General features: G+C 69.8%; 53 protein-coding genes and 3 pseudogenes (2 of these 56 running past the window's edge). 26 read left to right on the forward strand and 30 right to left on the reverse strand.

The annotated features are described in order from the left end of the window. The 4 genes and pseudogenes from SMD20_RS43530 to SMD20_RS43545 form a co-directional block, all read left to right on the forward strand. A protein-coding gene (locus tag SMD20_RS43530) for a PucR family transcriptional regulator (protein WP_329593005.1) crosses the window boundary here: on the forward strand, positions 1-565 show its 3' end. 566 nt of this gene lie to the left of the window's left edge; the window shows 565 of its 1,131 coding nt (coding positions 567-1,131); the start codon falls outside the window, past its left edge; the stop codon is at positions 563-565. 137 nt (positions 566-702) lie between these two features. Then, positions 703-906: pseudogene (locus tag SMD20_RS43535) on the forward strand (transposase); the annotation flags it as partial. 192 nt (positions 907-1,098) lie between these two features. Next, positions 1,099-2,016 (forward strand): hypothetical protein, encoded by a 918-nt coding sequence (locus SMD20_RS43540; RefSeq protein WP_329593007.1) that lies wholly within the window; start codon positions 1,099-1,101, stop codon positions 2,014-2,016. 19 nt (positions 2,017-2,035) lie between these two features. After that, the gene (locus SMD20_RS43545) at positions 2,036-2,272 is read left to right on the forward strand and encodes a hypothetical protein (RefSeq protein WP_329593009.1); all 237 of its coding nucleotides are present in this window, start codon (positions 2,036-2,038) and stop codon (positions 2,270-2,272) included. Between the two features lie 453 nt (positions 2,273-2,725). Here SMD20_RS43545 and SMD20_RS43550 read toward each other — a convergent pair whose 3' ends face one another. Further along, positions 2,726-3,523 (reverse strand): endonuclease/exonuclease/phosphatase family protein, encoded by a 798-nt coding sequence (locus SMD20_RS43550; RefSeq protein ID WP_329593011.1) that lies wholly within the window; start codon positions 3,521-3,523, stop codon positions 2,726-2,728. A gap of 287 nt (positions 3,524-3,810) precedes the next feature. Between SMD20_RS43550 and SMD20_RS43555 the strand changes: the two are divergent. Further along, positions 3,811-4,128: pseudogene (locus SMD20_RS43555) on the forward strand (ATP-binding protein); the annotation flags it as partial. Here SMD20_RS43555 and SMD20_RS43560 read toward each other — a convergent pair. Continuing rightward, positions 4,125-5,012: an alpha/beta fold hydrolase gene (locus SMD20_RS43560; protein WP_329593013.1), complete on the reverse strand. Its 888-nt coding sequence runs from the start codon at positions 5,010-5,012 to the stop codon at positions 4,125-4,127. The pseudogene SMD20_RS43555 and the gene SMD20_RS43560 overlap by 4 nt on opposite strands. A gap of 113 nt (positions 5,013-5,125) precedes the next feature. On the opposite strand from SMD20_RS43560, the gene SMD20_RS43565 reads away from it, so the two are divergent. Continuing rightward, on the forward strand, positions 5,126-5,611 hold the full coding sequence (locus SMD20_RS43565; RefSeq protein ID WP_329593015.1) for a MarR family winged helix-turn-helix transcriptional regulator: 486 nt from the start codon (positions 5,126-5,128) through the stop codon (positions 5,609-5,611). A gap of 8 nt (positions 5,612-5,619) precedes the next feature. On the opposite strand, the pseudogene SMD20_RS43570 reads toward SMD20_RS43565, so the two are convergent. Further along, positions 5,620-6,188: pseudogene (locus tag SMD20_RS43570) on the reverse strand (IS5 family transposase); the annotation flags it as partial. Between SMD20_RS43570 and SMD20_RS43575 the strand changes: the two are divergent. The 3 genes from SMD20_RS43575 (at position 6,174) to SMD20_RS43585 (ending at position 9,411) form a co-directional block, all read left to right on the forward strand. Further along, a complete protein-coding gene (locus tag SMD20_RS43575; RefSeq protein ID WP_329594784.1) occupies positions 6,174-6,761 on the forward strand; it encodes a hypothetical protein in 588 nt (195 codons plus the stop codon). The pseudogene SMD20_RS43570 and the gene SMD20_RS43575 overlap by 15 nt on opposite strands. 78 nt (positions 6,762-6,839) lie before the next feature. Then, complete coding sequence (locus SMD20_RS43580) at positions 6,840-8,276, forward strand: carboxylesterase family protein (protein ID WP_329593017.1); 1,437 nt, start codon at positions 6,840-6,842, stop codon at positions 8,274-8,276. A gap of 112 nt (positions 8,277-8,388) precedes the next feature. Further along, positions 8,389-9,411, forward strand: coding sequence for an alcohol dehydrogenase catalytic domain-containing protein (locus tag SMD20_RS43585; protein ID WP_329593019.1), 1,023 nt, complete (start codon positions 8,389-8,391; stop codon positions 9,409-9,411). Between the two features lie 30 nt (positions 9,412-9,441). Here the strand turns inward: SMD20_RS43585 and SMD20_RS43590 are convergent, their stop codons facing one another. Next, entirely contained in the window at positions 9,442-10,272 is an 831-nt protein-coding gene (locus SMD20_RS43590) for a helix-turn-helix domain-containing protein (RefSeq protein WP_329593021.1), read from the reverse strand. A 302-nt stretch (positions 10,273-10,574) separates the two neighbouring features. On the opposite strand from SMD20_RS43590, the gene SMD20_RS43595 reads away from it, so the two are divergent. After that, positions 10,575-10,943, forward strand: a complete 369-nt coding sequence (locus SMD20_RS43595; protein WP_329593023.1) for an MmcQ/YjbR family DNA-binding protein — start codon at positions 10,575-10,577, stop codon at positions 10,941-10,943. A gap of 126 nt (positions 10,944-11,069) precedes the next feature. Here SMD20_RS43595 and SMD20_RS43600 read toward each other — a convergent pair whose 3' ends face one another. The 4 genes from SMD20_RS43600 to SMD20_RS43615 form a co-directional block, all read right to left on the reverse strand. Next, entirely contained in the window at positions 11,070-11,897 is an 828-nt protein-coding gene (locus SMD20_RS43600; protein ID WP_329593025.1) for a carbohydrate ABC transporter permease, read from the reverse strand. Next, entirely contained in the window at positions 11,894-12,841 is a 948-nt protein-coding gene (locus SMD20_RS43605) for a carbohydrate ABC transporter permease (protein WP_329593027.1), read from the reverse strand. The genes SMD20_RS43600 and SMD20_RS43605 overlap by 4 nt, the downstream gene beginning before the upstream one ends. 1 nt (position 12,842) lies before the next feature. Continuing rightward, positions 12,843-14,114, reverse strand: coding sequence for an ABC transporter substrate-binding protein (locus SMD20_RS43610; protein ID WP_329593029.1), 1,272 nt, complete (start codon positions 14,112-14,114; stop codon positions 12,843-12,845). A 176-nt stretch (positions 14,115-14,290) separates the two neighbouring features. Beyond that, positions 14,291-15,334, reverse strand: a complete 1,044-nt coding sequence (locus tag SMD20_RS43615) for a LacI family DNA-binding transcriptional regulator (RefSeq protein WP_329593031.1) — start codon at positions 15,332-15,334, stop codon at positions 14,291-14,293. A gap of 159 nt (positions 15,335-15,493) precedes the next feature. Here SMD20_RS43615 and SMD20_RS43620 point away from each other — a divergent pair, with 159 nt between their 5' ends. Together SMD20_RS43620 and SMD20_RS43625 are read left to right on the forward strand one after the other, a co-directional pair. Further along, positions 15,494-17,122: a GH39 family glycosyl hydrolase gene (locus tag SMD20_RS43620; RefSeq protein ID WP_329593033.1), complete on the forward strand. Its 1,629-nt coding sequence runs from the start codon at positions 15,494-15,496 to the stop codon at positions 17,120-17,122. A gap of 283 nt (positions 17,123-17,405) precedes the next feature. Further along, positions 17,406-18,413, forward strand: coding sequence for an aldo/keto reductase (locus tag SMD20_RS43625; protein WP_329593034.1), 1,008 nt, complete (start codon positions 17,406-17,408; stop codon positions 18,411-18,413). A 26-nt stretch (positions 18,414-18,439) separates the two neighbouring features. On the opposite strand, the gene SMD20_RS43630 is transcribed toward SMD20_RS43625, so the two are convergent. From SMD20_RS43630 to SMD20_RS43650, 5 genes are all read right to left on the reverse strand, one after another. Beyond that, positions 18,440-18,616 (reverse strand): hypothetical protein, encoded by a 177-nt coding sequence (locus SMD20_RS43630; RefSeq protein ID WP_329593035.1) that lies wholly within the window; start codon positions 18,614-18,616, stop codon positions 18,440-18,442. Between the two features lie 123 nt (positions 18,617-18,739). Further along, positions 18,740-19,468 (reverse strand): hypothetical protein, encoded by a 729-nt coding sequence (locus SMD20_RS43635; protein WP_329593036.1) that lies wholly within the window; start codon positions 19,466-19,468, stop codon positions 18,740-18,742. A 739-nt stretch (positions 19,469-20,207) separates the two neighbouring features. Continuing rightward, on the reverse strand, positions 20,208-20,999 hold the full coding sequence (locus tag SMD20_RS43640; protein WP_329593038.1) for a hypothetical protein: 792 nt from the start codon (positions 20,997-20,999) through the stop codon (positions 20,208-20,210). Positions 21,000-21,382: 383 nt separating this feature from the next. Further along, the gene (locus SMD20_RS43645) at positions 21,383-22,219 is read right to left on the reverse strand and encodes a hypothetical protein (protein ID WP_329593040.1); all 837 of its coding nucleotides are present in this window, start codon (positions 22,217-22,219) and stop codon (positions 21,383-21,385) included. Then, entirely contained in the window at positions 22,168-23,655 is a 1,488-nt protein-coding gene (locus SMD20_RS43650) for a hypothetical protein (protein ID WP_329593042.1), read from the reverse strand. The genes SMD20_RS43645 and SMD20_RS43650 overlap by 52 nt, the downstream gene beginning before the upstream one ends. Positions 23,656-24,350: 695 nt before the next feature. Between SMD20_RS43650 and SMD20_RS43655 the strand changes: the two genes are divergently transcribed. Further along, positions 24,351-24,782, forward strand: coding sequence for a PPOX class F420-dependent oxidoreductase (locus SMD20_RS43655; RefSeq protein ID WP_329593044.1), 432 nt, complete (start codon positions 24,351-24,353; stop codon positions 24,780-24,782). Positions 24,783-24,837: 55 nt separating this feature from the next. On the opposite strand, the gene SMD20_RS43660 is transcribed toward SMD20_RS43655, so the two are convergent. Then, positions 24,838-25,752, reverse strand: coding sequence for a helix-turn-helix transcriptional regulator (locus tag SMD20_RS43660; protein ID WP_329593046.1), 915 nt, complete (start codon positions 25,750-25,752; stop codon positions 24,838-24,840). Positions 25,753-25,856: 104 nt separating this feature from the next. On the opposite strand from SMD20_RS43660, the gene SMD20_RS43665 reads away from it, so the two are divergent. Further along, positions 25,857-26,831, forward strand: coding sequence for an MFS transporter (locus tag SMD20_RS43665; RefSeq protein WP_329593048.1), 975 nt, complete (start codon positions 25,857-25,859; stop codon positions 26,829-26,831). 16 nt (positions 26,832-26,847) lie between these two features. On the opposite strand, the gene SMD20_RS43670 is transcribed toward SMD20_RS43665, so the two are convergent. Further along, positions 26,848-27,063, reverse strand: a complete 216-nt coding sequence (locus SMD20_RS43670) for a hypothetical protein (RefSeq protein WP_329593050.1) — start codon at positions 27,061-27,063, stop codon at positions 26,848-26,850. Positions 27,064-27,238: 175 nt separating this feature from the next. Continuing rightward, positions 27,239-28,711 carry an MFS transporter gene (locus SMD20_RS43675; protein ID WP_329593052.1) on the reverse strand — a complete coding sequence of 491 codons (1,473 nt, stop codon included), beginning with the start codon at positions 28,709-28,711 and terminating at the stop codon, positions 27,239-27,241. 104 nt (positions 28,712-28,815) lie between these two features. Here SMD20_RS43675 and SMD20_RS43680 point away from each other — a divergent pair, with 104 nt between their 5' ends. Next, complete coding sequence (locus SMD20_RS43680; protein WP_329593054.1) at positions 28,816-29,403, forward strand: TetR/AcrR family transcriptional regulator; 588 nt, start codon at positions 28,816-28,818, stop codon at positions 29,401-29,403. 447 nt (positions 29,404-29,850) lie between these two features. Here SMD20_RS43680 and SMD20_RS43685 read toward each other — a convergent pair whose 3' ends face one another. Continuing rightward, entirely contained in the window at positions 29,851-30,444 is a 594-nt protein-coding gene (locus SMD20_RS43685) for a TetR/AcrR family transcriptional regulator (RefSeq protein WP_329593056.1), read from the reverse strand. A 97-nt stretch (positions 30,445-30,541) separates the two neighbouring features. Here SMD20_RS43685 and SMD20_RS43690 point away from each other — a divergent pair, with 97 nt between their 5' ends. After that, on the forward strand, positions 30,542-32,758 hold the full coding sequence (locus SMD20_RS43690; protein WP_329593058.1) for an MMPL family transporter: 2,217 nt from the start codon (positions 30,542-30,544) through the stop codon (positions 32,756-32,758). On the opposite strand, the gene SMD20_RS43695 is transcribed toward SMD20_RS43690, so the two are convergent. After that, positions 32,682-32,951 carry a GNAT family N-acetyltransferase gene (locus SMD20_RS43695; RefSeq protein ID WP_329593060.1) on the reverse strand — a complete coding sequence of 90 codons (270 nt, stop codon included), beginning with the start codon at positions 32,949-32,951 and terminating at the stop codon, positions 32,682-32,684. The two genes, SMD20_RS43690 and SMD20_RS43695, sit on opposite strands and share 77 nt — an antisense overlap. Positions 32,952-33,002: 51 nt before the next feature. Then, positions 33,003-34,196, reverse strand: coding sequence for an MFS transporter (locus SMD20_RS43700; protein ID WP_329593062.1), 1,194 nt, complete (start codon positions 34,194-34,196; stop codon positions 33,003-33,005). A 96-nt stretch (positions 34,197-34,292) separates the two neighbouring features. Between SMD20_RS43700 and SMD20_RS43705 the strand changes: the two genes are divergently transcribed. Continuing rightward, positions 34,293-34,874: a TetR/AcrR family transcriptional regulator gene (locus SMD20_RS43705; RefSeq protein WP_329593065.1), complete on the forward strand. Its 582-nt coding sequence runs from the start codon at positions 34,293-34,295 to the stop codon at positions 34,872-34,874. A gap of 350 nt (positions 34,875-35,224) precedes the next feature. Here SMD20_RS43705 and SMD20_RS43710 read toward each other — a convergent pair whose 3' ends face one another. The 6 genes from SMD20_RS43710 to SMD20_RS43735 all read right to left on the reverse strand — a co-directional run bounded on the left by SMD20_RS43710 (position 35,225) and on the right by SMD20_RS43735 (position 41,502). Next, the gene (locus tag SMD20_RS43710; protein WP_329593067.1) at positions 35,225-35,614 is read right to left on the reverse strand and encodes a hypothetical protein; all 390 of its coding nucleotides are present in this window, start codon (positions 35,612-35,614) and stop codon (positions 35,225-35,227) included. Between the two features lie 5 nt (positions 35,615-35,619). Next, a complete protein-coding gene (locus tag SMD20_RS43715) occupies positions 35,620-36,585 on the reverse strand; it encodes a DUF6461 domain-containing protein (protein ID WP_329593068.1) in 966 nt (321 codons plus the stop codon). A 322-nt stretch (positions 36,586-36,907) separates the two neighbouring features. Further along, a complete protein-coding gene (locus SMD20_RS43720) occupies positions 36,908-37,273 on the reverse strand; it encodes a DUF1622 domain-containing protein (protein ID WP_329593069.1) in 366 nt (121 codons plus the stop codon). A 335-nt stretch (positions 37,274-37,608) separates the two neighbouring features. After that, positions 37,609-39,204, reverse strand: coding sequence for a hypothetical protein (locus SMD20_RS43725; protein ID WP_329593072.1), 1,596 nt, complete (start codon positions 39,202-39,204; stop codon positions 37,609-37,611). 203 nt (positions 39,205-39,407) lie between these two features. Then, entirely contained in the window at positions 39,408-40,025 is a 618-nt protein-coding gene (locus tag SMD20_RS43730) for a hypothetical protein (protein WP_329593073.1), read from the reverse strand. 454 nt (positions 40,026-40,479) lie between these two features. Next, on the reverse strand, positions 40,480-41,502 hold the full coding sequence (locus tag SMD20_RS43735; protein ID WP_329593075.1) for an ROK family transcriptional regulator: 1,023 nt from the start codon (positions 41,500-41,502) through the stop codon (positions 40,480-40,482). A gap of 72 nt (positions 41,503-41,574) precedes the next feature. Here SMD20_RS43735 and SMD20_RS43740 point away from each other — a divergent pair, with 72 nt between their 5' ends. From SMD20_RS43740 to SMD20_RS43755, 4 genes are all read left to right on the forward strand, one after another. Then, positions 41,575-42,747, forward strand: coding sequence for an MFS transporter (locus SMD20_RS43740; protein WP_329593078.1), 1,173 nt, complete (start codon positions 41,575-41,577; stop codon positions 42,745-42,747). A 142-nt stretch (positions 42,748-42,889) separates the two neighbouring features. Continuing rightward, the gene (locus tag SMD20_RS43745; RefSeq protein WP_329593080.1) at positions 42,890-43,393 is read left to right on the forward strand and encodes a potassium channel family protein; all 504 of its coding nucleotides are present in this window, start codon (positions 42,890-42,892) and stop codon (positions 43,391-43,393) included. Positions 43,394-43,594: 201 nt separating this feature from the next. Further along, positions 43,595-45,628, forward strand: coding sequence for a polysaccharide deacetylase family protein (locus SMD20_RS43750; protein ID WP_329593081.1), 2,034 nt, complete (start codon positions 43,595-43,597; stop codon positions 45,626-45,628). Between the two features lie 106 nt (positions 45,629-45,734). Further along, the gene (locus tag SMD20_RS43755; protein WP_329593084.1) at positions 45,735-46,463 is read left to right on the forward strand and encodes a hypothetical protein; all 729 of its coding nucleotides are present in this window, start codon (positions 45,735-45,737) and stop codon (positions 46,461-46,463) included. 83 nt (positions 46,464-46,546) lie between these two features. Here SMD20_RS43755 and SMD20_RS43760 read toward each other — a convergent pair whose 3' ends face one another. The 3 genes from SMD20_RS43760 to SMD20_RS43770 all read right to left on the reverse strand — a co-directional run bounded on the left by SMD20_RS43760 (position 46,547) and on the right by SMD20_RS43770 (position 49,919). Beyond that, a complete protein-coding gene (locus tag SMD20_RS43760) occupies positions 46,547-47,362 on the reverse strand; it encodes a hypothetical protein (RefSeq protein ID WP_329593086.1) in 816 nt (271 codons plus the stop codon). Positions 47,363-47,747: 385 nt separating this feature from the next. Next, a complete protein-coding gene (locus tag SMD20_RS43765) occupies positions 47,748-49,037 on the reverse strand; it encodes a serine hydrolase domain-containing protein (protein WP_329593089.1) in 1,290 nt (429 codons plus the stop codon). A gap of 273 nt (positions 49,038-49,310) precedes the next feature. Next, positions 49,311-49,919, reverse strand: coding sequence for a TetR/AcrR family transcriptional regulator C-terminal domain-containing protein (locus SMD20_RS43770; RefSeq protein WP_329593090.1), 609 nt, complete (start codon positions 49,917-49,919; stop codon positions 49,311-49,313). A 62-nt stretch (positions 49,920-49,981) separates the two neighbouring features. On the opposite strand from SMD20_RS43770, the gene SMD20_RS43775 reads away from it, so the two are divergent. From SMD20_RS43775 to SMD20_RS43795, 5 genes are all read left to right on the forward strand, one after another. Next, on the forward strand, positions 49,982-50,647 hold the full coding sequence (locus SMD20_RS43775) for a DUF998 domain-containing protein (RefSeq protein ID WP_329593092.1): 666 nt from the start codon (positions 49,982-49,984) through the stop codon (positions 50,645-50,647). Between the two features lie 269 nt (positions 50,648-50,916). Then, the gene (locus SMD20_RS43780; RefSeq protein WP_329593094.1) at positions 50,917-52,353 is read left to right on the forward strand and encodes an MBOAT family O-acyltransferase; all 1,437 of its coding nucleotides are present in this window, start codon (positions 50,917-50,919) and stop codon (positions 52,351-52,353) included. An 11-nt stretch (positions 52,354-52,364) separates the two neighbouring features. Beyond that, entirely contained in the window at positions 52,365-53,525 is a 1,161-nt protein-coding gene (locus tag SMD20_RS43785; protein ID WP_329593096.1) for an alginate O-acetyltransferase AlgX-related protein, read from the forward strand. 121 nt (positions 53,526-53,646) lie between these two features. Continuing rightward, complete coding sequence (locus SMD20_RS43790) at positions 53,647-54,213, forward strand: RNA polymerase sigma factor (RefSeq protein ID WP_329593098.1); 567 nt, start codon at positions 53,647-53,649, stop codon at positions 54,211-54,213. Positions 54,214-54,215: 2 nt separating this feature from the next. Next, entirely contained in the window at positions 54,216-54,833 is a 618-nt protein-coding gene (locus tag SMD20_RS43795) for a hypothetical protein (RefSeq protein ID WP_329593100.1), read from the forward strand. 120 nt (positions 54,834-54,953) lie between these two features. Here SMD20_RS43795 and SMD20_RS43800 read toward each other — a convergent pair whose 3' ends face one another. After that, complete coding sequence (locus tag SMD20_RS43800) at positions 54,954-55,115, reverse strand: hypothetical protein (protein ID WP_329593102.1); 162 nt, start codon at positions 55,113-55,115, stop codon at positions 54,954-54,956. 171 nt (positions 55,116-55,286) lie between these two features. Beyond that, positions 55,287-56,218: the 3' portion of a TolB family protein gene (locus SMD20_RS43805; RefSeq protein WP_329593104.1), read on the reverse strand. It continues 379 nt past the right edge of the window; only the last 932 of its 1,311 coding nucleotides appear in the window; its start codon lies beyond the right edge, outside the window; its stop codon occupies positions 55,287-55,289.

Consider the following 56,218-nt stretch of genomic DNA (forward strand, 5'->3'; position numbering starts at 1 on the left):
GGAGCGCCTCGGCACGGCTCTACCGCGGGCGATTCCTTGTTTCGTCGCTCCCACGCACGTGACCGCCCTGCTCTTGTCTGGTCCCGGCGGTCCCACGGCCTTGGACGAGGCGCTGCGCAAGTCCGCCCGTCGTCCCTTCGCCATCGGGATCGGTGACCCAGTGTCTTTCGAAGTTCGCGCGGTGCGCGAGGCGTACGGACAAGCCAGGGCGGCGGCCGGGGTGGCCGCGCTGGATCCGGCCTTGCCGCGCGTTCTGCCGTGGTCGGGCGCCGGGCCGTACCGCATGTTGCTTCCCGTCGCACCGGGGCCTGATCCCGTGCTCGCCCCGCTTGAAAATGATGAAGAGCTTGTGCGGACCCTGGAGACGTACCTCGATGCCGGCTGTGATGTCCAGCGCACGGCGGCGTCGCTGCATCTGCACCGCACCACGGTCTACTACCGGCTCGACCGGATAGCCACGACCCTCGGGGCGGATCTTCGCGACGGGCTGGTGCGCTCCCATCTGCACCTCGCCTTGAAGGCACGTCGTCTCAGCGGCTGGCCCTCAAACGGACACTCCTGGTGATCTGAGCGGCGACATTGATCGTGACCGCCACGACGTCCTCTCCCGGCGGGTCGTTGAAGGTCCCCTCCGGGCGAGTGGCGATCACACGCGGGTTTGGGAGCGCCGCTGTGACTTGGGCCGTGACTCATTAGGTGGGCCGGGGTATCGTCCCCCGCATCGCCTGCCGCGGGATCGAATCCAGCCAGCGGCTGGGACGGCACCGCTGGGTGGTCGAGAGAACGGTGTCCTGGCTGGCCGGTTATCGCCGTTTACACCGGCGCTACGAGCGCCGGGCCGACCACTTCGCGTCCTTCGTCGCCATCGCCGCGGCCCTCATCTGCTACCGCCGACTCGCCAAATGAGTCATCGTCTTGATCCAACTCAGCTGCCTTGATCAAATGGGCAGGCTCCAGGCTGTCGGCTGCTGTTCTCTCATCTGCCTTCTGTCGCTGCTTTCGGCGTTCTCGGTGTCGACCGGCAGTCAAGGACATCGACAGCCCTTCCACACTCCGCCACAATGGGCGGCGATCTTGGCTCCCCTCCCTGGACAGGACATGAAAGCCTTCATAGCAGCTCTGGCTCTCGCCACCGCGGTCCCCGCGACCGCCCATGCCGCCGCCGCTCCCGACCCGGTGGCCGCCGTACGGGCCCTTCTGGCCCGCAATGCCGGGGTCACGCTGGAGTTTCTCGGCAACACCGGCACCGATCTGTTCTGGCAGAACGACGCCACTCGCGAGCAGATATCCGGCGGTGTCGGCCTGAAGGGCACCGGCAAGCTCCAACTGGGCGCCACCGGCGTGACGGCCTCCGAAATCACCCGCGTGGTGCAGTTGAGCGGACAGGTCTTGATGAAGCAGGAAGCGGCCAAGGGAGACGCCTATTTCGCCGGCCTGCTCAAATCCGCTGGAACGACGCGCATGATCAGCACGAAGGGCTGGCTCTACCACCTGCTGCCGAAAGCCCGCACGTGGCTCCGCACCGGCCGCGCCGGCGGGGGCGCCGCAGCGTACGGTGACCAGATCATCAACGTGCTGGAGCCGGCCACCCTGGCCAAGCTGCTGTCCACCGCGGACCGCTCATCGGTCACGCCATGGCACAAGAACCGCACCACCGGCCGCAACCAGCGCATCTACACCCGTAGCGGCACGATCACCCTCAAGGAGCTCTACCGGGTTTCCCCCACCTTCCGCGAGGCGGCGGGCACTTCGGCCGTTGGCACGGATGAGATCTGGTGGCAATACCTGTACGACGACCGTGGCCTGCCGGACCGGCTCGTCTGGCACTTCCAGACGACCACGAAGGCCGACTCCATCGGGCTGGGGGACAACCGGATCCGCTCGGTGCGCCTGGTCACGCGATTCTGGAACTGGCAGGCCAAGGTCTCCATCACCGCGCCCAAGGCGACACCGGGGCGAGGTCCTGCGGTGGACGAGATCACCGACATCCTGCGGGCGGACGACCGCCCGCGCTGACAAAGCCCATGAGGTCGCCGTGGCCGGCCACGTAGTCCACCCGCCAGCTTCGCCACAGCGCGCTGCAGCATCTCCGCCCAGCCGAGGTGACACCCGGCACGGCGCCTGGAGCCAGGCCGAGGCCGAGCCGATCACCGGCGGCCGCCGGATGGGCTGCCATCTGGATCAGCCGGACCCCGCGCACCCGCTGCGGCTGTGCGCGGGCTGGCTGGCCGTCATCGACCCGCACCACTTCCGCACCCGGCTCAGGTGCTGAGCGGCCAGCTCCCGCTCCAGGCGATTCACCCCGACACCACCACCTGGCCGCGCCGGCCAGCGGTCCGTCGGCGGGCGGTGTCCGCTGCCGTCCGCGCGTCTCGGGTCCGGCCAGCCAGCACGCCCCGTCGGGCATGACCAGCAGATCGACGGCGGGTTGCGGCAACCCTCTCGGCACCGCGCGCCGTCCAGCACCCAGGTCCCGGACACCAGATGGGCCAGGTCGGCGGGCACGGGCAACGCGGTCACCCGTGCAGTCGACCGAGGGCTGCCGGCGCGTTTGCCGGCGAATAAGCGGACGGTCACCCGAGGCATTCACAGGCCGAGCGCGGCCAGGGCCCGGCGACCACGGTCTCCGTCAACGTGGGCGCCTTCGACCTCGGGGCCGGCGCGGGCGGCTCTCACCTGTGCCGTCGTGCCCCGGCCCCGATCGTTGGTGAACGCTTCGCGATCGCTACTTCGGCAGGCCGCCGCGGATCACGAGGGCGTCGTGATCGGTGTACGTGGTCCGCTCGATCTCCAGCTGCGCCCCCGTCAGGTTGCCGTAGGCGTGCTGGATGCCGGGAGCCTGGCTCGCGGCGGCGTCGGTCAGCGTCCACAAACCCTCGGGGGCACACGACGCGCGGCGGTTGACGTCCCCGGCGAAGACGACCGGCCGGCCCGCGCGGGAGGCGAGCACCTGGGCCAGTTCGCCGCACTGGGTGGAGTTGGCCGAGCCGGCGGCCTCGCCGTCGGTGGACAGGTGGCTGGTGCACACGTCCACGCGGCGGGCGGTCGTCACGCAGAGCCAGCGCCGCTGCTCGACGCCGCTGAAGACGGAGTAGGGCGCGTCCTCGGCGGCGAGGATCGCCTCCTTGGTGAGCACGGCGTTGCCGAACTCGCCGCGTCCGGCCGGGGTCTTGCAGGCCAGCGGCGCGCCGTTGTAAATGATCGTGGCGAAGCGGTAGTGGTAGCCGGTGCGCTCGGCGATCTGCGCCACGTCGCCGCTGCACGCCTCGTTGAGGGTGACGGCGTTGACGTCGTTGGCCTGGATGCGCTCCACCGTCTCGTCGAGGATCTTCGGGTACTGCGTCTTGGCGTAGCAGCCGGCGTAGCCGCTGAGGCAGAGGTTCATCTGGAGCAGCGAGTATGGCGGCTTCCCCGCCGGGGGCTGCGTGGCCGCCGTGGCGGCGCCGGAGAACGACAGCAGCCCGGCCGCCGCCAGGCAGCCGATCAGCAAGGCACGCAGGTGCATCAGGAGAAATCGGATCACGGCGACATTGTGTCGGCATGATCGCCAAACAGGACAGAGCGGGCGGGAAGTGTTCAACACTCCCTCATGTGGCCGTCACCGGCTGGACGGGCCGTCAGCCCAGTTGTGCCGCCAGGCCATCGAGGACGACGCCGAGTTGTCGTTCGAACCCGGCGGCCTTGATGTCAGGCCGTGCGATCGAGAAGAAGTACCGGGTCGGATGCCGGACGATCGTCAAGGCCCTGTCATCTGCGGGGCCTGAGCCTCGGAAGCAGCTGCCGCCGCGGGCCTCGAAGCTGGATCCGTTCAAGGCCGCCGACGACAAGCAGCTGACCCAGACAATCGCGCGATACGGCCGCGTCGACCTGCTCTGCGTCGACGAGCTCGGCTACATGCAACTCGACCGCCGCGGCGCCGAGCTGCTGTTCCAGGTCCTCACCGAACGCGAAGAAAAGGCCAGCGTCGCGATCGCCTCCAACGAGTCCTTCGGCGGCTGGACCAAGACCTTCACCGACCCCCGCCTCTGCGCCGCCATCGTCGACCGCCTCGCCTTCGGCGGCAACATCATCGAGACCGGCACCGACTCCTACCGCCTGGCCGCCACCCGCGCCGCCCAGCAGCACTAGGGCACGTCGATGCCCGCGGTGAATTCGAGCAGCGCGTCCGCGACGCGCTGCGGAGCCTCCTGAGCGGCGTAATGGCCGACTCCGTCCAAGAGCACCGACCGGATTTCGCCGGACGCCGCCCGGGACATGGTGGTGAACGTGAACTGCCCGCCGCCGGCACCGATGGCCAGCACCGGGACCCGGAGCCCGCCCGCCTCGGCGAGTTTCTTCAGTTCGGCGCCCTCGCGCAGCATCGAGCCGTAGAGGCCGGCGGCGCCGCGGAACCCGTCCGCCCGGGAGTAGGCGCGGGTGAACTCATCGATGTCGGCCGCGGTGATCGATCCCGGCACCGCGGTCATCGACGGGAACGCGTACTGGCTCAGGAACTCGTGCTCGCGCCCGGCCAGCAGCATCTCGGGGACGCCGGGAGCGGCGAGCACGCCGATTTGCCAGACGCCGCCGCGGGTGACGTCGGCGAGTGCCTCCAGGCCGAAGCCGGCCAGTCCCATCTCGATAGCGGTCAGGCTCAGCACATCTTCCGGATGGGTGACGGCCAGCCGGAAGACGGTCGCGCCGCTGATGTCCTGGCCGGTCAGGTGCACGGGGCCGAGGCCGAGGTGCCGGATGAGCTGGTGCAGGTCTTCGGCCGCGGTCTGGCTGTCGCAGTTGCCCGGCCCGATGGCCGAGTCGCCGAAGCCGCGCAGGTCCACCGCGATCACCCGGTGGCTTGCCGCCAGCAGGGGGATCAGCTTGTGAAACGCCCACCAGGTCTCCGGGAACCCGTGGACCAGCAGAATGGGCGAGCCGCTGTCGCCGGCCGAGACGTAGTGCAGGCGCGTGCCGTTGAGATCGGCCGTGTGGTGGGTGATGCCGGGCAGGGTCGCGGCGGGGGCGGGGGTGGTCATTTTGCTCTCCAAATTTCGACGACTTGGTTGTCGACCAAAGTAGTCCCCATGGTTGTCGATGTCTAGGTAGTCCCCATGGTTGTCGATATTTTTCGGTCCGCTAGCCTGGACAGATGCCTCGCACCGGCGCCGATCTGGCGCTCCTTCTGCTAGCTGGGTTCCGTTCTCTCGCGGACGCCGCAACAGCCGAACTCGCCCGGCGGGGCTACCCGGGCCACCGCCCCCTGCATGACTTCGCGATGCGCGCGATGGTCTCGGGAGCGGACAACGCGGCCGAACTCGGCCGCCGCCTTTCCATTTCGAAGCAGGCGGCTGCGAAGATCATCGACGTGCTCGAGGAGCGCGGCTACGTCGCCCGCGAACCGGACTTGGCCGACGGGCGCCGCAAGCGGCTGCAGATAACGCCGCGCGGCTCCGACCTGCTGCGCGAGGGCGAAGAGGTCTTCGAGGGTCTGCGGCGCCAGTGGGAGCAGCAGATCGGCACCGACCAGCTCAAGGAGCTCGAAGAGCGGCTCACCGAGCTGGTCGGGGCCGCGCCCATGCGCTTCGACACTCTCGGGTGGATGGCCGAGGGCTCCGACGGCCGGTCCCGGGGCTAAAAGAGCTCCTAACGGAATGAGGTCAGGCGTCGCCGGCAGATGAGTGCGCAGGCCAGTTTGAGTAAGGCCTCGTGGATGTCGGCGCGGATCTCCCAGCGGATGCGCAGGCGTCTGAAGGCGTGCAACAGGGCGAAGGCCTGCTCGACGACCCAGCGTTGTTTGCCCAGGCCGGAGCCGTGCTCGGTGCCGCGTCGGACGATCAGCGGGCGGATCTGCAGCTCGCGCACCAAGACGCGGTACTTGTCGTGGTCGTAGCCGCAGTCGGCGAGTACGACGTCGGGACGCCGGCGGGGTCGGCCGCGCTTGCCGCGGACCTTCGGGATGGCGTCCAGCAGCGGGCGAAGCTGGGTGACGTCATTGCGGTTGGCGCCGGTCAGGATCACCGCGAGCGAGATGCCGGTGGCCTCGGTGATCAGGTGGTGCTTGCTGCCGGCCCGCCCTCGGTCGACCGGTGACGGACCGGTCTGCGCCCCCCTTTTAACGCTCTGACCTGGGAAGAGTCCACTGCGACCCGGGAGAAGTCGAGCGCGTCGGCGGCCCGTAGCCGGTCGAGCAGGACCTCGTGCAGCCGCTGCCAACGCGAGACGGCCGGGACGCCTTCCTGGCCGTGCTGGAAGCCCCCGCCCCGCGGCGGGCGCAACGACAGGAGCGGACGGCGGGCCTCCACGGCACGGTGCCCGGCTGGGTCATCGACGAGGCCACGCAGATGCTCGCCCTGGTCAACCGGTTGCGCGCCCCATCCGGGCGACAGCCCGCCACGCTGGAACAGGTGCTGCGCATCGAGGAGTCCGCGCACGGCAGCGACTACGCCGCCAAGTACGCGCTGCGTTGCGCGTTCTGGCTCGGGGAGAGGACCGGACCTCGTGACGATCCGGCCCGTACCGCCGACGTCGAACGACCCGCCCGGCAGCCGGCCGACACACCTCGCTGCGAACGGCTCGGCCTCCCCCGCCGCCCTGTCCCGGCCCCTGAACGCGACGTCGCCGTGCCCGCCCAGCGCAGGGCGATAGTGCGGCCTCCCACAGGACGGACAGCGCACCGCGTCCGCGCCCGAGGAGCGCCATCCGGGCAGCTCCGGGTGTCTCCTGGCGACTATGAGCTGTCCGCCCCCAACGAGCCGATATGCCGGAAGCGAGCTCATCATGGATGAGTGCCGCGGATCTCACCGTCCGTGACGGCGACGCGGCAGCCCTGACGCAACACCCTCCCTGTGCCCGAAGGAGATGCCATGACCGCCACCGCACCTACGGCCCCGACTGCACCAGGGGTGCGCTGCTGGTGGGGGATCTCGTACGCCACCGCCGAGCGGTACCGCCGCCCAGCACTCGTTGACTTCGATCCGGACCGCCCCTACGACCGCAAGGGCATCGTCTCCGTCCAGCCCGACAGCGGCGACTGGCTGGAAGCGGACAGCGGAATGGGCGAGGACTGCCTGAACCTGAACGTGTGGGCTCCCGAGGAACCTGCCGGGAAGGCGCTCCCGGTGGCCGTGTACGTCCACGGTGGCGGATTCGAGTACGGCGCCAACACGCAGATCACCTCGAACGCCTCCGGTCTCGCCGCGACGGGGCGCGTGGTGGGCGTGTCGATCAATTACCGGCTCGGCGCCCTGGGCGCGGTCTCGCTGTCGCAGTACGGCGGCGCTCTCGCCGAGGCCAGCAACCTCTGCCTGCAGGACGTGATCTGCGCGCTGACCTGGATCAAGCAGAACATCGCCTCCTTCGGCGGCGATCCCGGCAACGTCACCGTCCACGGCCACAGCGCCGGCGGCTTTTCCGCCTTCGGGCTGCTCGGCGCTCCCTCCGCCGATGGTCTGTACCGGCGTTTGGCCGGGTTCTCCGGTGGTCCCGCGCGTCTGCAGCCGGCCTGGTGGGCCGAGGAGCTCGCGCACCGGTTCGTCACTGAACTCGGCGTCGCGGACAACCCGGAGAAGTTGCTCGACCTGGACACGGCCCCCATGGTTGCTGCCCTGCACAAGGTCACCCCGACGGGCCTCGGTGTCCGCGCCGGGATGGACTCCAAGGCCATCGGTGTCGTCCTGGATGCCGGACAGCCCGGTGCGGTGCTGCGCGCCCACCCTATGGACGTCCTGGCCTCGGGCACACACCGGGACGTCGACATCCTGCTGAGCATGGCCAGTGACGACATGGGCTGGTGGGTGGCGAACGACCTCGACCGGTTCGACCCGCACACCGTCGAGGGCATCGTCGATGAAGTCGCGGCGTGGCGCCTTCCCCGCTCCCGCGCCCGGCAGATCGTCGACGCCTACGACCAGGGCGGCCGCACCGCGGCCGAGGTCCGCGCCGCACTCCTGGCGGACTACGTCTACGGGCTCCCCGCCGCGCGCGGCGCCCTGGCCCACGCCGCCGCGGGCGGCAACGCCCACCTCCTGGTGGTCGGGGCGGCCGAGGGTGTGCCCGCCGTGCACGGCAGCGAGATGTACGCCCTGGTCGGCCAGGAGCAGCCGGGCCGCAGCGCCGAACAGGCAGATCGCGACACCCGTATCCGCGACATAGTGCTCAATTTCGCCACTGGAGCGCAAAATCGCCTGTGGCCCGCCGTCACCGACCGGCCCACCTCGGGAAGCGTCGGCAAAATGCCTTTCGAGGCCACCGCGCACTACCAGGCAGCCCTCCGCCTGTTCGAGGGCATCGACCGCCCCTGACAGTCAACGGACGACGGTCGAGACCGACGTGATCAGCCGGGTGACCGCGCCAGGAATCCCACCCGGCTCCACGACCGCACCCGGGGCGAACGAGCACGACAAGGAGCTTGGCATGAGCCACAACACAGCAGCCGATGGCGCCGCACCGGCGACGATGCGGGCTGTCGTCGTCACCCGGCCCGGTGGCCTGGAGGCACTGGAGATCAAGGACGTGCCGGTGCCCGTACGCGCGCCGGGCTGGGTACGGATCAAGGTGAAGGCGTTCGGCGTCAACGGGTCCGAGGTCACCACCCGCAGGGGCGAGTCGGACCCGGAGGTCACCTACCCCCGTGTCCCCGGGATCGAGGGCGTCGGCGTGGTCGACGAGGCCGACGAGGACAGCGGGCTGCACCCAGGACAGCAGGTCGCGACCATGATGGGCGGCATGGGCCGCTCCTACGACGGTGCCTACGCCCAGTACGTGACCGTCCCCGCCGGGCAGGTCATCCCGTTCGAGAGCAGCCTGCCGTGGGACGTGGTCGGCGCCCTGCCGGAAATGTTCCAGACCGCGTACGGCTCGCTGACCCGCGGCCTGGACCTGAAGGCCGGGCAGACGCTGCTGATCCGTGGCGGCACCTCCACGGTGGGTCTGAGTGCGGCGACGATGGCCAAGGAGATCGGCGCCACCGTCATCTCCACCACGCGGCACGCCGACCGTGCCGACGAGCTGCGGACGATGGGTGTCGACCACCCGGTCGTGGACGACGGGCGCCTCGCCGAGAAGGTTCGCGATCTCGTGCCGCAGGGTGTCGACGCGGCGCTGGAGCTGGTGGGCTGCACGGCCTTGCCGGACACCTTCGGATGCGTGCGGGTGCACGGCACGGTGTGCTTCACCGGCGCTCTGGCGGGTGGGTGGTCCATCCCCGACTTCACCCCGTTCATGATCCCGAGCGGGGTGCGGCTGACCAGCTACGCGGGCGAGGCCGCCGACCTGCCGTCCGACGTCTTCGCCCGCCAGCTCCAGGCCCTTGCCGAAGGGCGCCTCACGGCCCCCGTCGCGAAGGTCTACCACGGCCTGGAACGGGTCGGTGACGCCCAGGCCGACGTCGAGTCCGGCACCATCCCGGGCAAGCGCGTTGTTGTCCTGAACGACTGAGAGACGAGCCTTCGGGGCGCCGCACTCCGCTCACGGATCGGTCGTCATTGCGCGGGCTGCGAAGGCGACTGGGGTGATGCCGGTGCGGTCGCGGAAGAAGCGGCCGAAGTTCGCGGGATCGGTGAAGCCGAGGTGAGCGGCCACAGCCCGGGCCTCCCACCGGGCGCCTCCCAGCAGGCGCCGGGCTTCGAGCAGCCGCCGCTCGTCGATGAGCTCACGCACCCCTTTGCCGGTGGCGTCCCGGGCGGCGCGGCTGAGGGTGCGGACCGAGCAGCCGAGCAGCTCGGCGTAGTCCGCGGCCCGGTGCAGTTCACGGAAGTGCAGCTCCAGGGCGTCCGCGAACCGTCCGTAGGTGTCACCACGGGCCGTACCGGTCGTCGCCGCAGTCGTGGGGGTGACGCCGGGGGCGTTGGCGAGGCGCAGCAGCAGCGATTCGAGCAGGCTGCGCCGCAGGGCGTGGTGGACATCGAGTGGGCGACGTCCAAGAGCGCGGTGTTCGTCAAGGAGCTGGAGTGCCGTCTGCTGGAGCCAGGCGGCGTCGTCGGGGTGCGGGCTCAGCACGGCGGGGGCCTCGTGCGCGGTGAGCGGGGCCAGGAGGCGGGCGGTGCCGGGTGTCAGTACGTCCGGTTCGAACAGGATGAACGGGCCGCGGGCGGTGCCGGGCGGATGCCAGCACTGTGTATGTCCGGGACGCACCCACAGCCACTGGCCGGGGGCGACGGCCCGCGTGACGTGGTCGACATCGTGCCGCAGCTCGCCCTCGGTGACCGCGATGAGGTAGTGGAAGGTGGCGCGGCCCGGACGGGGCGGGTTCCACGGCCAGTCGTCGTGCTGGACGAAGAAGTCCTCGACGGTGCTCACCTCCAGCCCGTAGGGAGTGCCGACCGGGGGCTGAAAACCGTACAGCGGAACCGAAGCAGGTCCGGCCTGCCCGCCCGGCCTGGGGTGTCGTCTGGCGACCATCACGTGTCCGCAGTCTACTGCCTGATTTGCCGCTTTCACGGAAAGGATGGGGGTGCCGCCGCGACCGCGCGGCGCGCTGTTCGCGTCCCTCGGCGGCCGGCCCGCCACCACCCGAGGAAGGAGACGTTCATGAACGGACCGACCCTGCACAAGACCGCCGCCGACCCTCACACCTACGGCAGCGGCGCGCGGGCGGCCAGGTGAGCGCGGCCGGCGACCGGCTCCAGGAGACCGCCCGCCGGACGGCCCTCGCGCTGCCCGGCGTCAGCAACGGACGCCCCTTCACCCCCCAGCTCGACGTGTACAAGGTCGCCGGCAAGGTGTTCCTGATCGTCACCGACGACCCGGACGAGCAGATCATCACGGTCAAGTGCGACCCCGAACTCGCCCGCGCGCACATGTGCGGCTATGCCTCGGTCACGCCGGGCCGTTACCTCGACAAACGTCACTGGATGTCGATCGGGCCGGGACCCGGCATCACCGAGCGCCTCGTCACCGAGGCGGTCGAGGATTCCTACGACCTGGTCGTTGAACGGCTGCCGCAACGCGACCGTCCCGGGGCCGGGTGAGCGTCGCAAGCTTCCCCGCGAGCGGCTGAGTCGCCCCGCCGGCCCACATGATCGCCCAGCAGCGCCTCAGCTCCGCCATCCTGTGGGGGCCGCCCGAGCCCGTGCGGGCCGGCGGTCGCCGATCCGTCAGCCCTTGAAGGCGCCGTCCATGATCCCGGCGACCATGCGCCTGCCGACGAAGACGAACAACACGAGCAGCGGCAGCGTGGCCAGGAACGAGCCCGACATGGCCAGGCCCAGGTCGACCACATAGTTGTTCTGCAGCGCCTTGATCGCGATCTGGGCGGTGTACATCTCGGGTGACTTCAGGACGATGAACGGCCACAGGAAGTCGTTCCAGGCGGTGACGAACCCGAGCAGCCCCAGCACGAACGCGGCCGGCCGCACCAGCGGGAACGCGATCCGCCAGAAGATCTGCCAGGTGGTCGCCCCGTCGATGCGCGCGGCCTGGAGGATCTCGTCACTGATGGTGGTGGACAGGTGCTGGCGCATCCAGAAGATGCCGAACGCGCTGGCCAGCCCCGGCACGATGAGCGCCTGCAACGTGTCCACCCATCCCAGCGACGAGATGATCATGTATTGCGGGATGACCGCGAGCTGGGTCGGCACGGTCATGGTCAGCACGACGACGAGGAACAGCGCGTTCCGGCCGCGGAAGCGCAGCTTGGCGAAGGCGAACCCGGCGAGCGAGCACAGCACGGCGTGCCCCACGCCGATCGAGCCGGCCACGATGACGCTGTTGATGATCGAGCGGACGAACGGCACGGTCGTGAACACCAGCCCGGCCAGGTGGAAGAAGTTCCCGCCGGGGATGATCTCCGGCGGCATCCGGGTGGCGGCCGCGGTGTCCGTCGTGGCCACCACGAACATCCAGTACAGCGGGAACACGCAGGCCAGCGTGGCCACCGCGAGCAGCAGATAGGTCCACCAGCGGACCCTGTCGGCCTTCTTCATCCTCGCTCCGGGCGGATTCGCGTGGACAGGACATAGTTGAGCGACGCGATGGCGATGATCAGTACGAACAGGGCCACGCCGATGGCGGAGCCGTAGCCGAACTGGAACTGGCCGAAGCCCTGCTCGTACAGGAAGAGCGTGAGCGTCTGGCACTGCCGGGCGGACCCGCAGGTCAGCGGCGAGGTGGTGGTGACGAGCAGCGGCTCGGTGAAGATCTGCAGGCCGCCGATGGTGGAGGTGACGATCGTGAACACGATGACCGGGCGCAGCGACGGGATGGAGATGTGCCGGAACTGTTTCCAGGCGCCCGCGCCGTCCACCGCCGCGGCCTCGTAGATCGTCCGCGGAACGGCCTGCAGCGAGGCCAGGTAGAGCAGGGTGGTGTAGCCGAACCAGCGCCAGGCCACCATCACGGCGATCATGGCGTGGCTCCCCCACCCCGACTGCAGGAAGTTGATCGGCCCGACGCCGACGAGCCCGAGCAACCAGTTGAGCAGGCCGTAGTCGCGATCGAACATCTGGGCGAAGACGATCGTGGTGGCCGCCACCGAGGTGATGTACGGCACCAGCATCGACATCCGCCAGAACAGCGCGAGCCGCAGCCGCGCATGGTTGAGCAGGTGCGCCAGCAGGAGCGCGACCAGGAGCTGCGGCACGGTGGACAGCAGCCAGATGCTGATCGTGTTCCAGGCGGCGTTCCAGAACCGGGTGTCGCCCAGCAGCCGGTTGAAGTTGTCGAAGCCGACGAAGACGTGCTCGCCGATGGGGTTCCAGTCGAACAGCGCGACGTAGAACGTGAACAGCAGCGGGACGAGGCCGAAGATCGCGAAGATGAGGAAGAACGGGGCGATGTAGGCGTACGGCGCCAGCCGCTCGGACCAGTTCTGCCGCACCTGCGTCTCGGACTCGGGCCGTGCCTGCGGCGGGCTGACCGTCGTCGTCACGTCACTTGCCGATCGAGGTCTTGATGTTGGCCAGTGCCGTGTCCCACGCCTTGGCCGGATCGCCCTTGCCCTGTTCGACGTTGGTGATCGCGTTCAGGAACTCCTGGCCGATGGCGGCGCTGTCCGGGCCGATGAGGAAGGGCTTGAGCCCGAGCAGCGACTCGGTGTAGATCTTCCCGGTCGGCGCGTCGGAGAAGAACGGGTCCTTGCGGCCGAGGAGCTTCGGGTCCTGGTAGGCGGACGGGGTGGTGGGCAACGCGCCGGAGTCGACGAAATGATCGAGCTGGCCCTGCGGCGACTGGGTCTTGGAGATGTAGTCCCAGGCCGCCTTGGGGTTGGCCGCGCCCTTGGGAATGGCCAGGTAGCTGCCGCCCCAGTTGCCGGCGCCGCCGGGGATCTTGGCGACGTCCCACTTGCCCTTGGTGTCGGGGGCGTTGTTGCGGATCTGTTCGAGTAACCACGACGGCGCGGAGATGACGGCGTAGTCGCCCTTGCTCATCGCCGCGCTCCAGCCGTCCTCGAAGGAGCTCAGCCTGGCGGTGATCCCGGACTGCGCCGTCTTGATCGCCAGGTCGAACGCCGTCTTGACCTGAGGGCTGGTGGCGTAGACGACATTGCCGGAGGGGTCGTAGTACTTCTGCGGCCCCTGGTTGACGGCCTGGTAGAAGACGCTGGTGGCGGCGTTGTCGACGAACGCCTTGCCGGTCGCGGCGGTGTACTTCTTGCCGGTCTCGATGAAGGCGTCCCAGGTCGGCCAGAGCTTGCTCACCTCGTCCCGGTCGGTGGGCAGGCCGGCCTGCTTGAACAGGTCGGTCCGGTAGGCGACGGCCATGCCGCCGACGTCGGTGGGAATGCCGATGATCTCGCCGGACCTGGCCGTGGACTGGCTGATCACCCAGTCCAGGTAGTCGCTCTTGATCTTGTCGGCGCCGTACTGGCGCAGGTCCTGGAAGTTCTGCGGCTGCTGGACGAACTTGGGCAGGTCATCCCCCTGGATGAGCACCAGGTCGGGCACCTTGCCCCCGGCCAGCGCCGTGGTGAGCGCCTGCGCGGTCTCCGTCGAGCCGCCCACCTCGGTGAGCTTCACCTGCACGCCCGGATTGGCCTTCTGATAGTCGTCGACGGACTTCTTCTGGTTGATGCCGCTGAACGACCAGAACTCGAACGACTTGCCGTCGCCCGAGGGCTGGGCCGAGCCGCCACCGCCTCCGCAGGCGGCGGTCAGGGCGAGAGCCGCGGCGAGCACGACCGGGGTGGTTCTACGGAGCTTCACGGGTGATCTCCCCCTGGAGGTCGGGAGCGGCGGGAGGGGACAGGCGACACGATTCCGAAACTTTTTCGTAATAGTTTCGATCGTTGCTGCCGGACCATATTCGCGAAGCTCGAAACTCGTCAAGAACCTCCGTGCAAGTACGCCGTAACGTGAAAGGCCGAGGACCCGAACCCGGGTCAGGACCGCGGGACGGGGCCCGTCGAGTCGCGGACGCTGAGGGTGGTCGCCAGCTGGAGGTGCCGGGAGGCGGGCTGGACGCCGTCGGCCATGCCGAGGACGGTCTCGACGGCCATCCGGCCCATGCCGACCAGAGGCTGCCGGACGGAGGTGAGCCTGGGCGTGGTCCACTCGGTCTGCGGCGTGTCGTCGAAACCGGTGACCGACAGCTCCCCAGGCACGGAGATGCCGAAGTCCTTCGCCGCGGCGAGGACCCCGACGGCGATCTCGTCGTTTCCGGCGACGATCGCGGTCGGACGCTCGTCGAGCGCGAGGAGGTCGCGCCCGTGCCGATGCCCCGCCTCGACGGAGAAGGCCTCATGGCGGATCAGCGCGCCGTCCGGCGCGATGCCGGCCGAGCTGAGCGCGGCCTGGTAGCCGTGGAAGCGCTCCAGCGAGGGGGCGGAGCCGAGCGGGCCGCCGATCCAGCCGATCCTGCGGTGGCCGAGCTTGATGACGTGCTCGGTCGCCGAGCGGCCGCCCGCCCAGTTCGTGGAGCCGATGCTGACGAGGTCCGACTCGGAGGTGTCGATCGGGTCGATCGACACGATGGGGACCATGAGCTCCTCCGCGGCCAGCAGCAACGAGCCTGGTACGGCGACGGCGAGCGCGATGATGCCGACGACGCCGGACGCCTTCTCCCTCTCCATCCAGGCGCGGGCCGCCGTGGGGCTCGTGGCGGCCGCCCCGTCGGACGGCAGGCGGAGGAGCAGCTCGGCCTGCGCGGCGGTCGCGGCCACGAGGATGCCTTGAAGCACCGTCCCGGCGTAACGGGACTCCACGATGTCGAGCACGGTGACGAGGGTGCGGCCCCGGGTCTGCTCGTGCCGCGCCGCGGTCGGCATGTAGCCGATCTCGGCCATGGCCTCCAGGACGAGCTCGCGCGTCCTCGGCCCGACGTCGCTGCGGCCGTTGAGCACCTTCGAAGCGGTCGCCAGGGAGACTCCGGCCATCCGGGCGACATCCGCCAACGTGACGCGCTCAGAACGACCTCGCGATCGCATGAGGATTCCCTCCTGGGGCTCGAAACTCTTTCGAACCTACCACGCACCCCTTTTTCTCCAGTTGCATGCGTTGACACGGCACAGATGTGGCACCTACTGTCCTCGCAGCACCGAATAAGTTGCGAAATATTTTCGGAACTCAACGCGAGGGTTGAGACCATGGACGCTTGCAGATCCTCGATCCGCATCGACGGCGAGGCATGCGACGAGAGCGTGCTCCCGCACGTCTGGAGCCGGTGTGTCGGCGCCGGGCGGGCCAACGAGGCGCTGCGCGCGGACTGGCAGCGGCAGTTCGCTGAAGCGGTCGCTGCCGCCGGATTCCGGTATGTCCGTTTTCACGGCATCTTTCATGACGACATGTTCGTGTACCGGGAGCGGTACGGCGGCGGTTTCGGCGAGGACGCGGCCCTCGCCGCGCCCGTGTACACGTTCAGTTACGTCGACAAGGTGTTCGACTTCATCCTGGAGTGCGGGGCCCGCCCGTTCGTCGAGCTGGGCTTCATGCCGCGCGATCTGGCGACGGTGACCGAGACGCTGTTCTGGTGGGGCGCTCACTGCAGCCCGCCCAAAGACGCGGCGCGCTGGGTCGAGCTGGTGACGAGGTCGATCGAGCACTGGATCGACCGGTACGGCCTCGACGAGGTGCGGGAGTGGCGCTTCGAGGTGTGGAACGAGCCGAACCTCGTCCCGCATTTTTGGACCGGGACGAAGACCGAGTACTTCGAGCTCTACGAGCAGACCGTACGGGCGATCAAGAAGATCGATCCCGCGTTGCGGGTGGGCGGGCCCGCGACGAGTGTCTTCGTTCCCGACGACCGCTACAAGGGCGAGACCGAGGACCGCTCCGCGATGCTCGCGACGGCCACCGCCGCCGACGTGGACGCGCTCGACTGGCGCCCGGTGTGGATCGAGGACTTCATCTCCTGGTGCGCGGAGCGCGAACTGCCGATCGACTTCATCTCGACCCACACCTACCCCACGGACTACGCCTTCGGCGCCGACGGCGAGGCGGTGCAGATCACCCGGTACGCCGACGCGACCTTCGACGACCTGACCCTGCTCGGCGAGCTCGTGAAGGACAGCGCGTATCCCGACGCGGAGATCCACGTCACCGAGTGGTCGACGTCGCCGTCGGCCCGCGACTTCATGCACGACACGCTGTTCGCGGCGACCTACATCACCCGGTCGTACCTGAAGTGCGCCACCCTCGCCGACTCGATCTCCTACTGGGCCTTCACCGACGTCTTCGAGGAGGGCGGCGCCGGGATCGGCCCGTTCCACGGCGGGTTCGGCCTGGTGAACGAGGCCGGCATCCACAAACCGGCCTTCCACGCGTTCACGATGCTCGGACGGCTCGGCGACCGGCTGCTGCTCGCCACGCCCGACGGTGTCGTGACCCGGGACAGCCGGACGTCGGCCGTGTCGGCGGTGTTCTTCAACTACCCCGAGGACATGGCCTTGAGAGGTCTCAGGTCGCAGAGCTCCTACGCCGCGACCCGCGCGCTGGCCGAAGTGGGGCCGAGCCGCAGGATCCGCCACGCGATCGGCGGCTTGGAGCCCGGCACCACCTTCCTCGTCGAGATCATGGACTGGGAACACGGGAACGCGGCCGAGGCCTGGTACCGGCTCGGCTCTCCCCTCAACCCGTCCCGCGCCGAGAGCGAGCACCTGCGCAGGGTCGGGGACTCGCTCCTCAGGTTCACGCTGACCGTGTCCGGCACCGGCGTTCTGGACCTCGACGTCGAGCTCGCCCCCTGGGGCGTGATGTCGCTGAGGCAGTCGTCCTGACGCTCACGCGCCAGACAGGTCAGCGCAGGCCCCCGTTGGCGCGCTCGAACATGAGCCTGCGTGAACATGATCCTGCTCGCATCGCCGCCCAGGGCCCGCAGCGCATTGCCCTCCGCGCAGAAGACGTTGCATCCCGGGACAGCCTGCGACCAGCCCGCCTGCGCCGACTCGACCTTCACGATCGCCGCCTTGTTCCCGGCGGTCCCGGCATATCGCCTTGACCTGGAGCGCGCTCCAGTTCCTAGCCTCGGTCCCACCGGGGATCGACGACAGGAGAACTAGCGTGAGGACCGTACAACTCGGCCGTACCGGCGAACAGGTCAGCCGGCTCGCCCTGGGCTGCATGATCATGGGCACCGTCACGCCGGAGGACGAAGCCGTCACGATGCTGGACCGGTACGCGGAGGCCGGCGGCACCTTCCTGGACACCGCCGACTGCTACGCCTGGTGGGAGCGCCGGGGCAGTCATGGAGGAGAGAGCGAGGAGCTGATCGGCCGCTGGCTGGCGAGGTCCGGCCGGCGCGACCAGATGTTCCTGGCCACCAAGGGCAGCGCGGTCGTACGGGACCTGGACGCGGTCTGGGCCGGCGGCCGTCCGGACTGGGACGTCGCCTACCGCACCTTCGTCGGGGCCGGGGCGAAGACGTTGCGCGAGGCGATCGACGGCAGCCTGCGCCGGCTCGGCACCGATCACGTAGATCTCTACTACGTGCACGTCGACGACCGGGCCACGCCCCTGGAGGAGACGCTGGAGGCGCTCGCCGGCATCGTCCAGGCCGGGAAGGCCCGCTACATCGGCTGGTCCAACGTACGGACGTGGCGGCTGGAGCGCATCCGGCAATTGTGCGCCCAGCACGGGTGGCCGGCGCCGGTCGCGCTCCAGCAGCAGCACTCCTACCTGCGGCGCCGTGCCGGGCTACGGCACGCGTCCATCGTGGACGACGAGCAGCTCGACTACCTGGAGACGCACGACGACCTGACCCTGGTCGCGTACTCCCCGATCCTCAAGGGCATCTACGACGACCCGGGCAAGCGGCGGGGCCACGGGGCGATGGACCCGTACCAGGGCCCGGACGCCGAGGCCCGGCTCGCGGTGGTCGCCGAGGTGGCCGCGGAGGTCGGCGTCACCCCGAACGCGCTGGTCCTGGCGTGGCTGATGCACCAGAGCTCGCCGGCGATCGTGCCGCTGATCGGGCCCCGCACCCTCCAGCAGTACGAGGCCGCGCTCCCGGCGCTCGACGTCAAACTCACGGACGAGCAGCTCAGCCGGCTTGACGCGGCCGGCGCCTGACGCGGCATGGCCCCGAGGCGGCGGGGTCAGGCGCCGTAGCTGATCTCGGCCCGGCGGTTCTTCCCCCGGCCTGCCAGCCTTTGCTGCTCACCCCCGGCGTCGTGGTGGCCCTGTCCCTCGACGCCGGCGACTTCTTCGACCACCTCCGCGACGAGCAAGGGTTCGCCGAACAGCTGGGCCGGCCTCACGACGATGGCCTCCAAGGATGAGCGTGCCGACGCCGACCGCGACGAGCCGTACCACCGCGCCATTCAGGACGCCGCATCGCCGCCGCCGGGGCCCGGCACAACGCCTGCCTGACGAACCGCAGGCGATGGGACAGCAGGTCAGCGAATTTTGGTGGTCACGGTGGAGGGCGCCGGCGCTTTGATCGACACCTTGCTGCCCCACCCGGTGTAGCGGGTGTCCACGGTGGTGGTGTAGATGGTGCCGTCCTCTGTCAGCGCGTAGGTGGATGTCACCCGGTTGACCAGGCCCGCCGAGGACAGGGTGAGCGTGTAGGAGATCTTCACACCGTCGTGCTCGTTGCCGAGTCTGGCGGCGGACACCCAGGTCGAGACCGCCTTGAGCTCCTTGAGGGTGATCGAGCCGGAGACGGTGTTGCCTTTGGTCGTGCCGTTCTTGAGCAGCCGGGCCAGCGTCTTCGTCTCGGCCGGGTTGATGAACTGCGACCACGAGTCGGGCATGCCGCGGTTCTTTTCCTTGAACCAGGTCTTGCCCTCGGGCAGCAGGCCGCCGATCACGCCGCCGGAATAGTAACCAGTCTTGCCGATGCCGATGACGCGTTGCTCTTCGTCGCCGTCCTTCCTGGTGATGTCGAAGGCGGCGACGCCCTTCTTGCCGAACTGGAAGGCGCCCTTGAGGTCGCGGGCGCCCCGCTCGTCGGTGCCGTCCTTCCACGTGACGCTGCCGGTGTACCGCACGCCGTGCCCGGGCACGATCGTCGCTTTCAGGGCCTTGACCGGGTCCTTGGGTGCCGCGTGCGCGGGCAGCGCGGGTAGCGCGGGTACGGTCAGCGCGGCGAGGGCCGCGATGGCGAGGAGTGCTTTCTTCATGGCAGGTGATCATGCCCGACAGGGGCGACAACCTGGAGCCCTGGATCATCCGCGACCGCGCATCGTTATCCCGATGATGCGGGGGAGTGTCCGAGGACCCGCTGTCTGGCGACCGCCCCCGCCGCGGAACGCCGAAGCCGGACGAAATACGGCACCTCGGCTGCCCGAGTCGGCTCCACGAGCTCAGCCCGCGGCCTCGCTCGGCTCGACCACGCAGGATCGATACGCGGCCGGAGGTACCTCACCGCGTGCCGGTGGCGAGGCCCGTCCAGGGCCATGTCGACCAGGACCTCCGTCGCCAGGTTCGGTTGGACTTGGGTGTAGGTGATGGGGCCGCGGCCACGGGTGCCCGGCGTCGGCGGGAGTGAGCAGCGGCGCGATCTCAGCCGCGGCCTGCTTGGACAGCTGGGTGGTACGGCCGACGACCCGGAGCCGCCCGCCGGCGCCGTACCGGCCGAGCAGCAAGCCGGTCGAGCGCCGTAGCGAGCCGACGTATCCGCCGACAACAGGGTCCGAGCTGGTCCTGCGTTTGACCTTGAGCCAGCCTCGGACGCCGTAGTCGTACGTGGAGCGGGTCGGCTTGCAGACCAAACCCTCGACTCCGGCCACGTGCAAGGTCTCGAGCTTCGTCGGTGGTGTGCATACTCCAAGCGAGTACGGCAGGCCCGTCACGTCCCGGCCGCGCACGCGGAGCACATCGAACACGGCGAAGTGAGCCGGCTCGGCCCTGCGTTCCCGGTCAGCCTGTCTGGACCTGATTCTTCGGAGGGACCGTCACGCGGACCTTGCCGCCCCAGCCTGAGTAACGGGTCTCGATGGTGATGATGTCGTCGTTGACCAGGCTCTCCACCCAGTGCTCCTTGGCCGGGTGGGAGGTGATGAGCCGCTGGGGCAGGCCGTTCGTCCCCAGGGTGAGCTCGTACTGCAGCGTGCCGTCCTTGGGCTTGACGAGCGTGGCGGCACGGTACCAGGGTGACGCCTTCCACAGGGCGGTCTCTCCAACCGTGCCCTTGTAGGTCCGGCCCGACCGCTCGCCGTGCTTGATGAGGACCTGCAGCGTCGCGGGCTCGGCCGCGTTCACGTGCTGGCTGTACATGCCGCTCACCCCGCCGGGCATGGTGCGCTTGAGCTTGATCCAGCTCTTGCCCTTCTGCGTCGCACCGTACAGCTTGGCGCCCTTGGTGTAGCTGTACCTGCCGACGGTGATCGTGCGTTCGTCACCCAGCAGGTTGTCGATGACGTTGAAGACGGGGCCTTCGTGCGGGATGTACGTACTGCGCAGATCGGCGGCGGCGACGGTTCCCGTGCCGCCCTTGACGGGCTTGCCGTACTGCAGCACTCCGGTGCGCCGCAGGAAGACCGACTTGCCCTCCATGTCCACGTACGACGTCACGTCCGTGACCTTGACCCCCTGCCCGGCGATCACCCGGCTCTTGAGCGCCTTCACCGGGTCGGCGGGCGCGGCGGCGGCGGGGGCGGCCGCGGCGGTCAGGACGACGGCACCGGCGAGCCCGGCGATCAAGCGCTGCAACGGATTCCTCCTCAACGGGACAGGCCGGAGAATCCTCACACATCTTGATCACGCCTCGGCAACGGGGATGCTGGTGGAAGAGCGCTTCGTCGACATTTTGCTTCTTGCCGTTATCGGCTGGATCCGCCATTGCGTCACCGCCTCGGGGAGCTCCGAGCGCAGCTGATCCCGGTCGGCCCGGCCGTCGCGGCCGGCCCGGCGATCACGACGTGACGCGACGGAACATCACGGTTCGGCACCCGCCATACCAACTCGCTGCGTACAGCACTTGAGCAAGGCGCTCGCCACACCATGCCGGGGACGCCATCCCACGTGCCTGACAAGATCATCTCGCTTTGACCTGCAAGAAGATCAGGCGAACCCAAGATGACGCCGGAATCAGGTCACTTCCGGTTCCGGTGGACGATCTCCTTGCGGCCCTTGCCGGGATACGCCATGATCAGCAGCCGCTGCCCACTCTGCGCCTCGCCCTTCCAGGGGAACCAGGCGTAGTGCACACGGATGCGGTAGTGCCCCTTGCGCCCGTTGAGGGCGAGGTTGGGCAGCTCGGTGCCGCTGAGGCTGTCGTAGAGCACGATCTCGCCGCCCGGGCTGTAGTAGCCGACCTCGACCACCTTGTCCCAGCCCTTGGTCTCGACGGGCGGACGGCGGGTGTAGGTCTCCAGGGTGACGCAGAGGTCGAAGTCGGAGTGCGTCACGACGGCCAGGACGCCGCGCGTGGAGGAGACCAGCCCGTTGCCGGGGTCCATGTCCGGCTCGGTCTCCTCCTCTCCTTCCCCCTCGTACGTCTGCAGCACCCCGTAGTCGGTCCACTGCGGCTCCTTCATCCGGATCGCCCGGGCCGGCTTGATGCGCGGACGGTGGCGCGGCGTGGCGTCGCACATGGCTTGGGAATCGGCCTGCATCGCCGCGATCTCCTGGTCCTGCTTGGTCTTCGCGGCCTGGACGATGGTGGTGGCGCTGGGACAGATGCCGGCCAGAGGATAGGTGAGGGACGCGCGGTCGATCTTCAGCCGGGCCAGCTCCCGCGGGTCGTTGCGGGTGTGGACGCCGCACAGGCGGCGCCCGTAGGCGAGCACGACCTGGTCGGGCGCGGTGCCGGGGAACACGTGCAGGCCCTGTGCGCCGTACTCGCCGCGCAAAGAGCACACGAACTTCTGCTCGGCCGTCAGCTCGCGCGGCTCCACCTCGCCCATGTCGATCTCCCACGGCTCGGGCATGTCGCAGTCCGTGACAGGGCCGCGGGCCATGTCCGCTGCGGGCAGCAGGCACAGAGCCACGACCGAGGCGAGCCCGCCAGCAGGACATGGTGGCGGACACGGCCGGCGGGCGGGGCGGCGTACAGGAGGAGCAGGATCAGGCCGGAGGCGGTGAGCGCGAGGGCGTACCAGAGCGGGGAGAGGCCGGGGGAGAGGAGCTGGGAGCCCTCGTAGGGGACGGTGGCGCCCGGCGCGACGTAGAGGCTTTCCGGGTAAAGCCACAGCTCCCCGAAGAAAGTGGAGTGCTCAGAGGTGAACGCGCTCACGGCGCCGGCCCCGCCCAGCAGGAACAGGCTCAGCGTCGTAGCGCGCAGTAACGTGCGCGTCCGCCGCCGCACGGCGACCAGGATCAGCACCGCCGGCGCGCCCACGCCGACGAGGAGGTCGAGCGCGAACCAGTACGCGGTGGCCTCCGACCCGGTGTACTCGCGTACCACGTCGCTCAGCATGTTCTTCGGCCCGAGCCAGAACGGCACTCCCTGCGCGAGGTTGACGGCCGCGGGGACCAGCGGGAGCACGATCGCCACGACCGGCAGCGGCCACCACCTGGCGCGCGCCCGCACGGGCTCCGTCCGGGGCGCGGGAGGCTGGAGCGTGCCCAGGTCATGTGCGGACCGCGCCCACCAGACCAGCGAGAAGACCGAAACCGCGCCCAGGAGCGAGGGCATCAGCAGCTTCCACGGCACCGCCTCCGAGCCGCCGAACGCCACGATCGACACCGAACCGGACGAAAGGAGCGAGAAGAAGACCGCGATCACGCCGACCCGTACCGTCGCGCCGCTCCAACGCGGATCCCGCGCCTGCGCCACCAACAGCGACACCAGCCACAACGACCACAGGATGTCCAGCGCCCAGGTCCAGTTCTGCCCGGCGAAGAGGTAGTTGCCCGACTGGTACGCGATGGTGGTGACGACGTCGTGCACCACGCTGAGCGTGCCGGTCACGAGCATGAGCACCCGCGGCCATCGGCGGGTGGTCCCCGACAGCACGCGGAAGAACAGCCATATCACCACGAGCTGGATCACATCGGCGACCAGCGACATCCACCACAGGTAGGGGATGGGCAGTTGCCAGGTCAGGACGTACACGACCATGGCGTAGAGACCGACCCGCAGCAGTCGCACCTCGCGGCCGTTCCGCGCCGGTTCCCCACGCAGCCACCCGCGCGACACCTCCCGGTACGCCCACGCCTGCACCGCGGCGATCGGAACCAGCAGGGCGGGCAGCCACGGCCACGCCCGGATCTGGTCCGCCGTGTAGCCGTTCGGGTCCGCGACGACTCTCCACAGAGGGACGAGGTCGCCGGTGATCAGCCCGACGACGGCAAGGGCGATCACGGCGGCCAAGTAGAGGGCCGCGAAGCCGGCGGCGAGCCGGCCGAAGCGATGGCGGCGCATGAGGCACTCCGGGAGGGGGATGAGGAAAGCGCCCAACCCTACTGATCGCCGGCCAAGTGGATCAAGCGACAACTACCGCAGATCCTCGGCCGACCGCTCCGGTACCTCCACTGTCGGAAGGGCCCGATGCCAGTGGTCTCCGTCCAGCACGCCACCGCCTTTGCGCGCTGTTCGCTGAAGACCGAAGACGGAGGCGGGACGATCGGCAAACCTCGGCCCCGTCCTCAAAGGGCTGGGGCCGATCGCCGCCCGGTCGCCTCTCAGCCATCGGGCATGGGCAAAGGCGGAGACCGTGGCCCACCCCGGCTCAGCCTCCATCACGTACTGCGGAGCCAGGCGCGGCTGCACCTCATGCCCTCGGACAGAAGAGGGGCGGCCCGGCGGACCCGGGCCGGGTGGCGGCCGCGCTGGGCGTGCCGGAGTTCATCGACCAGATCACGCGGCGCTATAAACGCGAGCGGGGCACGCCGAGCTGGGCGGGTCAATGCTTTCCTGCGACCGTTTGACGACGTCGAAGCGGCTCATGACGAGGTGCACCCGTCTCACCTGCACAGGCCGACAAGGTTCTGATCCATCTCCCCGCAACGGTTGACCTGTTCGCCGTCCCTGCCACCATCGTGATATCGTTCCAATCTAGATAATCTGCAACGGAATGATTACGGAGAAGATCACATCGATGGCAGATGTGGTCGCACATGATCTCAGGGACTGTCGAACAGAAGGGTGAGTCTGTGTCAGTGGCTTTCAACGAGGAGACCCGCAAGCTGCTGGAGGGGACGAACTTCGCCACCGTCGCGACACTCGGCCCGGACGGCGCACCGCAGACCTCGGTGGTCTGGATCGAGCGGGACGGAGACACGGTGCTGTTCTCCACCACGGCAGGACGACAGAAGGCGAAGAACCTCGCACGTGACCCACGGATCAGCCTCACGGTCTACGACACCGAGAACCCGTACCGCTCAGTGGACATCCGCGGCACCGCCGAGCTCATCGAGGACAGGGAGAAGGCCCTGCCGCGGAGGCTCTCGCAGAAGTACCTCGGCGAGGACCCTCCGCCGGAGCCGGAAGAGATGCTTCGGCTGATCGTTCGGGTGGTCCCACGGAAGATCACCGGCTTCGTCCGGTAGGAATGCCTTACCGCACGGCGGCCCGCGGCACCGTGCTGGATCGCGGACGCCCGCTTCAGCCGCCGCGCCCCGCCGCCGGACTGGCGGAATGGCCGAAGCGTTGCCGTCGGTCGCTGAGGTCCGGTGTGCGGGTCCCTGCAGTGAGAAGTCGCAGTGCGTCGGATGAGGACTGGTCGTGGGCTGTGTAGATCTCAAGCCGATGGTCGGGACTGTCGGGTTGAAGCCAGACCTGGTAGCCGACGTCGAGGTTCCCGACGGTAGGGTGGCGCAGCAGTTTGACTCCTGCAGTGCAGTCGCCGACATGGCCGGCCGCCCACAGCGCCACGAAGTCGCGGCTTCGCATGGTCAGCTCGCCGATGAGTTCGGCGAGGCGCGCGTCGTGGGGGTGACGGCCGCTGACCAGGCGCAGGTAGGCGACGTGGGTCTTGGCGAGGTCGTCCCAGTTGCGGTGCAGTTCCCGTGCGTGGGGGTCGAGGAAGAACCAGCGTGACAGTGAAGGGCGGGCGGCGGCGTTGCCGGGCGCCGAGACGTCGAGGTGGGGTGTGAGCAGGGCGTGCCCGGCGCGGTTCCAGGCGAGCACGTCATTGCGTCGGCCGAGTACGAGAGCGGGCGTGCTGTCAGCGAGCGAGTCGAGGAGGGCGAGCACACGGGGATGGGCATGTTCCCGCTGTGCGCGGATCAGAGTGGTCAGGGGGCGTCGGCGGGCCAGGTTATGCAGGTGAACGGTCTCGGTCGCGTCCAGGCGCAGGACTCTGGCCAGGGCATCGAGGACCTGCTCCGAGGCGCGGTCGGCCTGGTCCTGTTCCAGGCGGGTGTAGTAGCTGATGCTGATGCCGGCCAGATGAGCGAGTTCCTCGCGTCGCAGCCCGGGCACGCGGCGGATCGTGCCGTAGTCGGCGATGCCCGCCTGCGCCGGTGTCAGCCGGTCGCGGCGGCTGCGTAGGAAGGCGCCGAGGCTCTGTCGTTCCACGATCCGATGGTAGGCACCGGTTCCGGGCGGGTGCCTGCCCCTGCCGGTGGTACCCACGGCAGTGATCTGGCCCGCCCAGATCGCCCGGCCACAGTGTGGAGCTCATGAATCAGGAGATGAGAACACCCTCTGTGGTCGAAGGCCGGCAGGGACCGGCCGGCTCCGCGCGGCGGGGCTCGTCGTGGGGGCTTGTGGCCTTGGCCGTCAGCGCGTTCGCGATCGGCACGACGGAGTTCATGACGAACGGCCTGCTCCTCACGCTCGCGGACGAGCTCGCCGTGCCCGTGGCGACAACCGGGCTCCTGACCACCGGCTATGCGGCCGGGATCGTGGTGGGCGGCCCGGTCCTGGCGGCCCTGACCCTGCGTACGCCGCGCAAGCGGCTTCTCATGACCCTGATGGTGATCTTCATTCTGGGTAACCTCGTCTGTGCGCTCGCGCCGTTCTTCGGCATCCTTGTGGCCGGGCGGTTCGTCTCGGCGATCAGCCATGGCGCCTTTTTCGGCGCCGCCTCGGTGGTCGCGGCGTCCCTTGTGCCGGCGGGGCGCAGGGCTGCGGCGATCGCGTTGTTGTTCACCGGCCTGACGCTGGCCAACGTGCTCGGGATGCCGCTGGGCACCTTCGTCGGCCAGCAGTTCGGCTGGCGTGAATCGTTCGCTCTGGTGGTCGTGCTCGGCTTCGTCGGACTTGCCGGCATCGTCGTCCTCTACGGGGCCGGCCTGGTGATCGGGACCTGGTCAGGAGGGCGCGCCGCCGACCGGTACCCGATCGCGACCATCGCGGTGCTGCTCGTGCTCCTCATCGCCGCGTTGATCACGCAATCGTTGCTGGCCGGGTTCCCGGCCCTTACTGCGGTGTTGCTGTTCGTCGTCGGTGCCGCCGGATTCGGGCTCATCCCGCCGTTGCAGAACCGGGTCCTGACGGTGGCGGGAAGCGCGTCGACCATGATTTCGACCGCGAACATCGCAGCCTTCAACCTGGGGGCGGTCCTGGGCAGCCTCGCCGGCCTCGTCATCTTCGCCGTCACCGCACGAGCACGATCGTCGCGGCAGCCCGAGACCGTTTCACGCCGTACCTGACCAACGGGCCGGCCGCTCAGGGCCTGTTCCGGCGGGTGATCCTGCAGAGCGGCGCGGGGAACCTCGTGCAGACGCCCGAGACGGCAAGGCACGTCTTGAGCCAGGTGAACAGGAAGTGCCGCAGGCGGTGGGGTGGCATGTTGTGCTGCAGTCCGGCTTCGGCGGCGTAACGGGCGAGCATGGCGCGTACGCCGCGGGTGGAGTACGGCTTCTTCCACGATGACTCGAGCAAGAAGGCCGCCCCTTTACGTCGACCTGGACGCTCTGGTGGGTGGCGTCGCGCGCCAGTCTGCCTCGCCGAAGAGCGGGCGCCCTGAGTCGGGGGTCAGAGTGTGGCGGAACGGAAAAACGTCGACTGGGTCCCGTTCCCGCGTCTCATCGCCACGCAGGTCAGGCTGCTTTCCATGTCATCGGGTGAGCTCCTCCGCGGCTGCGGATTCGGCTGTGGGAGCCGGCCGGTTCTTCATGGTCAGGGCCAGGAGGATTGCGCCGGCGGTGAATACGGCTGCGGCGGTGAAGGCCGCGGTGACTCCCTCGGTGAGGACCTGGTGGGCCGGTCCACGCGAGGTGCGCGTGGCTGCGCCGAACACCGTGACGAGGATGGCCAGCCCCAGCGCACCACCGATCTGCTGCATGACATTGAGCAGGCCCGAGGCGGCACCGGCATCCTCGGCTGGGATCCCGGAGGACAACACGGTGGTGGCTCCTACCAGCAAGATGCCCATGCCAAGACCGGCGATCATCATGGGGCCGAGCAGCGCCGTGGCGTAGTCGGTCTGGGGCGTCAGCTGCGTCATCCACAGGAGGGCCAGGCTGATCGCCCCGGCACCGACGGCAATCAGCGTCTTGGCACCCAGGCGGGGCAGCAGCCGGGCCGCCATACCGGAGGACGCAAGGATCATGAGGGCCAGCGGCACGAAGGCGAATCCCGCCTGCAGGGGGCTGTACCCGCGGACCTGCTGCAGGAACTGGGTGAGAAAGAAGAACATGCCGTTGCCCGCGGCCAGGACGAACAGCAGCACAACATAGCCGTTGGCGCGGTTGCGGTCAGCGAACAGCCGCAGCGGGACGATCGGCTGCCGGGCCCGGGACTCGACGGCCACGAACAGGACCAGCAGGAGGGCGGCCAGGCCGAGCGCGCCGAACGTGACCACGTCACCGAAGCCCTGCTCAGCGGCGCGGATGAAGCCGTAGACGAGCGCGGTCATGCCAAGCGTCGAGGTCAGCGAACCCGCCAGATCGAAGCGGCCCGGGTGGCGATCGGTCTCGGTGATGAACAGCGGGGCCAGGATCAGCAGGACGATGCCGATCGGCACGTTGATGAACAGCACCCACCGCCAGGAGATCCAGTCGGTGAGCATGCCGCCGGCGATGAGGCCGATCGCGGCGCCGGAACCGGAGACCGCCGCATAAGCCCCCAGTGCCCGAGCCCTGCGTGCAGGGTCCGGAAAGCCTACGGTGATGAGGGCGAGCACGGTCGGTGCGGCAATGGCGGCGCCGATCCCCTGACCGGCACGGGCCGCCAGCAGCATCCCAGCCGATGTGGCCAGCCCTCCGGCGAGTGAGGCGGCGGTGAAGATGACCACCCCGCCGATGAGAGCCCGCCGTTGGCCGACGATGTCGCCCATGCGACCGCCGAGCAGCAGCAGACCGCCGAAGGCCAGCATGTAGGCATTGAGCATCCAGGACAGGCCGGCCGCAGAGAAGCCGAGGTCGTGCTGGATGTCGGGAAGGGCGATGTTCACCACGTTGGTGTCCAGGATGAACATCGTCTGACAGATCAACACGATGGCGAGCACCAGGCCGGGGTGGCGCTGCTGCCGGGCGGCACCGGCGGGCCCGGATCCCGCTCTTGCCACGTACGTGCTGTGCTCGGTCATGGCACTCCTCAGAAGGGAACCCAAAGAAACGAGGAAGCTCCTCGGTTACGGTGAGCTAAGATATGAGGAGGCTCCTCGTTTTGGCAAATGTGTGGAGGGTTCCCGTGGCGGATCGATCGACGCAGGCCCGGCCCGTAGGGCGCAAAGATGCGCGACGCAATTACGAGCGGCTCCTGACGACCGCCCGGACGGCTTTCGCCGAGCACGGCGTCGGCGCCTCCTTGAACGACATCGCGCGCACCGCCGGCGTCGGCAACGTGACCCTCTACCGGCACTTCCCGACCCGCCAGGCACTACTGGAGGCGTTGCTGGGCGAAAGCCTGCGCGGCCTGAAAGCCCGCTCAGATGAGCTGCTCGCCTCCCCGTCCCCGCGCCAGGCCTTGGCCACCTGGCTGACGGCCGCGGTCGAGCACGCCATGGCCTATCGCGGCCTGGTCGACGCCCTCGTCGACAGCCTCGCCGACCCCGCATCCGAACTCCACGCCACCTGCCAAGCCGTCAAGGCCGCTGGGGCGCAACTACTGGACAGAGCCCAGCACACGGGGACGATCCGACCCGATATTGATGCTTCCGCCCTTTTCTCCCTGATCGCTTCAGTCGCTTGGGCGGCGGAGCGGACCCCCGCACATCGTGATCGACTTCTGGCCGTCATGTTCGACGGGCTCCACCGCCGAGTGGATGAGCCGGCCTAAGCCTGCTGGTCCAATGAGGTGTGAACGGCGCAGCGAGCGAACGGCGCCCACGCCCCGGCGCGTCCGTCCTCGGGGTCGGCGCCTAACTCGATCACCTCGGCCAACGCCATCATCGCCGGCGTACGGCAGCACCAGCTCATTCACCGCCTCCACGGTGTCACACAGAGAGCTGCGCGGGATCCGGGCTTCGATCATCTCCCTGGTCTCGAGAATCGTCCCCGGCATGTTCGCCGAGGCGGCCCTCTCGCCTGAACTGGCGGCAGTCCTGAAAGGCCCCGCCCGACCCGGAGTGCATGCAGCGCCCCGCCTGGCCGCTGTCCCCGGCCGGCCGCCCGACCTGGTGGCCCCCGCGGCCGTGCAGGGCGGTCACGCCGTTCCTCAGGCCGGCGGGCACCCCGGGGTGGAGCTGACGCGGCTCTCCTTCTCGGTCCGGCGTGAAGGATCCGCTCACCCCAGATAGCGGACAAGGGCGAGCTTCAGCTCCGCCACCAGTTCCGCCCCGCGCTCCGGCGTCGCGGTGGTGAGCAGCGGCATCACCGCCTTCACCATGGCCACCGCCATCGTCCCCATGAGCTCGGCGCGCTCCTGCGGCAGGCCGGGGGAGCGGCGGCGGAGGAGGGCCGCGACCTGCCGAGCGATGTCGGCGTGCAGCCGCTGCGAGGCCGAGGCCAGCTGATCGCCCGTCGCCGACCCGTACAGGAGCGACCAGTACGCCGGTGACGCGCTCTTGAACGTGACGCTCTCGTCCACGACCTGCTCCACCAGCACCTCCAGCGGCACCTCCGGAGTGACGGCGGCCAGCCGGGCGGCCCAGAACTCCTGCCGGTCGTCGGTGTAGCGCGCCACCAGCCCGTCGAGGATCTCCTCCTTGTTGCGGAAGAACTGGTAGAGAGACCCGGGCGACATCCCCGCCCGCGTGGCGACGTGGTTGGTCGTCATGTCCGGGTATCCGACCTCGGCGATCACCGACTCGGCGGCGTCGAGGATCTCCGCCATGCGCTTCAGGCCGCGCGCCTGGCGGCGAACCGTGCGTTCAGGCATGGGTCTCCTCGTTGACAAATGCGAGCATTTACTTGTATTTCTGGCTCGGAGAGCAAACACGAGCAGTTTACCGAGTTTTGATTCGGGGGCACCCTGCATGACGCTGAACACGCGGCTGCGGCCGGTCCACGCGAAGCCGGCCGGGCCGCCGCTGCGCAGGCTGGGCTTCCTCCTCGTCCGGCGCCGCCGGTCCGTGCTCGCCATGGCCCTGGTCGTCCTCGCCGTCGCGGCGGCGCTGGCGGCCGGGGCGGTGCCGCGGTTGTCGCTGGCCAGGTTCGAGGCTCCGGGGTCGGAGTCCGACCGGGCGCAGGCCGAGCTGGTACGGCGGTTCGGGACGGGCAGCCCCGACATGATCTTCCTGGTGACCGCGAAGGCCGGCACCGTGGACGACCCCGCGGTCGAGGCCGAGGGCAGGGCGCTGACCACGCGGATCGGCGGGTGGGAGGGGGTCGCCGAGTCGGCCTCGTACTGGACCCGCGGCAGGCCCGCCACCATGCGCAGCGAGGACGGCAGGCACGCGCTGATCGTGGTACGCATCCCCGGCGACGCCGACCACGTGCGCGGGCAGGTGCTGCCCGGGCTCGTGTCCGAGATCACGAAGGGCACCGGCCTGCTCCAGGTGCGGTCCGGGGGAGGGGAGGAGGTGTTCAGGGAGACCGTGCCGCTGTCCAGGCAGGACTTCGTGCGCGCCGAGTTGGTCATCTTCCCGGTGGCGTTCGCGTTGCTCTGGCTCTACCAGCGGCGTGCCATGGCGGCCCTGGTGCCGATCCTGGCCGGGGTGTTCGCGATGGTGATCGGGCTGGCGCTGCTGCGCGTGCCCCTGGCCTTCACCGGGATCTCCACGTTCGCCCTGAACCTCACCCTCGCGATGGGGCTCGGGCTCGGCATCGACTACTGCCTGTTCGTCATCCAGCGCTTCCGCGAGGAGACGCGGCGCGGCGCGGACCGGGCGAGCGCGGTGGCCGGGGCCGTGGAGCACGCGGGGCGGACGGTGCTGTTCAGCGGGCTCACGGTGGCCTCGTCCCTGGCCGTGCTGTTCGCGCTGCCGTTCGACTTCCTGAGATCCTTCGCGTACGCGGGCATCGCCGTCGTCGCCGGCGGCCTCTTCGCGGCGGTGATCGTGCTGCCCGCCGTGCTGGCCTCTGTCGGGGCCACGGTGCTCCCCAGACGGGGCGGACCGGAGCGGGACGCGGGGTTCTGGCACGCGCTGGCCACCCGGGTGATGCGGCGGCCGCTGATCTTCGGCGGGCTGGCCACGGCGGTGCTGTTGCTGCTCGCCTCGCCGTTCCTGGGGCTGCGGTTCGGCGTGGCCGACGACCGCATCCTGCCCCCGGAGGCGTCGTCCCGGCAGACGCAGGAGGTCATCCGCCAGTCCTTCCCAGCGGAGGAGACCGACGCCATCCAGATAATCCCCCAAAATCCGACGTCAGGCGATATTTCGCAGTATGCGGTGGCGCTGTCCCGGCTCCCCGGCGTCGCCCAGGTCGACTCCGCCGCCGGCTCCTTCGCGGACGGCGACCGGGTGGGCGACGGCGCCCCCGAGCGGTTCCGCCGCGGGCCGGTCCGGGACACCTGGCTGGCCGTCGTCCCCTCCGCCGAGGCGCTGGCCGAGGACCCCGTGCGGCTGGTGGAGTCCGTACGCGCCGTCGAGCCGCCCGTCGAGGTCCTCGTCGGCGGCTACCCGGCCGAGCTGGCCGACTACCGCGCCTCCGTCGTGGACCGGCTCCCCCTGGTGCTGGCCCTCATGCTCGGCGTCACGTTCCTGGTCCTGTTCGGGATGACCAGAAGCCTGGTCATCCCGCTCAAGGCGTCCCTGCTGAACCTCCTCAGCATGGGCGTCATGTTCGGCGCGATCGTCTGGGTCTTCCAGGACGGCAACCTCTCCGGCCTCCTCGGCTTCACCTCGACGGGCACCCTCGACCCCAGCATTCCGATCCTGATGCTCTGCGTCGCGTACGGCCTGTCGATGGACTACGAGGTGTTCCTGCTCTCCCGCGTCAAGGAGGAGTACGACAGGACGGGCAACACCGAGGAGGCCGTGGCCACCGGCCTGCAGCGGGGCGCGCCGCTGATCACGGCGGCAGGAGGGATCCTGGCGCTCACGTTCGCCGCCTACGCCACGGCAGAGGTGATGTTCGTGCAGATGCTGGGTGTCGGCATGGCGGTGGCCGTGCTGGTCGACGCGACCGTGATCAGGGCGGTGCTGGTGCCGAGCCTGATGCGCCTGGCGGGTCCGCTCAACTGGTGGCCCCGAGGTCGCGTGCCCACATCTGCCGCCGCGCGCTCACCAGGGGGTCGCGGGTCCACGGCGTGATCGGCTCGCAGCCCTCGGCCCGCGCGTGCCGCAGGCACTCGTCCACGAGCCGCCGCCCGAGCCTCAGCCCTCTGGCGGACGGCTCCACCAGCGGCATCCGCAACTCGGCCGTCGTCTCGTCCTGCCGTACGCATGACACCCGGCCGGCCGCACACCAGGGGCCGAGCCGGTGCGTGATCTGTGCGGCGAACACGTCCTCGAAGCGGCTCGATCTTCTCGCTACGGCAGCGCTGCGGCAGCGCGGTCATCGCAGGCTCTCGTTTCGGCGGGCACTCCACACGGCCAGTCCGGCCGTCAAGACGAGGCCCCCGGCGAGCCATAGGATGCCCTGGAGTGGCAGGGTATCGACGACTGCGCCGCCGGCCAGCGCGCCGAGACCGATCGAGAGGTTGAACACCGCCACCCACAGGGCGGAGGCTTCCTCGACCGCCTGGGGCGCGGCCTTGATCATCCACGTCTGGAGGCTCGTGGAGACCCCGCCGTACACCAGGCCCCAGATCACGAGCAGCGTCACCCCGCCCACGCCGGTGAGTCCTGCCACGGGGTAGAGCAGCATGGTCACCCCCAGGGCGGCGGCGATGGACAGGACGGTGCGATGGAGCCTCGTGGCCACGGCGGCACCCGCGATGAAGTTTCCTACGATGCCCGCCGCGCCGAAGCCGAACAGCAGCGGCCCGACGAGTCGCTGGTCGATGCCGGAAAGTTCCCGTAGCACCGGGCTGATGAACGTGTAGGCCGAGAAGTGGCCGGTCACGATCAGGAAGGTCGCCAGGATGCCGACCCGGACGCCCTGGTTGCGGAACTGGTCGGCCAGTCGCCGCAAGCCGACGGGCTGAGCCGCCGTCAACGGTGGCAGTACGGCCAGCAAGGTGACCAGCACGACCAGCGCGAGAGCGCTCAGCGCGCCGAACGCGACCCGCCAGTTCGCCAGCCCGCCGATCATCGTGCCGATGGGGACGCCGAAGACATTCGCGGCCCCGACGCCGCCGAAGATGATCGCCGTGGCCCGCGGTACGTGTGAGGCCGGGACGAGCCGGACGGCCAGGGCTCCGGCGATGGCCCAGAACCCGCCGATGGCCACCCCGACCAGCACGCGGGCAGCGATCAGGAGCGGGTAGCCAGGAGCCAGGGCGGAGGCCAGGTTGGCGAGCGTCATGAGTCCCATCAAGGCGACGAGCAGGAGCCTGCGGTCCATTCTGCCGACGAGCAGCGGGACCATTGGCGCCGCGACGGCAGCGACGATGCTGGGGACCGTGACCATCAACCCCGCTGTGCCCTCCGAGACCGACAGCGCGGATCCGACGGGGGTGAGCAGTCCGATGGGGAGCTGCTCTGCCGTGACCAGGAGAAATGTGCCGAAGGCTACGGCGGATACCGCGATCCAATGACTTTTCGGTGGTGTGTCTCGCTCGCTCAGGGCTGGGTCGGTCGCCGTCACGTTGAATCCCCTCTCCAATTCGGGAGCGATCGCTCCCATATGGCGGCACACCATAATACGGGAGCGATCGCTCCACAACTTCGCTAGGATGGGACCATGGCACGACCCCGGGAGTTCGATGAGCAGGACGTGATCGCCAAGGCGACCCACCTGTTCTGGTGCCGCGGCTACAACGCCACGTCCGTCCGCGACCTGGGCGCCGAACTCAACCTCAAGCAGAGCAGCCTGTACCGGACCTTCAACGACAAGCGCACGCTGTTCCTGCGGGCACTGGACCACTATCGGGCCACCGAGTCCGCTCAAGCCGAAGAGCGACTGAGCGTCCCCGGCTCCAGCCTCCAGACCCTGCGGGAGTGGCTGATCTGGATGGTCGACCACGAGGCCGGACGTGGCTGCTTCGTGGTCAACACGGCCACCGAGCTCGGCGCCACCGACCCCGCAGTCCAGGAAAGGACCGAGGCTGCGTTCGAAGGCACCCGGAAGACCCTCGCGTCGCTCCTGCACCGCGGCATCCGCGACGGCGAGCTGCCCGCCACCTTGGACGTCGCGGCTGCAGTGGAGTCGCTGTTCACGACGGTGCTTGGGCTGCGCGTGCGCGAACGCGCCGGACACGATCCCCAACGACTGGCCACGGCCATCGACTTCGCGATCAAAACGCTCGCGGGACCTGCGACCTGACTGGCTGCCGGATCAGGGCGACCCGCTCGTCACGCTCAACTGGTACGACAAGAGCACGTTCGAGGTCGTCAGCCACCATCGGAACCCTTCCGGGGGGAGGGTGGCCGGGATTCGGCCATTGGCTGGGGGCGACGATGGCCGCGGCTCGTCCAGACAAAGGAGACTTCTGGGGCTCCTTCGGGGAGGGTATGCCTGCTGATCACCACGGTGCATCGCATCAATGCTCGCCCCGACACCGTGGTGACCAAGGAGTTCATCAACGAACTCAAACGGGTCTCGGGCAAGGAGAACATCCTGTTCAAGATGACCACGCCGTCTTCGTCCCCGCCGGCCGGGACCGTAAGAGGCGTTCACCAGCAGCGGAGGTCCGCGGTGCCGGAGTAGGTCGTGTCGAAGGCGACCCATACGCGGTCGGCGGACTCCCGCGAGGCGATGACGCTCAGCTCGGAGAAGTGCGCGCTGGGCCGCGTGAAGGGGGCCGCCTCGTAGTACCGCTTGATCTCCTCGGGCGGGCGATCGGTGCGGAGGCTGAAGGCGAAGCCGGCCCAGCAGTCACCGGAGTCTCCGGTAACGGGCCCCTGAGGTTCGAACCCGGCGAACGTCGTGCCCTGCGGCAATGGATGGTCGAGGGCTCGATCCTCTAGGCTCGCCAGGCGGTGATCGGTGATCCACTGGGGGGCCTTCGCGGCGGCGTACAGCAGGAGGAAAGGCGTGGCGGCGATGGCCGCCACGAGTGACACCCGCCTCAGACCAGATGGCCGGGAAGTCTTACCCACAGGTCGCACTCGCCGATGATCGCACGAGCGTCGGGCAGCCGCAGGCCCGCGCCGGCGCAGCAGTAGGCGATGGCCTGGTGCCGGTACAGGTACGTCAGCAGGATTTCCGCGGCGGGTTGGTCGGGCGAGACGCTGCCGCCGCCCGGGTGGGTGTCCCACTCCACGATGACGCCGTCGCGGGCGACACTGCCCTGGTTGCCGCTCTTGGGGTTGGCGAACAGCCCGTAGCAGACGGTGCCGGCCGAGAGGCGTTCACTGACGCGGGGGCTCGACGGGCCGAAGCCCCAGGGCTGTGTGATCACGCAGCCGCCCGGCACGTCCGTGATGCCGACCAGGTCGAGGTTGTCCTCCCAGAGCTCGGCCGGATCCTCCAGGACCTCCTCCGCCTCGTCCTGCGCGGCCGGCTCGGCCTCCAGCCTGCGGACCGCCTCGGCGGCGGTGACTCCGGCCACGCACGCCAGCCCCAGGCCGTCGTCCACGAAGTCGCCGAGCGCCGTGATCAGCCGTCGGGCCTCCGTCACGGCGGCGGACTCGGCGGCGGACAGGCCCGGCTCGCCCGGCGGCAGGGGAAACAGGTCCGGGGTCGGCGTGGCCAGGCTGAGCCGTACTGGGGACCAGCCGGACATCATCGGCCGCCACGGGTCCGCTCCGGCGGCGGCCAGGACACGGGCGTTGCCGGGGCGGTTGGCGAAGACGGCCTCCCAGAGCGCGGTGCGGCCCTCGTACTCGGCATCGACGTCGTCGACCCGCCGGACCAGCTCGGCGATCACCTCGGGCGAGCCGTGCGCGGCGGCGGCGCGTAACGGCCGCCCGAAGAAGAACACGCCCCCGTGGGGGTCGGCGCCGGCGTCGAGGCGGGCGCGAATGACAGCGAGGTCGCTCCAGTCGTGCCGGCCGATCCCGGACCAATCGCCGGGCGGGGGCGTGGTGGACATGGTGCTCCTTAGGTGTGACGGGTGATGCGGTAGATCATGGAGGAGCAGACTGACAAAACGGAGAGCGACCGGTGCCGGGTTGTTCCTGGGAGGCTGCATGCGGGGCTGGTGCTGCCGGGGTTCCTGGTGGCCGCCTGCCTTCTTGAGGCCGCGTTTGTGCAATCCGTGACGGTGGACGGTCCTGGTGCGGACGAGGTCACGGCGGCATATGGCGTTGTCCGGCAGAGACGGGCGGTCTTCCGCTCGGGCGTCGCGCTGTTCGGCGACCGGTAAGCCGCGCTACCGGGGGCATGACAGCTCGCCCTCAAGAACCATGCCGGCTTCAGTTGCGCTGTTGCGGGGACGCCTGCCATGGCAGGCGGTTCTCAAGCTCTACCTCCAAGGAGAAGCTGAGAAAGGTACGGACTATCACGATGAGCGCGAGGACGCCGACACTGGTAAAGGTAGGAGCCACGGCCACCGTCCGGATGATGTCACCGGCCACGAGGAACTCCAATCCGAGCAGGATGGCCCGGCCCAATCCTTGCCGATATCCCCGGTAGGCGTCGTGGAAGGGCCCTTGCCGGCTGATAACGCTGAAAGCGAAGCGTACGGTGGCCACCAGGGCGCCCAGCACGATGAGGGCGACACCGGCCACGTCAACCGCCTGGCCGACCCGTTCCACGACATTCGCAAAACTCGTGTCCATGTCATGCCTCCCGGCCGGGCCTCACAAAAACTGGCTTTCGTGCAATTCCCCGCCACGGGCACGACAACAGGACGACAGACGTCAGCATGTACGCTTTCGTCCAGCGATGACCAAGCCTTTCACTTGTCTTATCGATAACAGTGATCACTGCGTCAAACCCGTGAGTGCGGAAGGCGCAAGACAACGTTCTGCGGTGTCGGCTCCAGGTGGTCCGTCCAGGACGGCGTCGGCCGAAGTCAGACCACTCGGTGTCGCTGTAGTCCGGAAGGAGCAGGAGGGACCTCCCCCCGCTGTACGCGACGGGGAAGCCCCTCGAAGACTCGCAACCGGGAGGGTCAGCTCTCCTTGACCCTCTCCCATGCGGCGGCGTTGTCGGCACGAGCCTGATCGCGGACCGCGGGTGTGACGCAGACCTGGTCACCTACGTAGGACTCCCGCCACACATACCCCTGGACGCAGCTCTTGGGCCCGGCCGGGCCGTCGGTCCAGCGGCTGGCAGCGGCCGCATTGTCGTCCAGGGTCTGGTGCCGGGTCTCCGGGGACACGCAGACGTAGTCGGAGTCGTCGGCCATCCGCCACACATAGCCGTCCTTGCAGGCGTTCGGCCCCCACACGTGCTGGGCGACATTGATCCGAGTGGGCGTGGCGGCCGTGTCCTGCTCCGCCTGGTACTTCACGGTGGGCGAGACGCAGGCAACGTCGGCCGGCGTGATCTCCCGGTAGACGTACCCCCACCGGCAGGCGCCGTGGGCGTCGAGACGGTTCGGCTGGTCGGCGTTGTCGGCGGCGGTGCTGTCGCGTACGGCAGGCGTCACGCAGGCGTTGTCCCCGGCCACGGCGGCCCGCGGGACGTACTCGAAGCCGCACTTGCTGGTCACATCGGTCGAGACGGTGACCGTCGCCGAGTCGGCGGTCACCGAGTCGAGCTTGATCTCGACGCCGTCGCTGCGGTAGCTCTGGACCGGCGTCGGGTTCGTCTCGTTCTCCATCAGGAGGGTGGGCCAGCTTCGTTCCTGGTACTGGTGGATGAGGATGCTGTCCTTGGGGATCGCGCTGCTGCGGCCGGTCTTCTTACGGAACTCGACGGTGAGGTACCTGTCGGGTCTCTTCGGGTCGTACGGCACGCGAACCATCAGCGCGCCGGGCCGTTCCGGCTGCTCGATGGGTGCCAGCCGTACCGTCCGGGTGCCGACTCCGTCCTTGCCGAGCGTCGTCACCCGCCAGCCGGGCAGCCAGCCGAGCTCGTCGAGGCTCGGCGCGGCCAGCGCGATCGCGCCTTCACCGAACCGCTCGGAGGGCGGGAAGTGGGTGGTGGAACTCGACATCGTGTCGTACGGGTTGCCCACATCCGTGGGGCGCTGGTTCAGGAACAGCGACAGCCTGTGGTTCAGCCCGTTGAGCCGCCCGAACTCGAAGGCGGCGCGGTTCAGCGTCCAGGCCGTGGAGTCCAGGACGATGATTCTGTTTTCCCGTGAGTTGTACGAGGCGCGCCCGATTCCGCCTTCGGCGGTGTTGATGATGACGAACAGCGCGCTGCCGGGCGGCCGGGTCCACCCTTGGCTCTGCGCGCTCTGCACGCAGTCCTTCGGCTTGTTCCTGGAGTACCAGCCCTCGTCTCTCCACTGCGAGTAGGTCTTGGGGATGGTGTACCAGCCGTGGACCTCGCCCTCCAGGGCGACCCGGCCGCGCGACTGCTCGGCGACGAAGTCGGCCAGGCCGCCTTTGCCGAGGCCTTCGGCGGTGAGCAGGTCCTTGAAGAACTGCGGGGGTTTGGGCTCCTCAGGCCGGTCGAGGAACTTGCACAACAGAACCGAGATCGGCCACTTGGCCTGCACCGGCAGGGCCGCGGCCGGCGCGGTCGGCAGCAGCGCGACAGTGGCCAAGGCGGCCAGCAGTGTCACTGCCAGCCGGCGAGCACCAGGGTAGAACATGACTCTCATTTCCTCTGTTTCCAGACGATCATCGGGCCGGCATCGCAGGCGGGTCCGGGAAGTGGTTTCGGACAGGGACGGCGCACCCACCGCGGCCGCCCGCCCGCCGGCCAACGTCGTCCTGCCGGGCGGGTGGCCGCCTCGGTGAAGGCGGCGGTGTACGTGGCCTCCAGCCGCGGGCACATCCCCGGCCGGACGCCCGCTCAGAGCGTGGGGCGGATGGCGAGGCGGAGGCCCAGGTGGGCGTGCGCGCCGAGCAGCAGCGCGGCGCTGGCGTACACCGAGACGGCCGAGCCGCCGAGGATCTGCGCCAGGACGGTCACCGGGAACCACAGGCCGGCGAGCAGGGGCAGCCAGCGGACCGCTCCCCGCAGGCGGCCCCGGATCGCGACGGCGATCCCGAGGGCGAGCATGCCGAGCTGGCTGAGCGGCCAGCAGGCGTCCAGGATCAGCAACGGCAGCGGGAACTCGTCGTAGGTGGCGTAGCCGAAGGACAGCGCGTTGGTCACGAACGCGCCGGGCAGCAGCACCAGCAGGCCCACCGGGATCACGCGGGTCCATCCGTCGCCGGCGGAGCGCGTGACGTGCACGGTCCACACGAACGCGAACAGTCCGGCGACGAACACCATGCCGGTGACGGTGTCGAGCGTCTGGACGCCTTCCTGAACCCGGTCGCCGACGATCACGGTGCCGACGCTCCAGGCGACGGCTCCGGCGGCCAGCAGGAGACCGGAGATCCTGGTCCGGGTCCGGCTCGAGCGGGAGCGAGCCACGACGGGCTCGTGCGGATCGACGTTGTTGGGCGCGACGTGGCTGGACATGATGCTCCTCGGGTGCGCGGGTCGGTGGCAGCACTTTCCCGCCGGAGCGCCCCGGGCGCCCAGGGAGCACGGCCACGCACGCGGTCCCGGATGTACCCGGCCCGATCAGGGACCGCTGTCCCGGGTGGACGGGGACATTCCCGTGAGCCGCTGTCCGGGTGCGACGCCGGAAAGCCGATCTGCGTGTTCGCGGCCGGCGCCGCGGCGGTGTGCCCGTACGTGGCGTTCGCCGCGCGCATGCCGCAATCGCAGCACCCCGACAGCGACTTCCTCGTCCGCGACATCCTTCACGAGGAGGTCGCGGCCGTGCTGGACGGTTACGACCTGGCCGGGAAGCTCCACATGGGCGCAAACTCGACGTGCGGCGCACCGCTCCCGCAGTGCACCCGAGGTCCAGGAGTTGCGCGCGGAGACCAGGCGGCGGTCGGCCACCAGGCAGGACGTGCCGGAGACGTCAGCCGAAGACGCGGTCGCGGGCCAGGTCCAGGGCGGTCAGCACGGCGCCCTGCAGCACCGCGTTGCCCGTGACCGTGCTGGCCCGGACCTCCGTGGGCGCCGGGGCCAGGGCGCGCAGGTGGTCGGCCACCAGCTCGGCCAGTTCGTCCCCACCCTCATGCCCCGTCGTCCCGCCGAGGACGACGAGCCCGGGGTCAAGGAGGGTGGCGTAGGCGAAGGCACCCTGGGCGATCCGCCGAGCCAGCTCGTCCCGGTCGAACCTCCGTATGGACTCGGCGTTCAACAGCTCGCAGAACGCCACACCACCGACCTCCAGGAACCCGATCTCCCCCGCCCCGCCCGACGCCCCCCGGCGCAGCCGGCCCTCGAGCACGACCGCCGCTCCCACCCCGTCGTCCAGCCAGAGGAGCACGAAGTCCTCGCTCCCGGCGGCGGCTCCCGTGCGGAGCTCGGCGATGGCGGCCAGGTTGACCTCGTTCTCCAGGATCACGGGCACGCCCAGGCGCTCGCGTACGGATCCCATCGTGTCGCGCCGCCACCCGGGCACGTCGTTGGGCGACACCAGCTCCCCGGCACGCGGATCAACCAGCCCCGGCGCCCCGACCACGACCGTGTCCAGCGCGCGCCGCCCCACCGCGCCCCCTACCACCTTCGCGATGAGGGTCGCCAGGTCGGCTCTCGCGCCGATCGTCGTACTCGCCTCGCTGACCACTCGTCCGGTGATGTCGGCGACCGTGACGTTGACGGCGTCGCGCCGTACGTCCACCCCGGCCACGTGGGCCCGGTCCGCCACCAGCCCGTACAGGCGCGCGTTCGGGCCTCGCCGGTCCTCGCCGCTCTCGCCCGTGGCCTCGACGAGGCCGCCCGCCATGAGCCGTTCGATCAGGTCGGACACGGTGGGCCTGGACAAACCGGTCAGCGTGCGGAGCTGGGGCGCGGTCAGCGGCCCGTGTTCCAGCAGCAGGTCGAGGGCCAGCCGGTCGTTGATCGCTCGGGCCAGGGCAGGGGTGGCGGTCTTCACGGTCCTCATAATAATCAGGGACCCTTCCTAAAACCTCTTTTCATCAGGAAGCCTGCCTGATAATTTCCAGCCATGAGTCATCACCGCGCCATCGCGGCCGTCTTCGTCACGCACGGCGCCGTTGCCGGCAGCCTGTCCACGCGCATCCCCTGGATCCAGGAGCACCTGCACCTCAGCCCGGGCGCCCTCGGCCTCGCGCTGCTGTGCCCGTCGATCGGCGCCTTCGTGGGCATGCCGATGGCCGGCCGCCTCGCCTACCGCTTCGGCAACCGCGCGGCCACACGCGTCCTCCTCGCGCTGTGGTGCGCGGGATTGGCCCTCCCCGCGCTCTCGCCGTCGCCCGTGTGGCTGTTCGGGGCGTTCCTGCTGTTCGGGGCGTCGGCGGGCATGTGCGACGTCGCGATGAACGCGCACGCCGTCCTCCTCGAACGGCATCTCGGCCGCTCGATCATGTCGGGACTGCACGGCATGTGGTCCGTCGGCAGCCTGGCCTCCGGCGGACTCGGCGCCCTGGCCGCCCACGCGGGCATCGACGCCCGGATCCACCTCGGAGCCATGTCGCTCGCGTTACTCGGCCTCGGGGCGGCGGCCGGGCGCGGTCTCCTCCCCGACAGCGGGATGACGGGTTCGGTACGCGACGCGCCCGCGCCGCGGCGCTTCGCGCTCCCCACGCGAGGGATCCTGGCGATCGGGCTGGTGGGGTTCTGCGCGACGTTCGCGGAGGGCGCCAGCTCCAACTGGTCCGCCGTCTACCTCACCGCCGTCACCGACGCCGGCCCCGGCTTGGCCGCCGCCGGATACACCGTCTTCATGCTCTGCATGGCGAGCACGCGACTGCTGGGCGACCACGTCATCCGCCGGATCGGTCCGGCGGCGACCGTCAGGGCGGGCGGTGCCGTGGCGGCGGTCGGCGGCGTCCTCGTGGTCGCGGCCCGCACACCCGCGCTCGGCATCGCCGGGTTCGCCCTGATCGGACTGGGGATCGCGGTGATCGTGCCGCTCGTGATCGCGGCGGCGGGCAACGCGGGCACGACTCCGGGCGAGGGCGTGGCGGGCGTGGCGACGATCACGTACCTGTCGGGCCTGATCGCACCGGCCGTGACGGGCTGGGTGGCGGGCGCGCTCAGCTACCCCGCCGCGTTCGCGCTGATCACGTGCGTGGTCGTGCTGCTGATGCTGCTCGCCCCGGTCCTGCGCCCCTCCCGAACCTCACCCTCACAAGGGGCCGTTCGTGCCGACGCCTGACCCAGACGACCCGCTGACCGACGAGGCCCTCGTCTGTCAGGCCGCCCGGTCGATGGCGGCGCCTCGCGGCCGGAGGACTCTTGGCCCAGTGCATACCGTCGCCGCCGTTGAATGCCGCCCCGGCGGAGGAAGGCTCCGTCGTATGGGTCCCTCTCGGGCCGGCCTGCTGGCCTGGCTGCGCGCGGCGGGCACGGTCGCGTTGCTCGCCGGCCTCTACTTCGTCATGCCGATGCCGTGGGCGGGTACGGAGCCCGACCGGACCGCGCTGCGGACCGTCGTGTGCCTGGCGGGGCTGGCCGTCGTGACGTGGCTGCTCTTCCGCCAGGTCGAGCGCGCGCTCCGGCCCCACCGGCTGGTCGCGGAGCAGGCGGCGGTGCTGATGACCAGCGTCACCCTCGTGGTGGTCTTCTTCGCGGCGGCCTACTTCACCATGGCCGACCGGTTCACCGGCATCCGGACCCGGCTGGACGCGCTCTACTTCTCGGTCTCGACGCTGGGCACGCTCGGGTACGGCGACATCGTCCCCGTCGGGCAGGACGCCAAGGCGGCGGTCATCGTCCAGGTGCTCTTCGATCTGGTCATCGTGACGTCGGCCTTGACGATCGTCGTCGGCGCGCTGCGCCCGCGCGGCGGCGGGCGCAGCTAACTTCCACGGGTAACTTTCACGGACGTGGCGCGAGGAACGACCGTTCGCAGAGCGCCGATGACCGTTCGCCGCACTCCTACCTGTCTGCGGCCGTACGTGCGGCCCGGCACCTTAACGTCCCCATCGCCGCGATCCGGTGGAAACCGGGCGGGGCGGCAGGCGTTCCCCTTCGTTCGTGTCGGTCGGCCAGAGGAGTGGACAGTGCACGTCTTACGGTGGTGGAGATTGCGGAGCGCGGCCTTCGTCGCGGCGGTTCTCGTGGCGGCTCTCGTGGCTGCGGGCCTGGTCGCGCCGCGGGCGCGGGCGTCGGCGGGCACCGGCGCCCCCGGCCGCGCCTGCTCCGGCTACGTGGGGCTGACCTTCGACGACGGGCCCACCCCCGGCAACACCCCCGCCCTGCTGGCCGCCCTCAGAACCGCCGGGCTGCGCGCCACCATGTTCAACGTCGGCCAGAACGTGGAGGCGAACCCGGACCTGACGAGAGAGCAGGTCGCGGCCGGCATGTGGATCGGCGACCACAGCTGGGACCACCCCCACATGACGCAGCTCACCGCCGAGCAGCAGGACGCGCAGATCTCCCGGACCCAGGACGTCATCGCACGGGTCACCGGCGCCACGCCCCGCCTCTTCCGCCCGCCCTACCTGGAGACCGACGACGGGCTGCGCGCGGCGGAGCTCCGGCACGGCCTCACCGAGATCAACGCCGACGTGGACTCCCAGGACTGGAACAACGCCACCGCCGACCAGATCGCGGCGAAGGCCAGGGAACTGCGGTCCGGCGACGTGATCCTCATGCACGACTGGCCCGCGAACACCGTAAAGGCCATCCCGCGGATCGCCGCCGACCTGCGCGAACGCGGCCTGTGCGCCGGAAGGATCTCGCCGGTCACCGGCCGGGCGGTCGCCCCCGGCACCACGTGCGCCGCCGCGTACCGGACGATCGCCGCCCGCGACGGCACCTTCCGCGGCGAGGTCGTCGTGACCAACACCGGCGTGGCCCCGCTGGACGGCTGGCGCGTCACGCTGACCCTGCCCGCCGGGGCACGGATCAGCAGCCTGTGGAACGGCGTCGCCACCGGCGCCACGGGGACGGTGACCGTCACCGGCACCCGTCACAACAGCGCCGTCGGGGCCGGCAGGTCCACCGCGTTCGGTATCGCCGGCACCGGGGACGGGGCCGTCGCGGGCGTCACGTGCGCCGACCCGTCCGGCGACACCCTGGCCCGCGCCCGCACCGCCGGCCGAGTCGAGGACCTGGGCGACAGCGTGCGCTACACCTGGCCGGGCATCACCTTCGAGGGCCGCTTCCAGGGCACCGGGGTCGGGATCGAGCTGAACGACACCGCCAACGACTACGACGTCCAGATTGACGGCGGCGCCCCGGTCACGCTGCGGACGCCGGGCAGGACCACGCACTGGGTGACCGGCCTCGGCGGCGGCGTGCACACCGTGCGCCTCGCCAAGCGGACCGAGAGCCCGTGGACGCCCGGCGAGTTCGGCGGGTTCGTCGCCGCGCCCGGGGGCCGCGTCCTCGCCCCGCCCGCCGCCCGCGCCCGGCAGATCGAGTTCATCGGCGACTCCTGGACCGCCGGCTACGGCAACATGTCGACCAGCCGCGACTGCTCGGCGAGCGGCGGGATCAACCCCAACTCCAACGCCGACCAGACCTTCGGCGCCCTCACCGCCCGCGCGCTGAACGCCGACCACCAGCTCACGGCCTGGTCCGGGATGGGCATGGTACGCAACTACAACGGCAGCAGCCCCGGCACCGACTTCCGCACGTACTACGACCGCACCCTCCAGGCGGCCGGCCCCGCGGCCTGGCAGCCGCCCAGGACCTGGAGGCCGCAGGTCGTCGTGGTCGGCCTCGGCATCAACGACTTCTCCACCCCGCTCAACCCCGGCGAGCGGTGGGCCGACACCGCCGCGCTCGCCGCCGACTTCCGGGCCGCCTACCTGGGTTTCCTGGCCAAGCTCCGCCTCCGGTACGGCCCCGGCACGTCCATCGTGCTGACCTACCCGACGATGTCCGGCACCCCGCTGGCGGACTCCGTCCAGCAGGTCGTACGGGAGCGCAACAGCCAGGGCGACACCCGGGTGTCGGCGCTCCACTACGACAACGACGCCCTCGGGCTCGACCTGCTCGGCTGCGACTGGCACCCGTCGCTGCACGACCACCGGCTTCTGGCGGGCGCGCTCGGCCGCTTCATCGGGACGCTGCCCGTCCGGTGGTGACGGTCCGGCCGTCCTGGTGGCGTTCCAAGGCGGCTGCAACCCGCTCCCAAGAGCCGTCGGCCACGTTGATCACGTGAGCCGGGCGAGGAGCGAGGGAAGGCCGAGCATGAACGACAAGAGGAAGATCCTCACGACGGCAGGGCTGCTGGTCGCCGTCGGGACGGTGGGGACGGGGGTCGCGGTGGCGGCCGCTGCGGCGGCGTCCGATGAGGTGATCGTGGCGTGCGTCGGGACGGACGGGGTGCTGCGCATCCCGGGCGACCCGACGCCCACCCCGACCGCCACCCCCACCATCTCGCCGACCAGGAACCCGACGCCGACCCCCAGCGCCACCCCGACCATCAGCCCCACCAGCAACCCGACACCGAACCCCACTGCCACCCCGACGCTGAACCCCACTGCCACCCCGACGCGCAACCCCACCGCCACTCCCTCCTCGGCCGCCCTCGCGTCGAGCGCGTGCCGGGCGGGCGAGCGGGAGATCTCCTGGAACAGGACCGGCCCGGAGGGGCCCGCAGGCCCCGCCGGGCCCACCGGCCCCGCGGGCCCGGACCCCTTCGACAAGTCGGTCTGGGGCGGGCTCAGCGCGTTGATCCCGCCCCAGCAGGAGGCCACCTGGACGGGCGCGTGCCCGTACAGTGGCCTGCGGGCCGTGAGCGGCGGCTACGAGATCACCGACCTCGCCGCCCCGGCCGGCCCGATCCCGGACGTCCTCGTCGGCAAGGCGAAACTCGAACCGTTCGGCGACGTCCCGCGCCGCTACGAGGTCCGCGCGAAGAACCGCACCGACAGAACGCTGTCCATCAAGATCCACGTTCTGTGCGTCCCCGAGTGAGCCCGGGGCCGGCTGACCGGCCCCGCCTGCCCGGCCGGACGCCGTTGAACGCCCGGCCGGGCCCTACGTCACCGGCAGTACGTTCACCCCGGCGGTATCTGGCCGTTCTTCGCCACAGGCACACCCAGCTGCGTGGCACCGGTGAGCGTCGCCCGCTCCGGCGGCAACGACCCCAGCACCGGGTTCAGGTGCCGCAGGCTCAGCGTCACCGGGGCGATGGCAGGAGCGACCGTGTCGAACTTCTCCAGATCCACCCAGCGCACCACCTGCAGCACCTCGGGCGGAATGACGTCTCCGCCCTTCTGCATCGGCACGCACAGCTGACGGGCGTAGGTCACCCGCACGTCCGCTGGGGGAATCTGGCCGGTCAGCACCGGGTTCAGCTGCCTGAGGTTGAGCGCCCGGTTCATCGGCGTGTTCGGAGTGATTCCGTAGCACAGCAGGTCGATGTGCTGCACCAGCTTTAGCACCTCCGCGGGCGGCACGACGCCGTTCTTCGCCACCGGCACGCACAACTGCTCCGCCCTGCCCAGTACGACCTCCGTACGGGGCAGGTCCTGCAGCACCGGGTTGAGATGGCTGAGCACGAGCGCCTTGCCGGGCGCCGGGGTGACGACCCGGTAGCAGGACAGGTCGACGAACCTGACGAAGTCCAGCACCCCGGGCGGCGGGATCACGTTGTTCTTGGCGACCGGCACGCACAACTGCTCACGCGCGCCCAGGGTGACCTGCTCGATCGGCAGGCCGTCGAGCACCGGGTTGAGGTGCCGCAGCGTCAGCCCGACGGCCGGCGGCTGGTACGGGTCGGTCTTGAAGCATTCGAGGTCGAGGTACGACACGAAATCCTTCGGTGTGGGCAGCGCCAGCGCACCGGCAGGCGGCGCGGCGACAAATGCCACGGTGAGAATTCCCAGAGCCACGGATAACGCGCGCCGGATCGTCGGCCGGACGCGCCGGAGCCCGCTGACGGGTCGGTCCACCGTTCCTCCATCGGTCGTGGTTCCTCCTGGTCACCCCTCACTTTCTGCGTATCAGGGGGCCTTGACAAGATTAGTGACAGCTTTTCGCTATTTCTCGATCAACGTCGGGCTATAAGTGCCGCCCATAACCGCCCCTAGCGCCATCTGGGTATTTTCCGCGCATTCCCGCCTAACGATTCGGGCGGTGCGGTATTCGGGCCGTTCCGTCGCTCGTCCCTTTCCCGGGGGCCGTCCCGCCCGGTCGTACCGGCCGAGCAGCCGCGGAGCGGGTCGGCTTGCAGACCAGACCAGGCGGGCTCTTCTCCTATGAGGCGTTCTCAGCAGGGGCGTCCTCGTCGCCGCACAGTGCTTGCCGCTTCAAGGCCGACAGTGCGTCGTCGATGGGGTGGCGCTGCGGCTTGCCGGAAGAATCCATGGTGTTCCACCGTACGAGGTTCATCGCGACGGAGATCCCGCGCTTGCCGTCGGCGCGGATCCAGGTCTCCGTCTGGGCGCCCCAGACCGTCCCGTCGTTGCCCCAGAAGGTGCCGCAGCCCGGAATCTCGAGGACCTGCAGGCCGAGACCGTAGGAGATCTTCTGCCCGGACTGGCTGATGACCGGGCCGGTACGCTGCATCTGCGCCAGCGATGACAGCTCGACGATCCTGCCGTCGAGCAGCTGGCCGAAGAAGCGGTTGAGGTCCTCCACGGTCGACACCAGCGAGGCCCCCACCCCTGTCCAGGACATGTCATAGACGCTGTAGTCGCGCGGCGGGTCGATCAAGCCGAAGAACGCCTCGTACATCCGTGAATGCGGTCCCTTGATCCGCGGTCCGGTCGGGAACATGGTGTGCCGCAGGCCGGCGCGTTCGATGACGTTGCGGGTGATGTACTTCTCGGCGGTGGTGCCGGTCACCTTCTCCAGGAGTTCGCCGAGGATCAGGTAATTGGTGTTGGCGTACACCCCTGGCGAGGCTCCGGGCGTGCCGACGGCGGGCGCCTTGAGTCCCATCTCGATCAGCTCGCGCGGGGTGAACCGCCTGAACCGGTTGTCGTCCAAACTCTTGGGCGACATGTCGGGCAGAGAAGGAAACGGCTGGAGGGACGGAAACGCATAACCGAGGTACTCGGATATGCCGCTGGTGTGGTTGAGCAGCATCCGCACCGTGATCTTCTTGCCGCGTTCGCCAGGCACCAGGCGCGGCAGATAGCGGCCGATGGGCGCGTCGAGCTCTACTCGCCCCTTCTCGACCTGCTGCAGGACTGCGGCGGCGACGAATGTCTTGGCGAGGCTGCCGACGCGATGCAGCATGCCGGGCACGACGGGACGGCCGGTCGTAAGGTCGGCGACCCCGGAGGCGCCGCGCCACGCCTGGCCGTCGGAGCGCACCTCGGCGAACAGACCGGGAATGCCCGCGCGATGAACGTCGTCCAGGGCGGACTTCAGCCGCGCGGGATCGACGCCGGCGACCGGGCTTGTGGCGCCGGCCGGCAGGACTGCCGTCTCGCTGGAGGCGGGCGCCGCGGTGACCGTGCCCGCGCCGATCCCCAGCACGGCCGCGCCTGCCCAGGCCATCAGTTGAGTCTTCACGCCGTCCGTCCTTTCGTTGTCCATGAACGCGAGCGTGCTTTCTGGCACTTCGGCCTCACTCGGCCGCAGCCCGTGACGGTGGGCTGGTATCGGATCGCGTACATGCCGGACATCGTGGCCCGCGGCCCGGTCAGAGGTCGTCCTGCCTCGGAAGACACCTCTGCCTGGCACCGGGGGAGCAGGACTCCGTCGCGACTACATCGTGAGAAGTAGCGGCCTCTTACGCCGGGTCCTCGAACAGCAGCACGCCTTCGGCCGGGTGGAACCCCTCCCTGTCCGGGAGCCGGCACGTGCCGATCAGGTGTCCAGGCCGTTGATCAGGGCACGCAGGCCGTGTTCGAAAGTCTCCTCACCATGCGCCGCGCCACCCTCGCCGATCGCCTTGAGGAGCGTGGGCGCCTGCTCCAGCAGCGGCAGGAGATCATCGGCCGGAGGGCGGGCGGCTTGCTCCTGGAGCACGAAGCCATTGACGTACTGCGTGCACGCGGTGATCGCGCGCAGGGCGGACAGCGGCGTGAGGCCGTGCGCGACCAGGGCGGACAACTCCTGCTCGAGCAGCTTGAGCGTCTCGGTGCCCAGCCGGGTGGCAGTGGCGACGATGCGGGCGCCGTCGCGGTGGGCCAGGAGCGAGCGGCGGTAGGCGCGGGCGCGCCGGGCGAGCCAGTCCTTCCATGCCTCGCCGTCGCCGGGCGGGCCCATCCCCGCGGCCAAGATGATCGCGTCGGCGATGCCGTCGAGCAGTTCCTGCTTGGTGCGGATATGCCAGTAGAGCGCCGGGGACTGCACTCCCAGCTCGCCGGCGAGCCTCCGCACGGTCACCCCCTCCAGCCCGACCTCGTCGAGCAGGCGCAGCGCCGTTTCGATCAGGGCGTCTCTGCTGAGTGGCGGGCGCTTTGTCTCGCTCATCGCTTGACAGCTTAGCAGCGCTAAGGGAGGCTATGCCCTTAGCGCTGCTAAGGAGGTGGAGGATGAGACCAACCAGGGCCTTGTTGACCTGCGGTGTTGTCGCCGGCCCGCTGTTCATCGCTCTGGTCCTGATCCAGGACTACACGCGTCCCGGCTTCGACCCCAGGCGGCAACCGCTCAGCCTGCTGAGCCTGGGCGACTTGGGATGGGTCCAGATGGCCAACTTCATCATCACCGGGCTGCTCTATGGCGCTTTCGCGGTGGGCATGAGGCGCTGGCTGCACCCTGGTCGCGGAGGGACATGGGGACCGCTGTCGATCGGCGCGTTCGGAGCCGGCCTCATCATCGCCGGAGCGTTTCGCACCGCACCGGGGTGGGGTTATCCGGCGGGGGCGCCATCCGGCGTACCCACCGAAGTCGGCGTGAGCTACGTCCTGCACGGCGTCGGCTTCTTCGTGGTGCTGGTGTCCCTGATCGCGGCTTGCTTCGTGTTCACCCGGCGGTTCGCGGTGCTGGGCGATCGACGCTGGGCGATCTCATGCGCGGTGACCGGGGCGGCCCTGCCGACGATCTACGTACTCTCCGGCGTGCTGTCGCAGAGCGGCGAGCACCCGCAGCCCCTGAGCCTCCTTCTTCGCCTGCTGGCGTTCGTGGGCTGGGGATGGGCATCGCTTCTCGCGGTACGGCTACGCCGGGAAGCCACAGCCGGGCGGCGTCCTCGTCCTTGACGGCTGGGGACATGTGCGGGAGCGGAGGGCCGGACCAGGCCGCCGCGATGGCCGTGGAACTCGCCGTGAAGGATTTCGGCCCGGCGCGGTAATGACGGGTGACCGCATACGCGAGGAAAGGCCCGCATGAACGCCCCCGAGACCTTCACCACCCTGTCCGGCCAGTACGGGACCACCCGCCGGAGGACGGCTGCTCATCGAGACGGCGAGCGGCGTGCCAGGGGTTGACGGGGCAGCCGGGCACGAGCCGTCAGATCGTCTGGACACCGATGTCGTTCGCCTCCCCGTTGTTCCTGTGGTTCTTCATGCCGGTCACGCTGCTGACCTTCTGGGCGCTCCCGAGCCGTCACCGCAACGCGGTGGTCGCCGCGGCCAGCCTGCTCTTCTACACCTGGGGCGCCGGGCCGCACACCCTGCTGCTGCTGTCGGCCATCGCCGTCAACTACGGGGCCGGCCTCGCGCTGGATTCGGCGAGGTTACGGGACCGGCCCCGGGCCCGCCGCGGCGTGCTCCTGTCGGCCGTCGGCTGGAACGTCGCGATGCTCGCGGTGTGGAAGTACGCCGGTTTCGCCACCGAGCAGCTCGACGCGCTGACGGGCGCGCTGGGTCTGGGCCACAGCCCGATCGTGGCCCTGGCGCTGCCGATCGGGATCTCGTTCTTCACCTTCCACCACCTGTCGTACGTGGTGGACGTCTACCGCGGCAGCACGCCGGCCCAGCGCAGCCCCGTCCGGTTCATCACCTATATCGCGATGTTCCCGCAGCTCGTAGCGGGACCGATCGTCCGCTACCACGAGATCGCCGAACAACTCGGCGACACCCGCCGGGACCGCCTCGGCGACCTCGCCGCCGGATTTCCCCGCTTCGCCCTGGGCCTGGCCAAGAAGGTGATCATCGCCGACTCGCTCGCCCCCGTCGCGGACGCCGCGTTCGCGCAGGCCGGCCCGTCGATCAACACGCCGACGGCGTGGCTGGGAGCGTCGGCCTTCGCCCTGCAGATCTACTTCGACTTCTCCGGCTACTCGGACATGGCCGTCGGTCTGGGCCTGATGTTCGGGTTCCGGCTGCCCGAGAACTTCGACCGGCCGTACTCGGCATACTCCGTCACCGACTTCTGGCGGCGCTGGCACATGTCGCTGTCGCGCTGGTTCCGTGACTACGTCTACATCCCGCTCGGCGGCAACCGGGGCGGTGCGCCGAAGACCTACCGCAACCTGCTGATCATCTTCGTGCTCTGCGGCTTCTGGCACGGCGCCGACTGGACCTTCCTGGTGTGGGGCCTGTACCACGGCGCCCTGCTGGTGGCCGAACGGCTGCTCGGCTGGGATCGTCCGCCGCGCACCGTCTGGACCCTGGCGTTGCGCCGCGCCGCGACTCTCCTGCTGGTCGTCGTCGGATGGGTGTTCTTCCGCGCGACGAGCATGACCGAGGCGTGGGGCATGCTGCGGGCGATGTTCACCTGGCGGCCGGGCGAGCTCGACGAGTTCGTCGCCTGGGCGGCCAACCACCAGCGGATGGCCGTCTTCGCGCTGGCGCTGGCCGTGGTGGCGCTGCCGGCCTCGCGGGCGCTCGGCCCGCTCATCCAGACGGGCCGCGGGCCGGCGGTGCGGCTGGCGCGCGCCGCGGTGACGTGGGCGGCCGCACCCTACGCGGCGATGCTGGTCGCCGCCGGCACGTTCAGCCCGTTCCTGTACTACCAGTTCTGATGGGGACACCGATGACCCTCGTACGGACCCGCACGGCCTGGGGCCGCCGATCGACGGCGGTCGCGGCGGCGCTGTTCTTCTGCGGACCCGCGCTGGCCTTCGCCCTGGGCGAGCGGGCGGCAGAGATCGAGAACCGCAGGCTGCCGGAATTCCCGGCGTTGTCGCGCGGCTGGGCGATCGTACCGGAGGTGGAGTCCTGGGCGTCGGCTCACCTGCCGTTGCGGCAGCACGCCGTCCGCGCCAACGGCGTCCTGTCGGAACTGCTGTTCAAGGAGGCGCCGTCGTACGCCACCGCGGGCGCCACGGGCTATCCCCGCGTGATCGAGGGGAGTGACGGCTGGCTCTACTTCGGTGACGACGTGACCGAGGCGTGCCGGCCGCGCTGGTCCATCACCGAGACCCTGCGGCGCGTACGCCGCCTGGCGGAGATCGTACGAGGGTCCGGAAGGCGGTTCCTGTTCACCGTGGCTCCCGACAAGACCACCGTCCACCCGGACCGGTTGCCGGAACGTTTCCCCGGCCAGACCTGCCTCCGCACGCGCAAGCAGGAGTTCTGGACCGCGCTCCGGGCCGCCGATCTGCCCGGTTTCATCAACCTGCGGGACCGGCTGGAGCGGGCGCAGCGGGAGTCCGGCACGCCCGCGTACTGGCGGACCGACAGCCACTGGACCGAGCACTCCGCCGGCCTGTACGGCGCGGAACTGGCCCGGGCCCTTCAGCCCGGCCTGTCCCGGGACACCCGGCTGGTCAGGACCGGGCAGGCGCCACGGAACGGCGACCTCGGCGGGCTGCTGGGCATCCCCGTCGAGGAGAGCATCGACCGGTGGCGGCTGGTCCGCGACGGCGTGCGGCGGGTCCGGCAGGACGACCGCGACCTGCCCGTGTCGTTCCGCACCGTCCACCGGTCGGACCAGGCGCCGCTCTACCGGCCCCGGACGCTGCTGATCGGCGACTCGTTCACGCGCAACTCGCTGCCCTGGGTGCTGCCGTACTTCGCCGACCTCACCTACCTGCGCAGCGACGCGCCCGCCAGGACGGACCTGGATCACCTCGTGGAAAGGGTCGCCGAGAGTGAGACGGTGGTGTTCGAGATCGTGGAGCGTTACCTCGTCGGCGGGCACGCCGAGATGCTGGACGACGCCGTGCTCGACGCCCTCGACGAAGCGCTCTGAACGCTCGCGGTTCCCGGCGTGGGCTCTTCCTTACGGCGGTGATCGTCGTTTCCGTGAAGAATTTCGGCCTGGCGTGGCAATAGCCGGTGACCGCCGCATACGCCAGGAAAGGTCGGCATGCATGACAATCCCTCGCGAAGCTGTCGAGGTCGACGACGCGAACCTCATCGAGAGGTCGCTGAAGGAGCCCGAGATCTTCGCCACGCTGTTCGACCGGCACGCGCCGCTCCTGCACCGCTACGTGACCAGGCGCCTCGGGCCCAGCGAGGCGGAGGACGTCGTGGCCGACACCTTTCTGGCCGCCTTCCAGCACCGCGGCGGCTATGACCGCCGTCGCTCCGACGCCCGGCCGTGGCTGTACGGCATCGCCTCGAACCTGATCGGCCGCCGGCGGCGTACCGAGATGAGCCTGTACCGCGCCTACATCCGCAGCGGCGTGCACCCGGCGGAGCGGTCCGGGTTCCAGGTCGAGGACGGGGTCAACACCCTGGCCGTCAACCGGCCACTGGCGCAAGCCCTGATGGAGCTCACCCCGGCCGACCGCGACGTGCTGCTGCTCGTCGCCTGGGCCGAACTGAGCTACCAGGAGGTGGCCGACGCGCTGGCCATCCCGCCGGGGACGGTCGCCTCGCGCCTCAGCCGAGCCCGTCTCCGGATCCGTCAAGCCATGAGCCGACAAGGACAATGACCATGGACGAGCTGAAGAGCATGTGGCAGGCCATCCCTCCGGCCTCCCCGGAACAACTCGCCGGCGCGCGGCAGCGGCTGCTCCGCCAGACGCGTCCCCGGCGCCGTGCCGTCACCGGCCCACGGCTGCTGGTCGCGGCCGGTGTCGCGGGGGGACTCGTCATCACCCCCTTGATCAGCGGTACCGGGACCTCCGCCTATGCGGTGGCCAAGAGCCCGGACGGCACGGTCACGGTCACGATCAACGAGCTGCGCGACCCCTCGGGTCTTGAGGCCAGGCTGGCGGAGGCGGGTGTCACGGCCGACGTGACCTTCCTGGCCCCGAACACGCGGTGCGCGGACCCTCGGTTCGTCAGCGTGGACGGGGCCTACGGCGGGGCGCCGGCCACGGACGCGAACGACATGCGTTCACTCATGGAGGGGTCGCGCTCGTTCAAGGCCACCCAGGTGATGTCCGTCCGGACGATCCAGATCTCCCCGCAGTACATCAGGCGGGGCGAGACGCTCGTGGTGGAGTTCCGCGACAACCGGAACCCGTACGTGCCGTGGCGGCTCGGCGCCTGGCTGGCCCAGGCGGGCACCACCGTGAAGCCCTGCACGCCCATCGAGGACACCCAGTGAGGAGGCCGCGTCGCCGCAGGAAGTAGCCCCCTGGCGCCTCGGCCCTCACGTCGTCCTACGTCCATTCGGGCCGGCGTTGTCGGCAGCTGCAGCACTGTGTTCCAGCTTGGCACGAACCGGTCAGTTCGTCAGTGTGAGCGGGTTGACCAGATCGGCGTAAGCCAGCAAACCCGCCATGGTCATCATCGCCAGTGCCGCCGCGTACGTCAGCGGCAGCATGGAAACCTCGACGAGCCGGCCGAGCAGCCGGAGTCCTCGGCCTCCATCAGCGGTCAACCGCACCGCCCGGGCACCCCCACGACACCCGGCGAGCGTCCGGCAGGCGGAGCACAGCTTCGAGGTGGGGAACCAGGGTCCGCGACGCGGGACTGTCTTTCCTCTCGACCCGTGAGCCCGCTGCCTCCACAGGCGCGGCCGGTCCTGTGAAGGACACGGCCGCGGCTCAGCGCGGTCCTACTTGATCGCGGCCAGGTCCAGGACGTACATCTCGTCCTTGATCGGGTAGGTCATCAGCCGGTCGAGGCCGCCGTCGGGAATCGCCATGGCTTCCTTCCCGCCCGGCCGTACGCCGAGGTCGGCAGACCTGCCGGTGTCGACGTCGTACAGCGTCAGGACGGGCTGGTTTCCCGGTCCAGTCAGCATGACCTTGAAGAAGCGCTCCAGGCCGGCGTCGTCGCCTTTCTGGAAGGTACTGGGCAGGTCGCGCTCGTGGGAGCCGTCACGGTCGCGGACGAACCTCCGCAGGATCGTCTGGATCTGCACGGTGTCCGGGCAGCGGCGAGTGCCGCACTTGATCTCCTTGCCGGAGCGGTCGCGGGGACGCTCGACCTTGACGGTCTCGTAGCGCACGGCCACACCCGCGCACCGGTCGACGCCGCACCTGACCTCCTCATCGGCCTTGAGCACGGCGTCGCGCCGCTCACCGGTCTCGACGTTGAGCAGCTCGCGGAAGACCGACTTCCCGTGGTGAACGCCCACCCATGGCCACTGCAGGATGTGGTGCCGCTCGGCGCCCTTCACCGGCTGCGGCGAGCCCCCGCTCAGCGGCACCCGGTAGACCCCTCCCTTCTCGTAGGCGAAGACCACGTCCGAACCCGTCACCGTCAACCCGTCGATGTGCCCCTGCTTCATGACGTTCCCCAGGGGGACGTCGGTCACCGGACGAGGCCGGCCGCCGGCGGCCGGGACCGTCCAGATCCGGGCAACTCGCGGGCTGCCCGCCTCCTTGTAGGACGCCCACCAGACGATGTTGCCGCCACCGGCGGCGACATCGTCGGCGAAGATCGCCGATCCCTTCGTCGGGGGGATCTCGGCGATCTTCCTGGGCCGGCCGGTGCCCAGGTCGTAGCTCCACAGGAACTGACGCTTCCCGTCATTGGCGCTCG

The organism is Nonomuraea sp. LP-02, assembly GCF_036289125.1.
Taxonomy (GTDB): domain Bacteria; phylum Actinomycetota; class Actinomycetes; order Streptosporangiales; family Streptosporangiaceae; genus Nonomuraea; species Nonomuraea bangladeshensis.

What these genes read in the sequence shown, in the direction of transcription:
- SMD20_RS43540 (WP_329593007.1), top strand. Translation starts at nt 1,099, where the DNA reads ATGAAAGCCTTCATAGCAGCTCTGGCTCTCGCCACCGCGGTCCCCGCG.
- SMD20_RS43560 (WP_329593013.1), bottom strand. Translation starts at nt 5,012, where the DNA reads ATGACCACCCCCGCCCCCGCCGCGACCCTGCCCGGCATCACCCACCAC.
- SMD20_RS43565 (WP_329593015.1), top strand. Translation starts at nt 5,126, where the DNA reads ATGCCTCGCACCGGCGCCGATCTGGCGCTCCTTCTGCTAGCTGGGTTC.
- SMD20_RS43580 (WP_329593017.1), top strand. Translation starts at nt 6,840, where the DNA reads ATGACCGCCACCGCACCTACGGCCCCGACTGCACCAGGGGTGCGCTGC.
- SMD20_RS43585 (WP_329593019.1), top strand. Translation starts at nt 8,389, where the DNA reads ATGAGCCACAACACAGCAGCCGATGGCGCCGCACCGGCGACGATGCGG.
- SMD20_RS43600 (WP_329593025.1), bottom strand. Translation starts at nt 11,897, where the DNA reads ATGAAGAAGGCCGACAGGGTCCGCTGGTGGACCTATCTGCTGCTCGCG.
- SMD20_RS43615 (WP_329593031.1), bottom strand. Translation starts at nt 15,334, where the DNA reads ATGCGATCGCGAGGTCGTTCTGAGCGCGTCACGTTGGCGGATGTCGCC.
- SMD20_RS43620 (WP_329593033.1), top strand. Translation starts at nt 15,494, where the DNA reads ATGGACGCTTGCAGATCCTCGATCCGCATCGACGGCGAGGCATGCGAC.
- SMD20_RS43635 (WP_329593036.1), bottom strand. Translation starts at nt 19,468, where the DNA reads ATGAAGAAAGCACTCCTCGCCATCGCGGCCCTCGCCGCGCTGACCGTA.
- SMD20_RS43645 (WP_329593040.1), bottom strand. Translation starts at nt 22,219, where the DNA reads ATGCCCGAGCCGTGGGAGATCGACATGGGCGAGGTGGAGCCGCGCGAG.
- SMD20_RS43650 (WP_329593042.1), bottom strand. Translation starts at nt 23,655, where the DNA reads ATGCGCCGCCATCGCTTCGGCCGGCTCGCCGCCGGCTTCGCGGCCCTC.
- SMD20_RS43655 (WP_329593044.1), top strand. Translation starts at nt 24,351, where the DNA reads ATGATCTCAGGGACTGTCGAACAGAAGGGTGAGTCTGTGTCAGTGGCT.
- SMD20_RS43665 (WP_329593048.1), top strand. Translation starts at nt 25,857, where the DNA reads ATGAATCAGGAGATGAGAACACCCTCTGTGGTCGAAGGCCGGCAGGGA.
- SMD20_RS43675 (WP_329593052.1), bottom strand. Translation starts at nt 28,711, where the DNA reads ATGACCGAGCACAGCACGTACGTGGCAAGAGCGGGATCCGGGCCCGCC.
- SMD20_RS43685 (WP_329593056.1), bottom strand. Translation starts at nt 30,444, where the DNA reads ATGCCTGAACGCACGGTTCGCCGCCAGGCGCGCGGCCTGAAGCGCATG.
- SMD20_RS43690 (WP_329593058.1), top strand. Translation starts at nt 30,542, where the DNA reads ATGACGCTGAACACGCGGCTGCGGCCGGTCCACGCGAAGCCGGCCGGG.
- SMD20_RS43705 (WP_329593065.1), top strand. Translation starts at nt 34,293, where the DNA reads ATGGCACGACCCCGGGAGTTCGATGAGCAGGACGTGATCGCCAAGGCG.
- SMD20_RS43715 (WP_329593068.1), bottom strand. Translation starts at nt 36,585, where the DNA reads ATGTCCACCACGCCCCCGCCCGGCGATTGGTCCGGGATCGGCCGGCAC.
- SMD20_RS43720 (WP_329593069.1), bottom strand. Translation starts at nt 37,273, where the DNA reads ATGGACACGAGTTTTGCGAATGTCGTGGAACGGGTCGGCCAGGCGGTT.
- SMD20_RS43725 (WP_329593072.1), bottom strand. Translation starts at nt 39,204, where the DNA reads ATGTTCTACCCTGGTGCTCGCCGGCTGGCAGTGACACTGCTGGCCGCC.
- SMD20_RS43730 (WP_329593073.1), bottom strand. Translation starts at nt 40,025, where the DNA reads ATGTCCAGCCACGTCGCGCCCAACAACGTCGATCCGCACGAGCCCGTC.
- SMD20_RS43740 (WP_329593078.1), top strand. Translation starts at nt 41,575, where the DNA reads ATGAGTCATCACCGCGCCATCGCGGCCGTCTTCGTCACGCACGGCGCC.
- SMD20_RS43745 (WP_329593080.1), top strand. Translation starts at nt 42,890, where the DNA reads ATGGGTCCCTCTCGGGCCGGCCTGCTGGCCTGGCTGCGCGCGGCGGGC.
- SMD20_RS43755 (WP_329593084.1), top strand. Translation starts at nt 45,735, where the DNA reads ATGAACGACAAGAGGAAGATCCTCACGACGGCAGGGCTGCTGGTCGCC.
- SMD20_RS43765 (WP_329593089.1), bottom strand. Translation starts at nt 49,037, where the DNA reads ATGGACAACGAAAGGACGGACGGCGTGAAGACTCAACTGATGGCCTGG.
- SMD20_RS43770 (WP_329593090.1), bottom strand. Translation starts at nt 49,919, where the DNA reads ATGAGCGAGACAAAGCGCCCGCCACTCAGCAGAGACGCCCTGATCGAA.
- SMD20_RS43775 (WP_329593092.1), top strand. Translation starts at nt 49,982, where the DNA reads ATGAGACCAACCAGGGCCTTGTTGACCTGCGGTGTTGTCGCCGGCCCG.
- SMD20_RS43780 (WP_329593094.1), top strand. Translation starts at nt 50,917, where the DNA reads ATGTCGTTCGCCTCCCCGTTGTTCCTGTGGTTCTTCATGCCGGTCACG.
- SMD20_RS43785 (WP_329593096.1), top strand. Translation starts at nt 52,365, where the DNA reads ATGACCCTCGTACGGACCCGCACGGCCTGGGGCCGCCGATCGACGGCG.
- SMD20_RS43790 (WP_329593098.1), top strand. Translation starts at nt 53,647, where the DNA reads ATGACAATCCCTCGCGAAGCTGTCGAGGTCGACGACGCGAACCTCATC.
- SMD20_RS43795 (WP_329593100.1), top strand. Translation starts at nt 54,216, where the DNA reads ATGGACGAGCTGAAGAGCATGTGGCAGGCCATCCCTCCGGCCTCCCCG.